Raw genomic sequence first — 57671 nt, forward strand, 5'->3', positions numbered from 1 at the left:
CTGGCTGGCTTGGCACTGGCTCGCCTTTACCGTCCTGTTGCTGCGCAAAATCGCCCCAACCCCGACTTCCTAAACAGCTTCTATAGTAGAAAGTATTCCTTTTGCCTGGCAGGCAGCCGTACTTTCGTAGTCTGGTTTCCACCCCCGCCGAAACCTTCCGCCCGCCTCCCGCTGTTAGTCTTTTCATGCCCAAAAACTCTGCTCTGCAAGTAGGCGCGCCCGCCGCCGACCCCATCGACCAGCTCGACCCCCGCGAATTTATTCTCATCAAAAACGCGCGGGTGCACAACCTGAAAAACCTGAGCGTGGCCCTGCCCCGCAACCAGTTTATCGTAGTGACGGGCCTGAGCGGCTCGGGCAAGTCCAGCCTGGCCTTTGATACGCTGTATGCTGAGGGCCAGCGCATGTACGTGGAAAGCCTTAGCTCCTACGCCCGCCAGTTCCTGGGCCGCATGGACAAGCCCGACGTGGACTACATCCGGGGCATCTCGCCAGCCATTGCCATCGAGCAGAAGGTGAGCATCAAGAACAACCGCTCGACGGTGGGCACCAGCACCGAGATTTACGACTATCTCAAGCTGCTCTTCGCCCGCGTGGGCCGCACCTACTCGCCTGTCAGCGGCGAGCAGGTGCGCAAAGACAACGTAGCCGACGTGGTCGACTTCCTGGGCGGCCTGCCCGAAGGCAGCCGCGCTATGATTCTGGCCCCGCTGCAGCCGGCCGAAAAAGGCCGCCCCATGAGCAAGGAGCTGGATTTGCTGCTGCAGAAAGGCTACAGCCGCGTGGTGGTAGATGGCGAAACCTCCTTCATCGAAGACCTGATAGGGGAGGGCAAGCCCGAAGTGAAGGGCGACGTGTACATCATGGTAGACCGCGCCGTGCTGAAGCCCGGCGACGAAGACCTGCTGTTCCGCCTGTCCGACTCGGTGCAGACGGCTTTCTTTGAGGGCCATGGTGCCTTAGTTGTCCGTTGTCAGTTGCCAGTTGTCAGTTCGGATAAGAGCCTGACAACTGACAACGAGCAACTGACAACTAATAGAACCTTCTCCGATAAGTTTGAGCTGGATGGCCAGGTGTTTGAGGAGCCCAGCGTCAACTTCTTCTCCTTCAACAACCCTTACGGCGCCTGTCAGACCTGCGAGGGCTTCGGCTCGGTGCTGGGCATTGATGAAGACCTGGTGATTCCCGACAAGAGCCTGACGGTGTATGAGGGGGCCATTGCCCCCTGGCGCACCGAAAAGCAGGGTGAGTGGCTCAAGCCCCTGCTCAAAAACGGCATCCGCTTCGACTTCCCCATTCACCGCCCCTACAACGAGCTGAGCGAGGCCGAGCAGCGCCTGCTCTGGACCGGCAACAAGTACTTCGAAGGCCTCAACGCCTACTTCAAGTGGGTGAGCGAGCAAACCCACAAGATTCAGTACCGCGTGCTGCAGAGCCGCTACCGGGGTCGTACCACCTGCCCCGACTGCCGGGGAACCCGCCTGCGCAAAGATGCCCAGTACGTGAAAATCGATGGCCGCAGCATTGCCGACCTGGTGCTGCTGCCCATCGCGGAGGCCGAGCAGTTCTTCCACAACATGAGCCTGAGCGAGCACGAAGCCAAGATTGCCGAGCGCCTCGTGACGGAAATCACCAACCGCCTGAGCTACCTCAACCGCGTGGGCCTGGGCTACCTCACCCTCAACCGCCTGAGCAACACGCTCTCCGGCGGCGAAAGCCAGCGCATCTCCCTGGCTACCTCCCTGGGCTCGGCCCTGGTGGGCTCCATGTACGTGCTCGACGAGCCCAGCATCGGCCTGCACCCCAAAGATGCCGAGCAGCTCATCGGCGTGCTGCGCTCCCTGCAGCAGCTCGGCAACACCGTGGTGGTGGTGGAGCACGAGGAAAAGATGATGGAAGCCGCCGACCAGATTATCGACATCGGCCCCGAAGCCGGCAGCGGCGGTGGCAACCTGATGTTCCAGGGCAGCTACGACGAGCTGCTGCGCGACACCGAAACCTACACCGGGCAGTACCTGAGCGGCCGCATGGAGGTGGCCGTGCCCCGGGTGCGCCGCCCCTGGCGCAATGCCCTGGAGCTGACCGGCGCCCGCGAAAACAACCTCAAAAACGTGAGCGTGAAGTTTCCGCTGGGCGTGATGACGGTGGTGACGGGCGTGTCCGGCTCGGGCAAATCCACGCTCATCCGCCGCATCCTGGCGCCGGCCCTGATGAAGCAGCTGGGCGGCGGCGCCGGCGAAAGCACGGGCAAGTTCGACAAGCTGACCGGCGTGCAGGGCCAGGTGTCGCACGTGGAGTTCGTCGACCAGAACCCCATCGGCAAGTCGTCGCGCTCCAACCCCGTGACGTACGTGAAGGCCTACGACACCATCCGCAGCCTGTTTGCCGAGCAGCCCCTGGCCAAGGCCCGCGGCCTCAAGCCTTCGCACTTCTCCTTCAACATCGAAGGGGGGCGCTGCGAGGTGTGCCAGGGCGAAGGCCAGGTGAAGATTGAGATGCAGTTTATGGCCGACATCTACCTGACTTGCGAAAGCTGCGGCGGCCGCAAGTTCAAGCAGGACGTGCTCGACATCAAGTTTCAGGACAAAGGCATCGACGAAGTGCTGGAGCTGACCGTGTCCGACGCCGTGGAGTTTTTCAAAAGCCAGCCCAAGGTGGCCGAGCGCCTCAAGCCCCTCGAAGACGTGGGCCTGGGCTACATCCGCCTGGGGCAGTCGGCCAACACCCTTTCCGGCGGCGAAGCCCAGCGCGTGAAGCTGGCCAGCTTCCTCACCAAAGGCGCCACCCTGCAGCAGGATAAAATCCTGTTCATCTTCGACGAGCCCAGCACCGGCCTGCACTTCCACGACATCAGCAAGCTGCTCACGGCCCTGAACGCGCTGGTGGAGCAGGGCAACTCCGTGCTCATCATCGAGCACAACATGGACATCATCAAGTGCGCCGACTGGCTTATTGACCTCGGCCCCGAGGGCGGCCTCAACGGCGGGCACCTGCTGTTTGAGGGCACGCCCGAGCAGATGGTGGCGTTGAAAGACAGCAACCACACGGCTCGGTTTCTGGCCGAGAAGCTCTGAAAACCGTTGGGCAAATAGCCCCGCACCGGGGTTTTAGTGCCTGAAAAATGAATCCATCAGCCACATTTAATGCGTAGGTTGCAGTCCTTTTCCTGTTTACTTACAATATAATCAGTTTCTTCTGCAAGAAATGACGGACCAAAATTCTGTAGCTCAACCTCTTTGGCGCTGGCTGGCTGCCCTGGCTGTTCTGGTGAACATTGCGGTAAGCTATTTTTCCAACACCCGGCAGTTCAACGGGCAGTCCATGGGCGAGGTATCCGCTAAGTACACCACGCTGCTGACTCCGGCCGGCTATGCCTTCAGCATCTGGGGCCTCATTTTCTTTTCTTTGTTGGTGTATGCGGTATGGCAGCTGCTGCCGGGGCAGCGGGCCAATCCGCTGCCGGATGAAGTGGCCAAGCCCCTGCTGGTGGCCAACCTCGGCTGCGCGGCCTGGGTGCTGCTGTTTGCGCACGAACAGATACTGGCTTCGGTGCTGACCATGCTGGCTATCCTGGCAGCTACGGTACTGGCCTACGGCACGGCCCGCGACCTGATACGCCTGCAGGGGGTGGCGCCGCGCTGGGTAAGCATCCCTTTCGCCCTGTTCCTGGGCTGGATTCTGGTGGCCAGCGTGCTCAACATTGCCATTGGCCTGCACGTAGCCGGGCTGGATGTAAGCCTGGAGCTTTCGACCATGATGGCCTACGGCGTGCTGGCCTTAATGCTGGGGTTGGTGCTGGTTCTGACTCGGGTGTTCCAGGAGCGCACGCTGCCACTGGTGGCCGCCTGGGCGCTGGTAGGCATCTGGGTGGCCCGTCTCAGCGAACACCCCGACCTGGCCTGGGTGGCGATGGCAGGGGCCGTGGTGGTGGCTATTCTGGGGCTGGTGCTGGCCCAGCAGGGCCGCAAGCTGCAGCCCTGGGAAGTAGCGTCGGCCGCCGCCGCGGAGGCGGCCCGGCAGCAGGCGTCACACTAGCCGGCCCGCTCCCAGGCATGGGCGCTGGCGTTGCCTGCTGGTTTGCCTGTTAGCTTTGTGCAGTCAATTCTTACACGTTTACTGCTCTCGCTTATGCGCCAAAACCTTGTTGCCGGCAACTGGAAAATGAACATGACTTACCAGGACGGCCTCGCCCTGGTGTCGGAAATCACCAACATGGTGGCCGATGAAGTCGCCGCCCCCAACGCGCCGCAGGTGGTTATCTGCCCGCCCTTTCCCTTGCTGCACGGCATCGGCAAGCTGTTGCCCCAGGGCTCGCGCTTCCACCTGGGTGCCCAGAACTGCCACCACAAGGAAAGTGGCGCCTACACCGGCGAAGTGTCGGCTAAGCTGCTCGCTTCTATTGGCTGCGAGTATGTCATTCTGGGCCACTCCGAGCGCCGCCAGTACTTCCGCGAAGACGACGAGCTCCTGGGCCAGAAGCTGAAAGCTGCCCTGGCCGCCGGCCTCAAGCCCATCTTCTGCGTAGGCGAGTCGCTGGATACCCGCGAGATGAACGAAACCTTCGACTTCATCGGCAAGCAGCTGCAGGATGGCCTGTTCCACCTCAGCAACGAGGAGTTCGACCAGGTAACCATCGCCTACGAGCCCATCTGGGCCATCGGCACCGGCAAAACCGCCAGCAGCGACCAGGCCCAGGAAGTGCACGCCTTCATCCGGGAGCGCATCGCCCGCGCCTACGACGCCGAAGCCGCCCTGAACACCACCATCCTGTACGGCGGCTCGGCCAACGCCCAGAACGCCCGGGAGCTGTTTGCCAAGCCCGACGTGGATGGCGGCCTCATCGGCGGCGCCTCGCTGAAGTCGCGTGACTTCACCGAAATTATTAAGTCGTTTTAATGGATTTGCTTTTTAGATAGCACACCCGCAAATTTTTAATTTGTATTGTATTTTATGACAATATAAATTTTAAATCGCGAGCCCAAGGCGAGAGTTGAAAGTTAAAAGCTGGTGAACCTGCTTTTTAACTTTCAACTCTCGCCTTTTTTGCTCTGGTACTAAACCAGGAACGGTTATAGGGATGGCATAAGGCACGCCGTTTTTTTAACCCTGCCCGCAAGGAGGGCCGCCTATCTTTCAGGCACTATTGAATTCGTTTTTCATCTACAGTGATGCCTGTTTCCCTTCGTTGGCTGTTGTTGAGCCTGTTTTGCGGCCGTCTGCTGAGTGCCTCGGCCCAGCCCGCCACGGCACCGCTGCCTATTCATCCCATCCGTAGCATCAGCCCCAGCGACAGCAGCTTTGCGGACCTGGAGTTTCTGACTCAGGAGATAGGCAGCGCCCGGGTTGTGATGCTGGGCGAGCCCACCCACGGCGAAGGCACGGTGTTCGAAGCCAAGGTGCGGCTGATGCGGTTTCTGCAGCGGCGGATGGGCTTCACCACCGTGGCCTTCGAAAGCGGCCTGTATGAGCTGGACCTGGCCCAGCGCCGCATTGAGGCTGGTACCAAGGTGCAGGAAGCGCTCGAAAGCAGCGTGTTTGGGGTCTGGACCGGCACCCGGGAGTTTCAGCAAGTGCTGCCCCTGCTGGGCCGGCGTGGCCTGCGGGTAGCCGGCTTCGACTACCAGCTCAGCGGCAGCTACCAGGACGAGCTGCTGGACGAGCTCGAAGCCTTCCTGAAGCCGGAAAAAGGGGCCGACGGCATTGCCTACGACTACCTCGACGAGTGCCTGAGCACCATGGGGGAGAGCTTCCTGTTTCCGCCCTCCCACCAGCTGGCTCTGTTCGAGCTGCAGCTTGGCAAGGCCCGGCGCCTGCTCGAAAAGGTGGCGGCCGGCACCAGCCCGCTTCGCCAGGAGCGGGCCCGCTTCTGGCTGCAAACCCTGCGCAGCCTGCAGGCCCTGGCCCGCGACTACGCCCACAACGACCCCGGCACGAAAGGGGAAGCGGAGTTCAAAGCCACCGACAGCAACCCCCGCGATGCGCAGATGGCCGACAACCTCTTATGGTACCTGCGGCAGCATCCCAAGGAAAAGGTCATCTGCTGGGGCGCCCTGCCGCATCTCTCTAATAAAGCCGAGGTGCTGGACAACGCCGAAATCCAGACCTACCGCCCCATGGGCCGGGCCGTGAAAGCCGCCCTGGGGCCCGACGCGGTGTATGTGCTCGGTACCCTGGCCGGTGGTGGCACCCACGGGTTTCCAAACTATGGAGGCTACCAGCCAGTACCCGCGCCCGCGGTCGGCAGCCTGGAAGCCGAGCTGCTGGCCAGCGGAAATGACTACTGCTTTGTAAGCCTCAAGCACGACGCTCCCGGCCGGCCGCTGACCACCTATGCCTTTGAATATACACCCTTCACCGGCCCCTGGAGCGAGGTAGTGGACGGCTTCCTGTTTCTGAAAACCGTTGCTCCGCCCCACGGGGCAGTGCCCGCCTCTACCGAGCCAGAAGTAGCTGCGGCACCAGCCCCTGCGCCCCGGCGGCCGGGCCGCCCGCAGCCCGCCCCGGTGCTCTCCCGCCCGTCCGGCCAGCTGCTGATGCTCAGCGGTGCGGTGGCCGACCGTAAGACTACCCGGCCGGTGCCCTTCGCTACGGTGGCCGTGCCCGGGCGGGGCGTCGGTACGGTAGCCGATGCCCAGGGCCGCTTTCAGCTGGCCGTGCGCCGGGGCGAAACCCTGCAGGTAAGCAGCATTGGCTACGAGCCCGAGCTGCTGCCGGCTCCCGGGGCAGAAAGCCCGTTGAGCGTGCAGCTGGCGCCGGCCTCCTTCACCCTGGCCAACGTTCAGGTGAGCGGCCGGTCGCTGGACCCGCGGCGGATTATGAAAAACGTTATCCGGAACGCCACTGCCAACTACGAGCAGCAGCAGGACCACGCCGCCCAGGTGTACTCGCGCCGCCGGCTCATTAGCTTCGACACCTTGCGCCACGAGGTAGAGTACCTCAGCCATATCCTTCACCCCGCAGGCTTTCGCGAGTGGATGGGAGGGTTTCTGATGCTGGGACCGCAGGAAACCCATAAGGTGCTGGAGTCCCACGTAGTGGTGCCGGCGCCCCGGCCCCTGCGCCAAGCCGATTACTCCCAGGGCGGACACGGCTTCTACACGGCCGGAGCCGACCCGGTGCGCATCTCGCCACTTTTCAAAGCCAAAACCGTAGGGCGGTATGCGCTGACGCTGGACAGCATCGAGCACCGGGATGGCGAAACGTTCTACATCCTGCGCTTCGCCGCCAAGCGGCCCAGCAAACGGGTTACGGGCATGTACCTCACCGGCGGGTACTCCGGCCGAATCTACGTGCGGGAGCAGGACTACGCCGTGGTACGCTACGAGGCGCTCTGGATACAGGATACCCTGATGTGGAACTCCACGGCCCGCAAGTACTACGGGCGCCCCGTTATAACCGCCCGCCTGTACTCGCAGGTGTTTTCCGACAACCGCAAGGCCCACGTAGTCACCTACCGCAAGGGCGACAATGGGCGCTACCACATCAGCACCAGCGTGGCCCAAAACCTGACGGCGGGCCGCATGCTGGGCGGCAATGCTTTCTACAGCCAGGCTTCCTGCGAGGAGTTCTTTAGCCCCCTTCCGGCCGGGGCCCCGGTTCCGGACTCAGTGAAAGAGCCGGAGCTGGCCAGGGGGGAAATCAGCCAGCTGCTGCAAGCCAGCTACCGGCCCGATTTCTGGAACAGCTACCAACGTCCCTTACCTGGGGAGCCGGTGCCGTCGCTGAAGGCCAGCAAGCGCTGAGCGGTACGCGGCACCCAGGAGCAGCCCCCAGCAGGTCGGAATCTAGGGCCGATAGTATCTTTGGCCTGGTCAACCAGCATGAACGAAGCCGGGGCATCGCGCTGTTCCTCATCACTGGTTGCAAGGCATAGCTGAACGCCGCGCCCCATTTATCCTAGAGTTATATCCCAGACCGCCTCCCATTATAATTTATAATTCATAATTCAAAATTTATAATTCAAAAAGCCATGCTTTCCTTTATCCTCACTGCGTTGCTGGCCTTTAGCCCCGCCAAAGCGCCGGTAGCGGCCCCGGCCGGCTCCCTGGAGCCTTGCCGCATCTTCGGCTCGGTGTACCTCGAAACCGACCCCAGCCGGCGCAGCTACTGCTTCGGCACGGTGTACGTGGAGCCGGAAGAAGCCTTCGCCAGCCTGGTGGTGTTCAAGGAAAGCAACAAGCTGTTTGCCGACAAAGCCGGCCTCTGGGCCGATGCCCCCAACCGCGAGTTTGCCGACTACGTGCTGTTCGTCACCCCCGACCGCGGCAAGGCCGACTTCGCCATTCACTACACCAAAGTGCGCTCCTTCGCCGGATGCCGCAATTAGGTCTTAGGGACTTAGGTTTTAGGAATTAGGTGGCAATCAGCCCTTGATTATTAAAACCTAATCCCTAAGACCTAAGTCCCTAACACCTAACTCATGGACTTTATTGAACTGACCGTTCAGGCCCCGCGTGAGCTGGCCGACATCCTGGTGGCCGAGCTGGCCGAAGTAGGCTTCGACACCTTCGAAGACAACGACGAGGGCTTTTGCGCCTACACCACCGAAGACGTATTCAACCCCGATGCGGTGGCCGAAATCATGGCCCGCTACCTGGGCCTGGGCGAGCTGAACTACTCGCACCGCGTCATCACCCGCCAGAACTGGAATGCCGAGTGGGAAAAGAACTTTCAACCCCTGGTGATTGCCGATAAGGTGTCGGTGCGGGCGCCGTTCCACCCCAAGCCCGAAGGCGTGGAGTATGACATCGTAATCATGCCGCGCATGTCGTTCGGCACCGGCCACCACGAAACCACGGCGCTGATGCTGGAAAACCAGCTGGGCGTAGACCACCAGGGCAAGCGCGTGCTGGACATGGGCTGCGGCACGGGCATCCTGGCCATCATGGCCGAAATGCTGGGTGCCCGCGAGGTGCTGGCTGTGGACGTAGAGCCCTGGACGGTAGAAAACGCCCGCGACAACGCCGCCGAAAACAGCTGCCGCGTCATCGAGTGCCGCCTGGGTGGCGTCGAAACCCTGGCCGACGAAGCTCCCTTCGACCTCATCCTGGCCAACATCAACCGCAACGTGCTGCTCGAAGACATGCATGAGTACGCCCGCCTGCTGCCCGCCGGCTGCCCCATCCTGTTCAGCGGCTTCTATGAGGAGGACCTGGACAAAATCACCGCCGAAGCCCAGCGGCAGAACCTGGAATACCAGCGCCACACCACCCTGCGCAGCTGGGTGTCGGCGCTGTTTATCAAAAAGTAAAAGCCTGGTAAGTAAGGGACAGGGTAGGTTCATGCGTTCCTTGCGCATGAACCTACCCTGTTTTGTTGATTATCGTCGGTTAAGACATGGCTTAGCTGGGCTTGATAATCGTGTCGAAGTAGCGAATCATGCCGGCAAATGGTGCGCTTGCATCTTTCATTCGCTGCACCTGAAGCGCAAAGCCCGCGGCCAAAGGTTGTGGAAGCTGCGCGTAAGTGGCAAGTTTACTCACCTCGAATATTTTATAAACCTGGTATCGGAGGGCTGCTAACTCCTTGCGCTGCAGGCCGTAGCAGTCTTTTATAGCCTTAAATACGGGGCCAGCGCTGGGGTGGTTTGGGTTTGGTAGAATATCTACTTCCCCCAGTACATCATCGGCTTTCCATATAAAAAAAGGCTCTGGGTCGGTATCGTAAGGATTGGGCAACTCGGCTTGCTCCGAGGCGAATGCAGCTTGAAACTCATCAAGCAAAGCTTGCCCGGCCAAGGGGTCGACCCCCAGTTCACCTTCTTTTACCTGCAGCAGGTCAGGGCCGGTCCATGGGGAGGCCCCTACGGGGAATTTATTGCCTTTGTGCTTTTGATTACAAATTTGACAGGAATAAAGGTAATTGTCGTAGCAGTAAGCCAGCCACCAATACACCGATTTAGGCCTGAAGTGCTCCACGTCGCCATGAGCTACGGCATTGGTCGGGGCTTCACAATAGGCGCATTTGCCAAACGACTCCTTTATTAATTGGGGCTTGGCTTTTTTCCAGTATTTGCTGTTGAAAATATAGTTCATTTTTCCCTTGCTATCGGGTTGAACCAGCCGGGCCATCTCAATCAGCTCCCGTTCCCGCGCGAGCCGAATGGAACCGTGGTACTCAGCTGGAACGGCCTTGCGGTTACGTTGTAGCCTAATCATATGCCCTTTTTGCTTAGTTCTTTGGCTAATTCGTTCATGAGAACCATCTGTTCCTTGCTGACTAAAGCATTAGGGTAATCGGCCGCAGTAGGCAGCACCCTGATGTCATCGGAAAGCTCCCGCATTTTCTTGCGTTCGCTGGGGGAGAGCTTTGGCTTGTTTCGTAAGGCACGGTAAGCATTCTTGCGTTCTACCGCTACGAGCGATTCGTCTGTCTCCACGCCAAAGGCATCGGATAGCATGAGCTGGTGCAGAAGCATTTTCTGGGGGTCACCATAAAAAGGTACCAGCTCCACGTTGTCAGTTGCGGCTGACCGCTGCAAGCTGTACAGTTCGCCTTCGGCAGCTTGCTGTGCCGTCAGCGGCGAATGCGTGGTAGCGACAATTTGGAAATTGGGAAGCTTGCTTTTCAGGAAATTAAGCAAGTGCCGCTGCCAGACTGGATGAATATGCAAATCCACTTCATCGATAAGCAACAAGCCCCGAGCATTAAGCGGCATTTTGTAATCGTGAAACGAGCTGGAAATACGATAGAGCAAATCGCCAATCCAAGCTGTCATGTTCTGATAGCCGTCGCTGAGCAGATGCAAGGGCACTATTCCGTCGGTAGACTCAAAAAGCAATTGCTTTTTTGCTTTGTTGATTGAGTGAAATCTAACTCCGGGTAAAAGTCCTTCTAACGACTCGCGAATAATATCCAGTCCTTCGGTAGTGGAATCAGTCTGATAATGCAGGTCAATGGCCCAGGCCGTTAGCGGATTGAGTTCGGCGTCGTTTCTGAATAGCGTAGACACGTTGTTAGCACGGGCACTTTGAAAAGTGCCGCGCTGTGAAAACCAGGCATTTTCGCCCGTGTTGAGGCGACGCGACGCTCCATACCCCACTACGAAGTAATTGCGTTCGGCGTGTTCGAGCGCAGCTTCTAGCAGGTTAATGGATTCAGCATTGTTGCTTATAACATCCTTGAGCGAGTTGCCGCGATTGAGTTCTAAGCGAAGCGGGCGCGGTTCCCCGTCTTTGGTAGTCAGAACTGCCTCCAGTACGCATTGCTTGGCCGTGTTGCGAATCCATTCATCCGCATTGCCCAGCAACTCGCCGAGGGCGCTGCTGCCCGCCGTTAGCAGCGCAATGGCGCGGAGCAGGCTGCTCTTGCCCGTGCCGTTCTGCCCAAGCAGTAGCGTCTGTTTGCGGGTGACTAATTGCCCGGCCTTGCCTTCCTGGGTAAAATCAATGGACAAGTCTCCAATGGAGCGCATGTCTTTTATTGATAGAGAGCGTAAAAACATACAGGTTGGTTGAGTAAAGCCGAAAAATAATCTTTTTGACTGACATCGCCAACCTCGTTTGAAGTCAGGCTATAAGCTCGGGTTTAAGCAATGCAGTGTCAGCAGTAGGCTTCCGGTTTTCTTACTTCCACTTGCTGAAAAACTGGTCAAAGGTTTCGCGGTAGCCGTCGCTGACGGGGATGGTTTCGCCTTTAATCTGGACGGTACCGCGGCCAATGGCCTGGATGTGGTCGAGGCCGATGATGTAGGAGCGGTGAATGCGCATAAACTGGCGGCCGGGCAGCTTTTCTTCCATGCTGCGCAGGCTGGTGAGCGAGAGCAGCGGGCGCGGCTGGCTGGCCAGGTGCACCTTCACGTAGTCTTTGAGGCCTTCCACGTACAGGATGTCGGCTATGGCGACGCGCACCAGCTGGTATTCCACTTTCAGGTAGATGTGGTCGTTGGCCGAGTCGGCCGGGGCGGGGAGCGGAGCTGCCGCCGGGGTGGGCGCCGCCGGAGAGGTGCCGGCCTGCTTCAGCTCAAAAAACGCTTTGGCCTTGAGGGCAGCCCGCAGAAACTCCTCGTAGTTGAAGGGCTTGAGCAGGTAGTCGAGGGCATCGACGCGGAAGCCTTCGAGGGCGTACTGGTTGAAGGCCGTGGTGAAGATGACGCGCTGCTGCCCGCTCTGAATGACGCGGGCCAGCTCCAGCCCGCTCAGGTCGGGCATCTTGATGTCGAGAAACAGCAGCTGCACCTCGGGGTGCTCGTGCAGGGCACGCAGGGCGGCCACGGCGCTTTCGTAGCGGCCCACCAGCTCCAGGAAAGGGGTTTGGTTGATGAAGGAGCAGACCAGGCCCAGGGCCAGGGGCTCGTCGTCGACGGCAATGCAGCGAATGGTCAGGGGAGCAGGTTCAGGCTGAGACATACTTCGTAGTCGCCGGCGGTGGTGCGCTCGGTCACGGTAAGGGTGTGGCGGTTAAAATACAGCAATTCCAGGCGGCGCTGGGTGTTCACCAGGCCGATGCCGCCGGGCTCGTCGTCCTCGTCGGGCCGCTCGGCAAACAAGGTGTTGCGCACCAGCAGCTCCACGCTGTCGTGGGTAGGCTGGCGCAGGCTGATGTAGATGGTGCTGGGCGCGGTGGCGCTCACGCCGTGCTTAAAGGCATTTTCCACGAAGGTGAGCAGAATCATGGGCGCGATGGGCTGGTCGGGCCGCGGCGGGTCGGGGGCGTGAAACTCCACCGTCACGCGGCTGCTCAGGCGCAGGTGCATGAGCTGGATGTAGTCGCGCATGAAGTTGATTTCCTGGCTTAGGCGGGTGGTGCCGGCCGGCGTTTCATACAGCACGTAGCGCATCATGCGCGAGAGCCGGTGCAGGGCGGCCCGGGCCTGCTCGCCGTCGATGTGGGTGAGGGCGTAGATGTTGTTGAGGGTGTTGAAGAAGAAGTGCGGGTTTATCTGAGCCTTGAGCAGGCTCAGCTCGGTGGCTACCTGCTGACGCTCCAGCTCCAGGCGGATTTCGGCGTCGCGCTGGGCCCGGCTCATGGCGGCCAGGCTGCTGGCAATGCCCAGCACCATCAGGGCCATGAGCAGGATGCCGGGGTTGAGCAGGCCGCCGCCTTCTTCTTCGGGGCCGGGCTGCAGGTGGGGGCGCGGCGCACACCAGGGGTTGGGTGGGTTCAGGGCGGCTTCGCGGGCCCGGGCCACCAGCTCCGGCACGTGCAGGCGCAGCTCTACCTGCTGGTGTACAAACAGCACCAGCAGCACGGCCGCGGCATTCAGCCCCACAAAAGCCAGGGCCTGGCGGCGGTGCAGCAGGCGCGGCACGGCCCACTGGGTGTTCAGGTAAAACAGCGCGGCCAGCAGGGCGAATACCACGCCCTGCTTTACCCAGAACTCCGGCGGCTTGGGCCCCGGGTAGTCGGGTTGCTGGGCAATGAGCAGCACGGCTACCAGCCCCCAGACCAGGGCATGCAGCAGCCAGGTGGAAGCAGCGCGGAATAAAGAGGGAGGCACAAAAAGCAGAATGTGAGGGAAAGGCCTGCAAGCTACTGAACGCCTGCCTGCAAGAGCCGGCCAAACGTCGGGTGGCCTGTTTTCAACGCCCAACCCGGCAAGCTGGTCGATGCCGTGCTTCTGCCTGCTGCAGCCAGCAGGCCCGGCTGTAGTGGGCGGGCAGAAGCTGCCAACGGGCGGCTTCCCCTCCTTGCCTGTCGATTGCAATTGCAGATTAGTAGAGGGCCCCAGGACATTTGGGCTAAGTAGCCAGGCTGGCTCCCTGGCCGGCCTTTGGTTTTCCTTCTTAATCTCCATTTACATGGCTTCCCGGAAATCATTGCTCAGCACCGCCTGGGCCCTTGCCGTCGGGTTTTTCCTGCTTGTTGCCTGCCAGAAAGAAGAAGAGGGCCCCGTGAGCGCGGCGGCCACTGCCGGCTTCTCGGCTCTGCCACTCAGCGTGCCGGCGCCCGCCGATAACCCCAGCACCCTGGCCAAGGTGGCCCTGGGCCGGGTGCTGTTCTGGGACCCCGTGCTGTCGGGCGGCAAAGACGTGAGCTGCGCCAGCTGCCACCACCCCGCCGCGGGCTACGCCGACGGCCTCGACCTGGCCGTGGGCGTAAACGGGCAGGGCACGGGTGCCGCCCGCCGCTTCCGCAGCCCCAACAGCATTCCCTTCGGCCCGCGCAACACGCCCAGCGTCCTCAACACGGCTTTTAATGGCATGATGGCCGATGGCAGCAGCCAGCCCAGTGCCGCCCCTATGTTCTGGGACAACCGCGCCCTGTCGCTGGAAAGCCAGGCCCTGGGCCCGCTGGCAAACTTCTCGGAGATGCGCGGCCACCAGTACAGCGAAGCCCTGGCGCTGGATTCCCTCGTGGCACGGCTGCGCGGCATTGCCGAGTACCAGCGCCTGTTCAGCGCGGCCTTTGGCGGCAGCACGCCCATCACGGCCGGCAACCTGGCCAAGGCCCTGGCCTGCTTCGAGCGCACCCTGGTGAGCACCGACACGCCCTTCGACCGCTACCTGCGCGGCGATAAAACGGCCCTGAGCGACGAGCAGGTGCGCGGCCTGAATGCCTTTGTGCAGAGCGGCTGCAACAAATGCCACAGCGGCCCCATGCTCAGCGACTACCAGCTGCACGTGCTGGGGGTGGTCGACAACGAGAAAAACCAGGTTTCCGACTCCGGCCCGAACGGCAGCTATGCCTTCCGCACCCCCAGCCTGCGCAACCTGGCCTTCACGGCGCCCTACATGCACAGCGGCAAGCTGCCCGACCTGCAGGCCGTGCTGCGCTTCTACGACCCCGGCCCCGGCCCCCGCCCGCCCCTGAACCCCAACGTGGCACCCAACCAGCGCGACCCCCTGCTCAACGTTCGCGTGACCGACCCCCAGGCCATTATTGCCTTCCTGGGCGCGCTCAGCTCCAGCAGCTTCGACCAAACCATTCCCGCCCGGGTGCCCAGCGGCCTGCGCGTGGGCGGCAACTAAGTGCCCGTAACGCGGAATTCCACTCCGCGAAGCCCCGTACGCTCTAGACCCGAAATAGAGTTTCGCACTGCATTTTTCACCCTTTTACTCATTCATCTCATGCAAGTATCCACGCTTTTTCGTTTAGGCTTTGGCCTGTTGCTGCTTACCGGCAGCCTGTCGGTAGTGTCCTGTAAAACAGAAGATGTGCGGCCCCGCGACCGGAAGGAGTGTGGCAAGAAGCCCACCACGACCACCAGCTCCGATACCACCCGCACGGGCGGCAACAGCTAAGCGCTGGAAATCCGGCCCGGTCGGTGGGTGCCCTGGCATCGCCAGGGTACCCACCGACCGGGCGTCGGGCCAGCTGCTCAATTATGCGTGTTCTGTACTACCTTACCTTATTCGATACCGACGGTTTATCTGCCTCCCCCTTTAACCCCGCTGCCACCGGCTGGGCGTTACGTGTTCAAGCCCCTATTATTTCTATGTACAGGCTATTTCCCGGCTGGGCCCTGCTGGTTCTGATGGTTGCGCTGTGGCTGCCCCAGCAGGCCCGCGCCACACACATTGTGGGCGGCGAGCTGGACCTGCAGCACCAGAGCGGCAGCCAGTACCTGCTTACCCTGAATCTGTATTTCGACGATGTTAATGGCAGTGCCGGCGCCCTGGATGCTTCGCTGATGGCGGGCATATTCGACAAGGCCAACAACCTGCGCATGGCCGACATTCCCTTGCCCCGCGTGAGCGACACCTTCGTGAGCTACACCAACCCGGCCTGCGCCACCGGCTCCCTGCGCACGCGCAAGCTGGTGTACCAAAGCAGCATTGCCCTGCTGCCGGGCACGTTCAACAGCGTGGCGGGCTACTATGTGGCCGTGGAGCGCTGCTGCCGCAACCTGGCCATTACCAACATCGTGGATCCGGGGGCCGCGGCCCAGGCCTTTTACCTGGAGTTTCCGGCCGTGGTGCGCAACGGTCAGCCGTTTGTCGACTCCACGCCCCGCATTTTTCCCCCGCTGGGCGACTACGCCTGCCTGGGGCAGACTTTCTACTACGACTTCGGCGGGCAGGACCCCGACGGCGACTCCCTGGCCTACGACATGGTGACGCCGCTCAATGGCCACGCCTCCAGCATGGTGCCGGCCCCCGCGGTGGCTGCGCCGGCGCCCTACGCCCCGGTTGTCTGGACGACCGGCCTGGGCCCGCAAAACCAGATTCCGGGCAGCCCGGCGCTGGGCATACACCCGCGCACGGGCCGGCTCACGGTGCGGCCCAACCGCCTGGGCCTGTTTGTGTTTGGGGTGCGCTGCGCGGAGTACCGGCGGGGGGTGAAAATAGGGGAGACGCGCCGCGACTTCCAGCTGTACGTGCTGAGCTGCCCGCAGAATGCCCAGCCCACCGTGCGCGTGGCCAGCGGTGCCGGCAATGCTTTCTACCAGCCGGGCCGCGACACGCTGCGCATCGTGTCGGACGTGGCGCGCTGCATCCGCATCCGTACCACCGACCCCGACCCCAACACCCGCCTTACCATCACCACCCGGCCCGTCAACTTCACGGGGACCACGCCGGTGTTTACCAGCAGCAGCGTGGGCACGGTGCGCGGGCCCGGCGCCCCCGATACGCTGGTGACCACGCTCTGCTTTCCCAACTGTGCCGATACCGGCGGCCGGGTGTTTCTGCTCGACATCATCGTGGCCGATGAAGGCTGCAGCCTGCCCCGCCGCGACACGCTGCGCCTGGCCTTTACGGCCGCCCCCAGCCTCAACACCGGCCCGGTGCTGACGTCTTCCTTCCCCCCAGCGCCAACTGCGGCCCCCGTAGTGGTGACCGTGGCGCGGGGCGACGTATTTACCGCCACCCTGGCCGGCACCGACCGGGAGCGCAACGCCCTGGTGCTGTCGGCGGCCGGCCAAAACTTCGACCTGGGCAGTGCGGGCATGACGTTTGCGGCCCAGAACGGGGCCGGCCAGGCCAGCGCCACCTTCCGCTGGGCGCCCGACTGCAGCCTGGCCGCGCCGGCCACCCGCCTGGTGCGCTTCCGGCTGACCGAAACCGAGCCCTGCCAGCCCATTCCGCGGGAGCTGCTGGTACAGTTTAGGGTAGTGCCCACTGCCGACACGGTGGCGTTTGAGCTGCCCAACATCATCACGCCCAACAACGACGGCAGAAACGACTTTTTCAGCATGCCCGACCTGCCCACCGACTTCTGCGATGCCCGCTTCGCCACGGTGCGCATCTTCTCGCGCTGGGGCCAGCAGGTTTACCAGTCCGACGAGCGGGGCTTCCGCTGGCCCGGGGCCGGCGCGGCGGGGCTCTACTACTACCTCGTTACCTACACCAACGGCCGCAAGCTGAAAGGCTGGCTGGAAGTAGCGCCTTGAAGGGAGTTAACAGTTAACAATTAACAGTGAACAATTAACAGTGAGCAATGAGCAGTGAGCAGTGAAATGGAGAATGGCGAGGCTTTACCAACTGCAGGCAACCCTGGTTCGATTCAGCTCATCAGTAGCAGCCTACCCCCTTCGCATCGGCTCATCAGCTCATCAATAAATCAGCACATCAGCACATTTCCACATTATCACATTTCCACATCAGCACATTTCCCCATCAGCACATCAACAACCTTCCTTTTTTCTGACATGAAACTGAAACCCACCATTGCCATCAGCGCCGCCGGCCTGCTTTTTAACCCGGCCACCGGCGACTCTTTTTCTGCCAATCCCGTGGCCATCGAAATCCTAGGGCTGCTGAGAGAGGAGCAGACGCCCGGCGCTGCCAAAGCCGCCCTGATGGCCCGCTACGAGGTGGAAGCCCATCAGCTCGACAAAGACTGGGACGACCTTGTGGCCCAAATGCGCGAACACAACCTGCTTGACTAGTCCCGCCCCTACCAGCCCTACATCCGAAGCCGGTGCCGCGCGCCCGCGCCTGACCGTGGCCGTCACCGGACTCAACGCCGTGGACAGCCCCGGCCCGGGCGTGGCCGTGGCCCGCGCCCTGCTCGAAAGTCCCGACTTTGACGTGCGCCTCATCGGCCTGTGCTACGAGGCCCTGGAGCCAGGCATCTACCTGCCCGGCCTGTTTGCCAAAACCTACCAGCTACCTTACCCCTCGGCCGGCACCGAAGCCCTGCTGGCCCGGCTGGAGGAAATCCACGCCCAGGAGCAGCTCGACGTGCTCATCCCCAACTTCGACGCCGAGCTCTACAACTTGATTCGGCTGGCGCCGCAGCTGCTGCGGCGCGGCCTGCGCACCGTGCTGCCCACCCTGGCCCAGCTCGAGGCCCGCGACAAGCTCAACCTGGCTGCGTTTGGGGCCAGCCACGGCCTGCACGTGCCCGCCGACTGCCGGCTGCACCACCCGGACGAGCTGCCCGCGGCAGCTGGTCAGCTGGGCTGGCCGCTGGTGCTGAAAGGCCGCTTCTACGACGCCACCGTGGCCTACACCCAGGCTCAGGCCGAGCAGGCCTTTCAGCAGCTCAGCGCCCGCTGGGGCGTGCCGCTCATTGCCCAGCAGTTCGTGGCCGGCCAGGAAATCAACATCGCCGGGCTGGGCGACGGCCGCGGGCAGGCCCTGAGCGTGGTGCCCATGCGCAAGCTCTACATCACCGACAAAGGCAAGGCCTGGGCCGGCATCACCATTCACGACGAGGCCCTGCTGGCCCTGGCCCGCCGCTTCGTGGAGCGCACCCAGTGGCGGGGAGGATTCGAGCTGGAAATCATGCGCACCCCGGCCGGCGACCTGTTCATCATGGAAATAAACCCCCGCTTCCCGGCCTGGATATACCTTACCGCCGCCGCCGGCCAGAACCAGCCCGCCCAGCTGCTGCGCCTGGCCCTAGGCCTGGAAACGCCGCCGCTGACGGAGTACGCAGTAGGTAAGATGTTCATCCGCTACGCCTGGGACCTCATAACTGACCACACCGAGTTTCAGCAAATGGCAGCAGGAGGGGAGTTATGAAACTGTTGCGGCCCCTGTCATTGCGAGGACGAAGGACGAAGCAATCCGTCCTGTTCTCAGCGACCAGCCTAAGGGTGTGAAAAGCCTGACGCTTACTCTTGCAGTGGGAATTATAACTCCTCACAACTTCATGGCGACTTGTGCTAGAGGAAGGATTGCCGCGCTCCACTGCGTTCCGCTCGCAATGACACGTCTTTTCACCTCATCACTAACTCACTGAATCACTAAATCACGCTGACAACGGCAATGAAACAGCCTTACGAACGTCCTCTCATCCGCAAGCTCAATGGCGGGCCGCTGAATAAGTTCGGCCCGCGGGCGGGGGTGCAGCCGGTGACGGCCATCGACGGCGTGCCGCTGCGGGAGCTGAGCCAGCGCTTTGGCTCGCCCCTTTTTGTGCTGAGTGAGCGGCAGCTGCGGCGCAGCTACCAGGCGGCAGTGCGGGCCTTCAGCACGCGCTACCCGCAGGTGCAGTTTGCCTGGTCGTACAAAACCAACTACCTCAATGCGGTGTGCCGGGTGTTTCACCAGGAGGGCTCCTGGGCCGAGGTGGTATCGGGCTTCGAGCTGGAAAAAGCCCTGGCCAACGGCGTGCCCGGCCAGCAGATTCTGTTCAACGGCCCCGGCAAGTCGCGCGCCGACCTGCTGCGGGCCGCTGAGGTAGACGCCGTTATTCACCTCGACCATGCCGACGAGCTGCACCTGCTGCTGGACCTGGCCGACGGCCTGCCGCAACGGCCCCGCGTCGCCATCCGGATAAACCTCGACGCCGGCATCTACCCGCAGTGGGACCGGTTTGGCTTCAACTACGAAAGCGGGCAGGCCTGGCAGGCGCTGGAGCGCATCGTGGCCGCCGGCCGCCTGGAGCTGGTGGGGCTGCACTGCCACATCGGCACCTTCGTGCTGCAGCCGGCGGCCTACGGTGCCGCCGCTACCAAGCTGGCCGGGCTGGCCCAGCGGGTGCGCCGCGAGCTGCAGGTGCAGGTGCAGTACCTCGACCTGGGCGGCGGCTTCCCCTCCACCAACACCCTGAAAGGCGCCTACCTGCCCGGCCCCGACACCGTGCCGCCCCTCGACGACTACGCCGAGGCCATCAGCGAGGCCCTGCTGGGCGCCGGCTTCCGCCCCGACGAGCTGCCCCTGCTCATTCTCGAAGCCGGCCGCGCCCTGGTGGATGAGGCCGGCTACCTGCTGGGCTCGGTGCTGGCCACCAAGCGCCTGGCCGACGGCCGCCGCGCCACCATCCTCGACTTCGGGGTAAACCTGCTGTTCACTTCTTTCTGGTACGACCACCTCATCAGCCCTACCCGCGAGTACTCGGCCCAAACCGAGAACACCGTGCTTTACGGCCCGCTCTGCATGAACATCGACGTGGTGCGGGAAAGCATCAGCCTGCCCCTGCTCTCGCCCGGCGACCAGCTGCTGGTGCACAAAGTGGGCGCCTACAACATGAGCCAGTGGCAGCAGTTCATCACCCTGCGCCCCAACATCGTGCTGATTGACGAGCGCGGCGAGGTGCATATTGTTCGCCATGCCGAAACCCTCGAATACCTGCAACAGCTGGAGCAGGTGCCTGCTCATTTGACAGTGAACAGTTAGCAATGAACAATGAGCAATTGGAAACAGCATCTTGTAGCCTAATTGCTCTCTGATTAAGGTAGATTGTTAATTGCTAACTGATAATTGTTAATTGAAAATGCGCGCCCTTCTGCACAGCTACAGCATCATCTTTTTCTCGCAGCATCGCGGGTTTGCGACGGTGCTGCTGCTGGTGACCTTTGCCCACCCCGCGGCGGGGGCAGCGGGCGTGCTGGCGACAGCTCTGGCCTTGGGCACCGCCCGGGTCCTGGGCCTCAACCGGGAGTGGACCGACGTGGGCGCCTACAGCTTCAACTCCCTGCTGGTGGGGCTGGCGCTGAGCACCATCTACGAGCCGAGCTGGGCGCTGGGCGCATTGATTGGCGTAGGCAGCCTGCTGGCCCTGCTGCTGTCGGTGGCCATGGGCGGCTGGCTGGGGGGGCGGGGGCTGCCGTTTCTGTCGCTGCCTTTTATGGCCGTGCTGTGGCTGCTGCTGCCCACCGCCGCGCAGCTGCCCCAGCTGGGCTTGAGCGAGCGGGGCATCTACTGGCTGAACGACCTGTATGCCCTGGGTGGCGAGCCCCTGGTGACCGCGGCCCGCTGGCTGGGCGAGTGGACCTGGCCGCTGCTGCCGGCCACCTACCTGCGCGCCCTGAGCTCGGTGCTGTTCCTGGACAGCGTGCCGGGTGGCCTGCTGGTGGCGCTGGGCCTGCTCTGGCACTCGCGCATCGCGTTTTCGCTCTCGCTGCTGGCTTTCCTGGGGGCCTATGCCTTTGCCGTGCTCACCGGCACGCTCAGCGCCGAAGGGGGGGCGTACAACCTGGGCGCCAACTATATGATGGCCGCCATTGCCGTGGGGGGCGTGTTTGTAGTGCCCAGTGCCATGTCCTATGCCCTGGCTTTGCTGAGCGTGCCAGTCACGGCGGTGCTGCTTGGCGGCTTGAGCACGCTGCTGGCCAAGGCCGGCCTGCCGGCCTTTTCCCTGCCTTTCTGCCTGTCGGCCATCCTGTTTCTGTACGTGCTGCTGCTGCGCGAAAAGCCCACCCGCGGCCTCACGCTGACGCCCTTCCAGCGCTACTCGCCCGAGCAGAACCTCTACGCATTCACCACCGACCAGGTGCGGCTCAGCCATCAGCTCTACTTCCCCCTCACGCTGCCTTTTCTGGGCGAGTGGCACTGCAGCCAGGGCTACGCCGACGGCGGGCCTACGCACCGCGGCGACTGGTCCCAGGCGCTGGACTTCGTGGTGCGCGACGCCGACGGCTGCACCTTTCGCGGCGACGGCAACCTGCTCAACGACTTCTACTGCTACAACAAGCCCGTGCTGGCCCCGGCCGATGGCGTGGTGGAAGAAGTGGTGCAGCACATCGACGACAACCCCATCGGCCAGGTAAACCTGCAGCAGAACTGGGGCAACACCATCGTCATCAGACACCAGCCCGGCCTCTACACCCAGCTTTCGCACCTGCGGCCCCACTCCGTGCCCGTGCGGCCCGGCGACCCCGTGCGGCGCGGCGACGTGGTGGGCTACTGCGGCAGCTCCGGCCGCTCGCCCGAGCCCCACCTGCACTTTCAGGTGCAGGCCACGCCCTACATCGGCTCGCGCACCCTGGCGTATCCGCTGGCGTACTACCTGGCCCGAAAGCCTGCCGCCCAGGTCTCTGCTTCGCCGCCGGCGCTGGCGAGGTCGGCCGGGCTGCCCTACGCGGTGCCCGAAGCCATGCCGCCCCAGACCCTGGCCTGGGGCGAGGTACCCACCGCGGAAGAGGAGGGGCCGGCGAAAGCCGAGCCGGCGGCCCCCGCGGCCAAATCCCGGAAGCTGCCGGCTTCGCTGAAAAAGCTGGTGGGCCTGGCCCGGGGGCGCTGGCACAAGCCCGAGACCTCGCAGCTGCGGCACTTCGCGGTGCCCCTGCTGGGCGAGGCCCTGAGCCACCCCGCCGCCCACCGCCCCCTCAGCCAGGCCCTGCTGCTGCCGCCGGGCTACGTGCTGCACGTAGCTGCCGCCGATGCAGCCGGGGGTGGCGCTCAAACCTGGGAGGTGCTCACCGATGCCTACAACAAAACCTACCTGCGCTGCCAGCACAGCGGCGCCGTGGCGTACTTCGAGCGCGATGAGGCCGTGTTCTGCTTCACGGCCTACTACGGGCCCGAAACCTCCTGGCTCTACCTGCTGTACCGGGCTGCTTACCGGGTGCCGCTGCCTTACCTGCCCCAGGCCGAAACCACCGACACCTTCCCGCTCACGGTGGTGAGCAGCCCGGCTCTGAAGTGGGCGCAGGACTTCGTGGCGCCCTTCTTCCGCTTCGTGCGGCCGGCTTTCAGCCTGCGCTGGGCCCAGGGCGAGGCTGGGCCCGGCTCCACCCGGGCCCTGCGCCTGCACAGCCGGGCCACGGTGCAGTACTTCCGCCGCGAGCAGCTGCTGCAGGAGTCGGAGCTGCTGATTCAGGACGGCGCCCTGGCCGAGCTGCGGGTGCAGCTGCCCGGTAGAACCCTTCACCTTCTCTGTTCGGCTGCCGCATGAGCCTGCTCTACTTCGGAAGCCCTGGCAAACCGGGCTCAGCTGTATTGCTGGGAGGAGCCTTGCTGCTCAGCCTGGGCCTGCTCAGCCGGCCCGTTGCCGCCCAGCGTCTGCTCGACTTTCAGTACGCCGACAGCCTCACCCTGGCCCTGCAGCTGCAGCAGCGCTGGGCGGCGCTGGACTCGGTAGGGGAGGAAGCGCTGCGGCTGGGGCAGGACTACCCGGCCCTGCACCGCCGCCTGGGCCAGGCCAAGCTTAATACTGGCCGGCACGCGCAGGCGGTGCGGCACTACGGCCTGGCCCTGCGCGCCGATGCCCTCGACTCCACCGCCCGCCACGGCCTGGTGCTGGCTCACCTGGCGCTTAATCAGCGCGAGCAGGCGGCCTTCCTGGCGTCGGGCCTGTCGGAGCCGCTGCGCCGGCAGCTGCGCCTGCGCGCTTTCTATGCCGTGAATTACGCCGATGTGGAAGGCAGCATTCAGCAAGGCGACAACATTCACCGCCGCGATGCCAGCTTCTGGCGCCTGGGCCTGGGCAGCCAGCTCGGCCCCCGCGTGGGGCTGATGCAGTCGCTGAGCTTTTTCAACCAGGAAGTGCAGGGGCCGCCGCCGCCGCCCCCGCCGCCGGGCATGCGGCCACTGCCGCCGCCCTTCATCCCCATCAGCCAGTGGGAGTACCATGCCTTGCTGGGCGTGCAGCTGTCCCCGGCCTGGCGGGCCAAGCTCAGCTACCACTACCTGAACAGCTACTACGGCACCCGTTTCTACCCCAGCTACCTCGCGTATGGGGCGCTGAGCTACACCCGGCCGTACTGGACGGCCCAGGCCGGCCTCTACGGGGGCACCATCACCGACACAACCCGCACCCAGGCCGACCTGCGCCTCGCCGTGTACCCGCTGGGCAACCTCAAGCTGTATGGCTTTGGCCGCAGCAGCCTGATTTTCTCGGGCGGGCGCCGCTACCCCAATTCCCTGCTCGGGGCAGGGGTGAGGCTGCGCCCCTGGCTCTGGGCCGAGGCCTTCGGCAGCTGGGGCCTAGTGCCCACGCTGGCCGAAGCCGACGGCACCTACGTCTTCAACCTGTTCGACCAGATGAGCCGGCGCAGCGGGACCAGCCTACATATCTTGCTGCCGTATTCGCTGGCCCTGCGCCTGCACTACCTCGCCGAGCAGCGCATCGACCGCTACAACCTGCAATCGTACAACCTCCATTCCCTGACGGCCTCCCTCGCATGGACCTGGTAAAGCCTGCTTTTCTTTCCCTGGCCCTTGCCCTGGCCCTGGCCGGGCGCGGGCTGGCCCAGGACCAGTCGGCGGCCTTTGCCACCAGCTACGCCGCCGAAACCAAGGGCGACTACGCCGATGCCATTGCCCCGCTCAAGGCCGTGTACAGCAACACCTACGAGCAGAACCTGCGCCTGGGCTGGCTCTACTTTCTGGCCAAAAACTACACCACCTCGGCCGGCTACTACCAGAAAGCCGTGGAGCAGCGCCCCTACGCCATCGAGCCCAAGTTTGGCCTGATAAAGCCGCTCAATGCCCTGAATCAGGTGGACAAGATGCTGGAGCTGTACGAGGACATCCTGAAGATTGACGGGCAGAACACCCAGGCCAACTACTGGGTAGGGGTGATATTCCTCAACCGCAAGGCCTACGACAAGGCCGCCCGCTACTTTGAGCGCGTCGTCAACCTTTACCCCTTCGACTACGACGTGAACCTGTCGCTGGCCTGGACCTACCTCAACCTGGGTAAAAAGAACGAGGCCCGCGCCCTCTACACCAAGGTGCTGCTCATCCGCCCCGGCGATGCCACGGCCCTGGCAGGCTTGAAGCGGTTGTAGGCGCGCTGCCGCCCGTAGGTCCACCAGCGGCGCGCCCCGGCCGATGAATTCCACTTTTCACTCGATGAGCTTTCCGCCGGCCCCTCGGGCTGGCTTTTTGGGGGTTTGAGAGGCTGAAACGCCCGGCCCGTCGGGTCGCTGCCGGGGGCTATCCACTCTTGCTTGACGCCGGCCGGGCAATAAACCATCTTTGAATCGTCATCCCGCTGGCACTGAGCCGCCAACGGAAAAGACAGGCTCAAGCTTTCGGTTTATTTCACTTCAAAGCCCCTTCAGCGTCATGAAAACCTTCGTCATTGCCTGCCTCGCCGTTGCCTCCTCCCTGGTTGCCCGTCCCGTAGCCGCTCATTCCGAGCCCGAACACGCCACGGCGGGCATCAGCGCTGCCATTGCTTCGGCGCCGCGCCCCCTGGTGCACTTCCTCATCAACTCCCTGGATTTGCAGGAGCACGAGGTGCTGGCCGTCACCAAGGCCCTGAAGGCCCGCCCCATGAAATACTACACCCCCGAGGAGCTGGTAGCCTTGCTGCGCCCCGTGCTCACGGCCGAGCAGCTGACCCGCCTGCAAACCCTCAGGCCCACCAATGAGCTGCGCGACGAGCTGCGCTACCTGGCCACGCTGCACTAAGCAGGGAGCTGGCAGCAGGTGTTATGTTGCCTTTGCCAAACAGATGGGCCATGCAGTTTCATTTGCCGGGTAAATGGCGCCACTGGCCGGGTATGCCTTGCCATTCAGCTGCTTCCCATTGATTTTGCTCATGAAAAGCCGCAATTTCAGGGTGTAGTACAACGAACAGCTGCTGGCAAAACTATACAGCAGCAGGGTTGTTGTATATACATAATGGATTTGGGAGAGAAATCCGGGGGCCGGCTGCTGCAACAGCCGGCCCCACTGTTTTCCGCATGTCCGGGCAGGGTTGCTAAAGCGCCTGGTTTGACCGTTTGGGCTTTGTGTTCGTCCTTTGCACGTTGATAAACACATTTATCCGCTCTTACCAACCAACGCCAACCTTGATGCACTCTTCCGAACATACGCCTGCTCAGTCCGTAGCTCCTGCCACCCTCCAGCTCGGCCAGTACCAGGCCGCTGTTGATGCTAAAATTCAGGAATTCAACGCCAAAAGCTTTACTGCGGGCTTCTGGCAGAAAGACGCCGCGCTGTGGGTGCAGGACGAAGCCGGGCAGCAGAGCATCCGCAGCTTCATGGGCTGGCTGCGCGTGGCCGAAACCATGATGGAGGCCGTGCCCGAGATTGAAGCCTTCGTGCGGGAGGTGAAAGCCGCCGGCTTCCGCCACGTGGTGGTGATGGGCATGGGCGGCAGCACCATGGCCCCCATCGTGTTCAAAGCGGCCTTTACCGGCGAAGGCGGCCTGCCGCTGTCGGTGCTCGACACCACCGACCCCGGCACCGTGCGCCAGCTCGAAGAAAGCGTGCCCCTGGCCGAAACCCTGTTCATTGTGGCCAGCAAGTCGGGCACCACGGCCGAGCCCCTGGCCTTCGGCGACTACTTCTACGACAAGCTCCGTCAGCTGAAAGGCGACAAGGCCGGCGAAAACTTCGTGGCCATCACCGACCCCGGCTCCAAGTTCGTAACCGCGGCCACCGAGCAGGGCTACCGCCGCATCTTCCTCAACTTCGCCGAGGTGGGCGGCCGCTTCTCGGCCCTTTCCTACTTCGGCCTGGTGCCCGCCGCCCTCTACGGCATCGATATCCGCGAGCTGCTGAGCCGCTCCCTGGTGATGATGCGCGCCTGCGGCTCCGAAGGCGACGTGGCTACCAACCCCGGCCTGGAGCTGGGCGTGGCCCTGGGCGTGCTGGCCCAGCAGGAACGCGACAAGCTCACGCTGGTAGTGCCCGAGGTGCTGAGCGACTTTGGCCTGTGGCTGGAGCAGCTCATCGCCGAAAGCACTGGCAAGGAAGGTCTGGGCGTCTTGCCCGTAGCCGGCGAGCCCGTGCGCGAGCCCGCCGTGTACGGCCAGGACCGCGTGTTTGTGTACGTGGGCTATGCCGGCGATGCCGATGCCGCCAACCGCAGCGCGGTAGCTGCGCTGGAGGCCGCCGGCCACCCCATTATTCGCATTGACATGAGCGGTCCGCTGGACCTGGGCGCCGAGTTCTTCCGCTGGGAGGTGGCCACGGCCGTGGCCAGTGCCGTGCTGGGCATCAACCCCTTCGACCAGCCCAACGTGCAGGCGGCCAAAACCGCCACCGACCGCCTGATGAAAGAGGTAGAGGCCAACGGCCAGCTGCCACAAAGCCAATCCCCCGCCGCCACCGAGAACGGCATCAGCTACTTCAGCGCGGTGCAGGGGGGCTCGGCCGCGGAGGTGCTGCAGGCTTTCCTGGCCCAGGCCCGCCCCGGCGACTACCTCTGCCTGCAGGCTTACCTCACCGAGTCGCCGGCCCTGAACGCCGGCCTGCAGGAGCTGCGCACCCGCGTGCAGAACCAGTACCACATTGCCACCACCTCGGGCTACGGGCCGCGCTTCCTGCACTCCACCGGCCAGTACCACAAAGGCGGCCCCGACACCGGCCTGTTTGTGCAGTTCACCGTCGACCACCCCCAGGACCTGCCCCTGCCGGGCCGCTCCTACACCTTCGGTACCTTCAAGAATGCCCAGGCCCAGGGCGACCTCGAAGCCCTGCACAGCTTTAACCGCCGCACCCTGCGCATTCACCTCGGCGCGGATGCCGAGCAGGGCCTGCAGACCGTGCTGGCGGCCCTGCCCGCCTAGCAGAGCGAGCCGCGGGCAGTACGTTTGGAAAACCCACTTCGGTGGGTTTTCTTGTGCTTAAGAGCCTGGCCCACGGTTCGGTGCAATTGCCCGCGCCGACGCTACGTCCTTCACGTTGCGCTCATCTTTTTGAATTTGCTTGCGCTGGCAGATGTTGCCACGACGGCAAGGTCGGTCTACAGCCGTAAGTGGGCTTTAGTCAGTGGGAAGAACCAATTTCCGGACGCTGCGGCGCTGGCTGGCAAGCTTCCCAACGGGCCCGCTGTGACTATGTCGCTGCTATTGCCGAAATTGTAGCCCTAATGTGACTTTTCACCCCGGTCGCATTTCTGATTTAGTTCTTTATGAAGCATTTTGCTGCTGTAATTGTGTTGTTTGGAGCGCTGCTGGGCCTGCACTGGCCAGCCCTGGCCCAAACGGCGCCTCCTGCTAACCCACCCGCTACGGGCCCCAAGCCGCCGGCGCAGCCGGCGGCGGCCACGAAGTACATGGGCAAGCTCTCCACCGACCCCGTCCAGTACATCAGCGACATTCAGCTGATGATGGCGGCGACCAACAACCTGGCGGCCCGCAACAGCGCGGCCAGGCTGAAGGAGCTCTGGGGCAGCAACCGGCTGACGTCGTCGCAGCAGGCGCGCATCATCGCCCTGTCGCAAACCATGCTGGCGAAGAAGTTTAAGCCGCGCCCGCACTTTGAGGCGCTGTTCGATGCCGTAGTGGGCGGCGCCAACACGGCCAAGCTCAGCGACCAGCAGATGGACCAGTTTCTGGAGGTGTTTGGCAAGACGCTGGACAACGAGGCGGTGCAGGAAACCGACAAGTTTCTGCTCACCGCCAGCCGGGTGCTGAGCACGGGCTTTGTGTACCGTTCCGGCTACAACGGCCTGCGGGCCGTGGGCGGCAACATCTCGTTTGCCTACTCGCCCATTGCCGTAGCCCAGGGCAACCTGGAGTTTGGCGCCCCGCAGCCGGTGAAGGAAGAAGTTATTCCCGATGCGCCCAAGCCCGCCCCGAAACCGGCCGCCAAAACGGCCGCCAAGCCGGCGGCGAAACCCGCGCCCAAGCCCGCCCCCAAGAAAAAAGCCAGCAGCAACGGCTGGGATTCGGCCGACATGTGGTCCTCGTCGTCGGGTGGCGGCTGGGGCAACGACGATGGCTGGGGCAAAGCTGATGACGGCTGGGGCGCCGCGGCCAAGAAGCCGGCGCCGAAAAAGCCCGTAGCCAAGGGCGCGCCAGCCAAAACCACCCCGGTCAAAGCGGCGGCCCCCGCCAAGGAAGCCGCGCCCAAAGCCAACCCCGCCGACTTCGACTCCGGCGGCTTCGACTCCGCCGGCAGCTCGGGCTCGTTCCAGCCCTCGGCTTCCCCTTATGAAGAATACTACGCGCCGCCCATCCGCGGCGCCGTGATGGTGCTCAAGGACACCGACCTGTTCATGTCGACCGTGGGCGACTCCGTGTTCCTGCGCAAGGTGAGCGGCACCATCGTGCCCAACTCCAACCGTTTCGTGGCCACCAGCGCCCAGCTGAGCTGGAACATCAAAAACGAGCCGGTGCTGGCCGAAATGACGGGCTTCGACTTCGACATGACCAAGCCCGAGTTTACGGCCCAGCCCGTGACGCTGACTTACGCGGCCCTGCTGGAAGCCCCGGTGAAAGGCGCCCTGAGCTACAAAAGCACCCGCCGCAAGCCCGGCGCGGCCGATAACGGCTACCCACGCTTTATCTCCCTTACCAACGACGCCCGCATCAAAACCCTGGGCGAAAACATCAAGTACCGCGGCGGCCTGTCGCTGGCCGGCAGCCGCATGCTCAGCGCCGCCCTCGATGGCTCGCTGTCCAACATCACCGTAAGCCTGGAGGGCAAGCCCAAGTTCAAGGCGGCTTCGCGCGCCTACGTGCTGGGCGACTCCGTGATTACGGCCACCCGGGCGGGCATCACCATTTACCAGGGCGCCAAAGATTCCATCACCCATCCGGGGGTGGAGTTTAAATACGCCAAAAACAAGCAGCAGCTTAAGCTTTCCCGCGAGGAAGGCATGTATAAAAACACGCCCTACACCGACACCTACCACCAGCTCGACATCCGCACCCAGCAGCTGAGCTGGAACCTGCGCAACCCCATCATTGAGTTTGCGGTGCTGTCGGCCAAAAACCAGCAGACGGCCGACTTCGAGTCCAAGGAGTTTTTCACCAACTCGCGCTACCAGCAGCTCAAGAGCATCAACCGCATGCACCCGCTGCAGATGGTGGTGGGCTTCAGCCAGAGCCACGACAACGCCAAAACCGTTAACATTCTCGACATTGCCACCGAGCTGGAGCAGTCGCCGGCCAACCTGCGCAGTGCCATGGCCGGCCTGGCCCGCGACGGCTACGTGAGCTGGAACGGCCAGACCGGTGAAGTCACGATTCTGCCCAAAGGCTTCCACTACGTGGCTTCGGCCCGCGACCGCAAAGACTACGACCACATTGCCATCAAGTCGCTGACCGGCTCCGGCCGTAACGCTACCCTGAACCTGAACACCAACGAGCTGGTGGTGCGGGGCGTGGACCGGTTTAACTTCACCGACGACTCGGCTTCGGTGTTCGTGCGCCCTGACAGCAACGTGATTCGCATTCAGCGCAACCGCAACATCAACTTCAACGGCACGGTGGTGGCCTCGGCCATGCGCTTCAAAGGGCGCGACTTCAAGTTCGACTACGACGGCTTCTACGTCGACATGACGAAGATTGACTCCATCGTCATCCGCAAGCAGGGCAGCAAGGCCAAGGGCGCAAAGCGCAACGCCGACTTCGCCCTCACCAACAAGGGCAGCGTATCGACGGGCCGCCTCTACATCAACGACCCCCGCAACAAGTCGGGCCGCAAGAAAAAACCGCAGTATCCCTCGTTCGATTCCAAGAGCGGGGCCAACGTGTACTTCGGCAAGCAGGACGTGCTGGGCGGGGCCTACGACTCCACGCTGGTGTTCGACATTCCGCCCTTTAAGCTGGACTCGCTCAACCGCCTGGGCAAAGCGGCTTCGGGCTTCGACGGGGTGTTTCGCAGCGGCGGCATCCTGCCCGATATCAAAACCAAGCTCACCATTCAGGAAGACGGCTCGCTGGGCTTTGTGTACGATGCCCCCAGGGAGGGCTTCCCCCTCTACAAAGGCCGCGGCCACATGGACGGCAAGGTGAAGCTCGACAGCAAGGGCCTGCAAACCATCGGCGGCGTCAAGTACCAGTCGGGTACCTTCACCTCCGATGCCTTCATCCTCTACCGCGACTCGGTGGTGGCCGTGGGCCGCTCGGGCGCCATTGCCGCCAAATCCGGCAACGGCGTCGACATTCCCAAGATGAGCCTGCCCGCTGGCTACCTCATGAAGTGGGACGTGAAGCGCGACTCCATGTATCTGACCACCCCCGAGAACGGTGGCTCGGCTCGCCTCTATGCCACGGCCAAAACGGCCTTCAACTTTACCGGTACGGCCGTGCTCACGCCCAAGGCTGCTGGGGGCTCGGGCCGACTCGACGGCCCCCAGTCCTACATCAGGTCGCCGGAGTTCACTTTTAAGTCGGACAGCTACTCCGGGCGCCGGGCCCTGCTGAGCGTGAAGTCGGCCGAGGCCAACAAGCCCGCGCTGACGGCTACCGATGTGGCATTTGACTACAACCTCAAGAAAGGCTACGCCGACTTCCGCCGCGAGGAAGGCAGCAAGGCGGCCATCGACCTGCCGTACTCGCAGTTTAAGAGCACGCTAAGCGACGGCCGTTGGGACTTCACCAAGAAAACGGTGAAGCTACGGGCGGCATCGGGCAGCGACTCTACGAAGAAAGCGTACTTCGTTTCTACCAACCCTGCCCAGAATGGGCTGCGCTTCAAGGCTTCGGCAGGCATATACGACCTGGCCAAGTACCGCCTGCAAACCAGCGGCGTACCCTACGTAGCCGCCGCCGACGCCTGGATTCTGCCCGACTCGGGCAAGGTGACCATCCTGGCCAATGGCCAGGTGAAGCCCCTGCGCAATGCTGGCCTGGTGCTCGACTCGCTGAGCAAGATTCATAAGCTCTACAAAGGCACCATCCGGGTGTACTCGCGCAATGCCTTTGGCGGCGATGCCTATTATAACTTCAAAACCGCTACCGATTCGGTGGCGCTGCACTTCACCAACTTCGAGCCCGACCCTGCTTACGTAATGGCCGCCGGCACGAAAAAGAAAAAGAAGGCGAACGAGGAGGTGGAAGAGCCTAGCGGGCCTCCGACAGTGGCTACCTCTATCGTAGATGCCAAGCTGAAGTTTCAGCTGGTGCCCCTGGTGGGCTACCGCGGCAACGTAACGCTGAACTCCAAGCGCCCCGGCCTCATCTTCGATGGCGAGGTGCAGCTGCAGTTTGGCAAGCAGCGCGCCAGCGCCGAGTGGTTTGCCGTGAAAGACAGTATCGACCCGCAAAACTTCAGCCTGACCCTGCGCGAGCCCAAGGCTGGTGACGGGTCGCCCCTGGTGACGGGCCTGTACATGTCGGATGTGTCCAACAAGGTGTATCCGCTGTACGTGGCCACCGTGCCCAACTCAACCGACATTCCCTTATTTAAGGTGGATGGCGAGCTGCGCTACAACAAGCAGCGGCGCGAGTTCACCCTGTCGCGCACCGACATGAACGACGCCAACAACTACCAGGGCGCGGCCATGACCTACGGGGAAACCAACGGCCGCCTCGATTTCCGCGGGCCGCTAACGTTCATCACCTCGAACAAAAACTACGGCATGGTAGCCAGCGGCGTGGGCTCGGCCAGCCCCGACAGCGCCCGCTACAGCATCGACGCCCTGCTGGGCATCGACATCAACCTGCCACCCAAGGCACTGGATATGATGGCCAACGAGCTGGCCAAGATAACCAAAAACTCACCCGAGGCACTGGAAGGCAACCCCAACGAGCTGTACAAGATTGGGGAGTTTGCCGGCAGCAAGGCCGCCGAAACCTACGCCAGCCGCCGCGGGGTGGCCGAGCCGCTGGCCAAGCTCTCGCCCAAGCTGGCCCACACCCTGCTGCTGAGCAAAGTGGACCTGCGCTGGAGCGAAAAGCAGAAAGCCTGGTACTCGGTGGGCAAGCTGGGCTTGTCCGGCGTGGGCAAGCAGGCCACCAATGCCCTGATTGACGGCTACGTGGAAATCAAGCGGGAAAACGCTACCGATGTGGTGGAGCTCTACCTTGAGGCCGAGCCGCAGGTGTGGTATTACTTCAAATACGCCAACAACCTGCTGCTGACCAAGTCGCAGAACGAGAACTACGACGCCGAGATTGGCAACAAGGCCAAAGGCGACTACAATACAGCCACCAGCTACGGCGTATTCCTGGGCGAGTACACCGACGTGGACATGTTCCGGGCTCACTTCCAGCGCGACTACCTGGGCAAGTCCGGCAAGCTGGCTGCCCGCCCGCCGGCCCCGCCCCGCCCCGAGCCTTTGGAAGACGGTAAAAAGAAGAAGAAAGGCAAATACGACGATGCCATTAATTCTGGCACTGAACCCGGCACCGACCCTGCCGCTTCGATCGAGGAGCCGGCCAAAAAGAAAAAGAAAAAGGCCAAAGACAATGACCCCTTCGGCGATGGCGAGATAGTGCCGGCGGGAGCCGCCGAAGACGCTGCCGCTGCCAAGAAGGAAGCCGAGCGCCTCAAGAAAGAGGAAGAAAAAGCTGCCAAGGAAGCCGCCAAGGAGGCCGAGCGCCAGAAGAAAGAGGAAGAGAAACGCCTGAAAAGAGAAGGCGACGGCGTGATTGATGCCCCCGGCACTGCCCCGGCCGCCGGCCCTGCTACCGACCCTGGCGTAGACGCCGCCGCGGCCAAGAAGGAGGCCGACCGCCTGAAGAAGGAGGAGGAGAAAGCCGCCAAGGAAGCTGCCAAGGAAGCCGAGCGCCAGAAGAAGGAAGAGGAGAAGGCAAAGAAGGAGGAGGAGAAGCGTAAGAAAGCCGCCGAAAACGACCCATTCGGAGGCGGCTGATAAACCCAAAAGCCCTGCCGCTCCCACGGCAGGGCTTTTTTGTGGGCGGCTATGGGTAGGGCCCGGTAGCCGGCGTATGGTGGAGGTTGGCGGGGAAATCCTACTTTTACGGCCTATGCCCCACTTTACCCTTTTGCTACCTGCCTTTGTTCTGGCCTACCTGCTGGGCTCTATTCCTACCGCGCTGTGGGTGGGGCGCTGGTTTTTCCAGCTGCCCGACATCCGGGAGCACGGCTCGGGCAATGCAGGCGCTACCAACACCTTCCGGGTGCTGGGCAAGAAAGCGGGCTGCTTCGTGATGCTGGTAGATGCCGCCAAGGGCTACGTGGCCACCATGCTGCCGCTGTGGCTAGGCGTGGCGGCCCCCGACAGCAACGCCCTGCTCTACGCCCAGCTGGCCTGCGGGGCCCTGGCCGTCATTGGCCACATCTACCCGGTGTTTGCGCAGTTTCGCGGGGGTAAGGGCGTGGCCACCATCCTGGGCATGATGCTGGGCATTGCCCCGGCTGCTGTGGGCGTGTGCATCCTCATCTTCCTGGCCGTGCTGCTCAGTTCCCGCTACGTGTCCTTGTCCAGCATGACGGCCGGCGTGGCCTTTGCCCTGCTGCAGCTGCTGCCCCAGTTCCGGCCCGCTCAGCCTTTCATGATAGGCTTTGGCTTCGTGCTGGCCGGGTTACTTATTTACACCCACCGGGCCAATATCGGGCGGCTGCGGGCGGGTACGGAGAGTAGAGTGCCCATGCCTTGGGATAAGAAGTAAGGGAGGAGTTGGGTTGCTGGCTTGTTTACTAATTCTACGGTTTAGCTGGACTGTTTTCGCTACTTTTCTACTCCATGAGACCGCCCGCATTTGCACGTTGCCGGAACGCCTGCCACCTGCTGTACCACTGTTTGCTCGTGTTGGCATTGACCGGAGCTAGTGGGATAGTAAGCGGGGGATGTGCGGCAACCAAAACCGTGGTGCGAACACCCGAAGCGTTGTCTTTGCTTGCGCGGGCTGGTTTAACGCTCCGGTGCGTCGTCTCGGTAGTGGCACAGAACAGCGATGGCAACTCTCCAGGACTGCTGGTGTGCATTAGCGCCGACACGGCCACCCGTTCCGAGCAAGGCTTTGGCGGAACCTACATCACGGTGAATGAGACGGAAGCCGCCTGCCTATCCGCCTTGTTTGTAAAACACCTGCACGCAGTGGCCTTATTGCCGGATTCGGTTACGGTACACCAGGGCTTTTCTTTTCGGCTCACCAATGAGCACGGCCCTTCCCGCCAGGGAACGTTGGCCACTGTCCAGGTGGTGACCTCGCTGCTGACCAGTGTAAATAACGAGGTAAAAAACGGCCATCTGCCCTTGCGAAGGGAAGTCAAGAAAAGCCTTACGGAAGCTATTGACTACAACGTAGGGTGGATGAACCCCTGATGTCAGTTATAACGCTCGACTCACTAAACTTATGGAATAAGCGGCTGGCATGCTTCGCAAAAGCATTAGCCTGCGCATATGGAGTTTAAGAAACTCGTCTACGAATCAAAGTTTACGAAACTACACTGATAGATGAGTTTCGTGAACTCAGCAATCAATGGTCTGTCGGCACCATAGCAGCACCAGCAGAGTGCAAACTCGCGCTATCGGGTGAACCCCACCGGAGGGAGCCAGAGTCGTAGCCGAGTGGTTACATTTTTTTTAAACTTGAAATTACTGTAACCAGAGCTCAGCTTGCAATATTTGTAATATTCAAGAATTTCTAACCTAACCTCTTGCCCTCATGCCTGATTATGTGCGCAACAAGTTTGGCTTAACCCAGGAGCGGCTGGCTTCCTGGCTGGGCACCAGCCGGGGCATGCTGGCCCAATCGGAAGCCGGCACCAAGAGTCTGCCGGGGCGCAGCAGCATTGCCAGCGCCCGCCTGGTGCTGGCCTCGCTGGGTAAGGTATTGGTGCTGGGCCAGGCCGAAGCGCAGCCCGGCCCCCCGCCTTTGCCGGTGCCCGCGCCCAAGCTTGAGCCGCTGCGGTGGCGGCGCGACGAGTGTCGCTACCGCAGCGGCACCCTGCGCCGCGAGCTGGCCGCCATGCAGGCCAAAGCCCAGCAGCTGGAGAACCGGCTGGCCGCTTTGCCCTCCCTACGGGCTTATCCCGGCCCGGTCAGTAACCCGGCTCGGGAAGCCGGCTGGCTGGCCTTGTTTGAAGGAGAAGCTGAGGATGGCTTGCGCGATGCTTGCGGGGCCGGGCCGCAGCGTCTGCTCGAAGCCCGCATCGCCGGCCTGGAGCGCGAAGCCGAACTGCTGGAAGAGCTGTTGAATGAACTGCCCCCCATACAGTAAGCCCCCGCTGGCCGCCGCCCGCTGGCGCGCGTCTGCGACGCGTGCCCACCGGCACCGCGTCTGCAACGCGACGGTATAAGGCTTTAACAGGCGCGGGCGATTCGCGTCGCAGACGCGGTGCCGGTAAGCACGCGTCAGAGACGCGCGCTAGCAGCGGCCTATAGGGCGCCAGCGGGACCAGCAGTTTACCCCAAACAAAAGCATACCTGGCTCCCCTCCCCATCGGGGTAATGCGCTTAAAGCATTTGCGGCTGGGGGAGGGGTTACCGGCATTTCCGGCGTAAATTCACCACATGCGCCACCTCCTTACTACTGCGGCCCTGCTGCTAGCCGGCTCTGCCACCGCCCAGAAGTTTGATGCCACATTGGGTGAGGCCCCGGCGGGCTTTCACTGGCAGGTGCTGCCCCAGGTGAAGGCGGCCATGCTGCTGCCCGATGGCTGGTACTACAAGGCGGAGGGTGACAAAGCAGCTATGACCTACTACCTCACCCAGGAAGCCATTGGCGAAACTGGCGAGTACCAGACCGGCGCTTCCCTGCACGTGGTGCGCAAGGTAAAAAGCAAAACCAAGCAGCCCGCCCCCACCTACGCCGAGCGCCTGATGATGCGCACCGGCTTCGGCAAGGGGCAGCAGATGCTGGAAAAGTCGCCCCTGGCTCTGGGCGACCGCGCCCGGCACTGGGTGCGCTACCGCGACGCCCCGCCCGATGCCGAGGTGCGCATCGTATACCAGCTGGCCCTGGCCAACGGTAAGACGGATACCCTCTACCTGTTCACCTTCGAAAGCCCCGAGAAGGAGTGGGCCGAAGCCTGGCTTCTAGGACAGCAGATGGTTGGGGAGGCGGTGCTGGATGGAGGAATGTAGCCCCACCCCCGACCCCTCCCCTGCGGGGGAGGGGAGCCGGTTCCGGAAGTTCTGACGTCAGGCTCCCCTCCCCCGCAGGGGAGGGGTCGGGGGTGGGGCTGGGGCTAAAACTCCAGAATAAAACCAATAGTAGGCGTGATATTCCCCGTTTCGTTTTGCAGCACTACGGGAATGGCGTTGCTACCATCGGCGCGCAGGGGCTGGCCGTCGGTGCTCACAAAGCCGCTGTTATCCACTTCGCGGGCGAAGGTGAAGTTGGGCTGGCCGGGGTTGGTGGCCAGCAGGGCGTTCTGGATGTCGACGTACAAATCCAGGGTGAGGCGGCGGAAGTTGATTTTCTTGTCGAGGCGGAAGTCGAACTGCTGGAAGGCCTCGTAGCGCAGGGTGTTGAGGCGGCTGTAGTCGAGCACGCCCTGGCCGGTAGCCAGGTAGCTGGCGCGGGAAGCCCGCAGGTCGAAGGGCGTGTAGGGCGAGCCGCCGCCCACGCGGTACTTCAACCCCAGCTCCCAGCCCCGCCCGAACTTGTAGCCCAGCAGGGCCGAGGCCAGGTAGCGAGAGTCCCAGGCCGAGGCAATGTACTCGCCGCTCAGCCCGCTGAACTCGGAGCGGAACGCGGTGAAGGAAGCCACGGCAAACAGCTTTTTGGTGAGCTTCTGCTGGAAAAACAGCTCGGCGCCGTAGGTGCGGCCCTCGCCGCTGCTGGTCACCGGCTCGTTGCCCAGGGCGGTGAAGTCGCCGCCCAGGTTGGCTAGGCTGATGCCCGTGCGCAGCGACACGGGGTAGAAGCTGTACTTCTTGTAAAAGCCTTCCAGGGTGAAGCGCGTGGCGGCTGTGGGCAGAAACTCCAGGCCGGCCACGTAGTGGTCGGAGCGGATGTAGCGGCTGCCGCGGTTTACCAGCTGCCCGGCATTATCGCGGTAGCCCAGTACGGTGTTGGTAGGCACCTTGTAGTAGCGTCCCACAGAGGCGTTGAGGTTCCACTTGGGCGCCAGGCTCAGCGAGGCCGACAGGCGCGGGGAGAGGGTGCGGCCCAGGTTGTAGCCGTCGTCGGTGAGGGAATTGCCGTCGGTGCGCAGGCCGGCCGAGAGCGTGAGGCGGTCGGCAGGCAGGAAGCTGCGCGTGACTTGCGCGAAGGCGCCGAAGCGCACAAAGTCAATGGCCGTGTTGAAGTCGACGGTGATGGCCGGTGCCAGCAGGTTGCCGCTGGCGTCGCGCACTTCGCGCCGCAGGCGGTTGAAGAAGCGGTTGTCGTAGTGCACCAGCTGGGCCACGGCGCCGTAGGCCAGCTGCCAGCGCCCCCGGCTCTGGTTGATATCCACGCGCAGCTTGTTTTCGGTCTCGCCCGAGCGGGTGAGCAGGTTGCGGCGGCTTTCGTCGCCGGCCACGCCGTCCTGAAACTGGTCGGCGGAGTTATGCAGCTGGGTGCGGCTCAGGGCCAGGTTGAGGTAGCCCTGGGGCAGCAGCTGGCGCAGGGACAGCCCCACGGTGTAGTTCCACTGGTCGATGGTGGGCGTGGCGCGCAGGATGTACTCCTTTTCCGGGCTCGACTTCTTGGGCACGGCCAGCTCGAAGTGGTCGATGGCGCCCAGGCCCAGGGTGGTGAGCGTGGTTTTGGGTCCCAGCCTGGTGGTGGTTTTAAACTGAAAGTCCCAGTAGTTGGGCCGGATGGGAATGTCCAGGGCCCGGAACAGAAACTGCAGGTAGGAGCGGCGGGCCGAAGCCAGGAAGGTGGTGTTTCTGCTCAGCGGCCCTTCCAGCGTGGCCGCCACCTCCGTAGCCGAGGTGCGCAGGTTGCCCTGCAGGCGCTCGGGGTTGCCCTCCCGCTGCCGGAACTGCAGCACCGAGCTCAGGGTGTTGTCGTAGCGCGCCTCGAAGGCCGAGGTGCTTAAGGTCACATCCTCGATAAAGCTGACGTTGAGAATGCCGGCTGGCCCGCCGGCGCTGCCCTGGGTCTGGAAGTGGTTGATGACGGGCACCTCGATGCCGTCGAGGTAGTACACGTTTTCGTTGGGCGCCCCGCCCCGGATGATGATGTCGTTGCGGAAGCCGGCCGTGCCGCCCGCCCCGCCGCCGCTCACGCCGGGCAGGGTTTGCACCACTTTGGAGATGTCGAAGTTGCCGCCGGGGTTGCTCTTGATTTCTTCCACGCTCAGGCGCTGCACGCTCAGCGGCGTTTCGGCCGTGGCCACCCGGATGGCGCGGTTGGCCGTTACCTGCACCTCGCCCAGCTGCTGGGCGGCCGGGCTCAGCTCCAGGTTGATGATGTTGGCGTTGCCGCTGCTCACCACCACGTTGGCCCGCAGCAGGGCGTCGTAGCCCACGAAGGAAGCCCGCAGGTTGTAGGAACCCGTGGGGATGTTACCGATTTTGTAGCGGCCCTCGCCATCGGTGGAGGTGCCCAGCTCGGTGCCTTCCAGCACCAGCGTCACGCCCGGCAGCAGCTCCTGGGTTTTGCGGTCGCGCACGCTGCCCGTAATGGTGCCGGTGCTCTGAGCCAGGGCGGCGAAGCTGATGTTAGCAAGCAGCGCCAGAAGGAGGAAGGAGCGAAGAAAAAAAGGCAGGTGCGGCGGTCGGCTCGGAATCATCGGGCAGGGTAGCGGTGACAGCAGCTAACTACAGCCTTTTTCAAATGTTTCGATAATACCAGATAAGTTGAGCTGCGCCCGTACCTCGGACTCTGCGAGTCCGCGCGCCTGAACGTTGGCCTTGCTTGGTGGCAGTCGTCGCTGCGCTTCGACTGCGGCCAGCCGGTAGCCGGCCCAGTCCGTACTGGAACGGGGGCACGGCCTTCCCCACGCGGATACGCGGACTCGCAGAGTCCGCGCTACGGCACTACTTTTACCAACCATTCCCAACCTCAACACTTCTTCCCTGCTTCGCATGGCTACTTACCTCGCTGAACACCAAACCCGCTTCCTCGAAGAGCTGATGGACTGGCTCCGCATCCCGTCCGTATCGGCCGACCCTAAGTTTCATACCGACGTGCTGCGGGCCGCCGAGTACCTCAAAACCCGCCTCGAAGAAGCCGGCGTGCAAAACGTGGAGCTCTGCGAAACCGCCGGCAACCCCATCGTGTACGGCGACTACATCATCGACGCCAGCAAGCCCACCGTGCTGGTGTACGGACACTACGACGTGCAGCCCGCCGACCCCTACGAGCTGTGGACTTCGCCGCCCTTCGACCCCGTGATTAAAGATGGCAACATCTACGCCCGCGGCGCCTGCGACGACAAAGGCCAGGTGTACATGCACGTGAAGGCCTTTGAGATGATGATGCGCGACGGCCAGGGCGGCGTGCCCTGCAACATCAAGTTCATGTTCGAGGGCGAGGAGGAAATCGGCTCCAACAACCTGGGCATCTTCGTGCGCGGCAACAAGGAAAAGCTCAAGGCCGACGTCATCCTGATTTCCGACACCGGCATCATCGCCAACGACGTGCCCAGCATTGAAGTGGGCCTGCGCGGCCTCAGCTACCACGAGGTGGAAGTGACCGGCCCCAACCGCGACCTGCACTCGGGCCTGTACGGCGGCGCCGTGCAAAACCCCATCAACGCCCTGTGCGCCATGATTGCCAGCCTGCACGACGAAAACGGCCACATCACCATCCCCGGCTTCTACGACAACGTGGACGAGCTCTCGGCCGAGGAGCGCGCCGAGATGGCCAAGGCGCCGTTCGACGAGGAGGAGTTTAAGCAAAGCATCGGCCTGCCCGCCTCGGCCGGCGAGAAAGGCTACTCCAGCATGGAGCGCGTGTCTATCCGGCCCACGCTCGACGTGAATGGCATCTGGGGCGGCTACACCGGCGAGGGCGCCAAAACGGTTATTGCCTCCAAGGCCTTCGCCAAAATCTCCATGCGCCTGGTGCCCCACCAGACCAGCGAGGAAATCAGCGAGCTGTTCCAGCAGCACTTTATGAGCATTGCCCCGGCCGGCGTTACGGTGAAGGTGATGCCCCACCACGGCGGCGAGCCCGTGGTGACGCCCACCGACTCGGTGGCCTACAAAGCGGCGGCCGACGCCATGGAAACCACCTTCGGCAAGCGCCCGGTGCCCACGCGCGGCGGTGGCTCCATTCCCATCGTGGCCATGTTCAAGAGCGAGCTGGGCCTGGACTCGGTGCTGCTGGGCTTCGGCCTCGACTCCGACGCCATCCACTCGCCCAACGAGCACTACGGCGTGTTCAACTTCCTCAAAGGCATCGAAACCATCCCGCACTTCTACCGCAACTATGCGGCAGCCCAGTAAGCGCCACCCGGTTGGTTGTTAAGCAAAGCCCCGCTCTTGAATAAGAGCGGGGCTTTATTCTGGAAACTCCGCCTGGGGCCGGCCAAAGAAAATGTAGCCGGCGTACACTTGAAAAGCCTGGTTGTAGATGCGGGCTTCGCCGCCGACGCCCCGATAAGAGCCCGCCGTAAATACCGACGACAGGCCGCCGTGGTAGCGCAGGCCCAGCAGCAGCCCCTTTGCCCCCTGATACCCCAGGCCCGCCGCCAGGCTCCAGTCGAACCGCTTAAAATTGCGCGCATTGTCGGCGGTGGCGCTTTGGCCGTTGGGCGCGGTATAGTCGGCGCTGGCGCTGAGCAGGTAGCCCAGCGCCGGTCCGAGCTCAATAAAGGGGCCCACCTGGCTGCGCAGCTTAACCAACAGCGGCAGCTCGACATAGGTAAGGCGCTGGCTGCCCCTGGCGGTCAGGGTGGAGCTGAGGGCAAACGGCTGGTCGCTGGCGCCTTTTTGTGAAAACAGAAACTCGGGCTGCACCGACAGCGCTTTGCTCACGGGCAGGTGCAGCACGAGGCCACCGCACAAGCCCAGGCGGGAGCTGCCGCCGGCATCGGCATCTTCCCCGCGGTACTGAGCCACGCTTCCCCCCAAGCGGAAGCCGGCGCGGTCGGAGCGCTGGTGCTGGGCGGTTGCGGGCCGCGCACCCGTCAGCAGGAGAAAGCAGGCAAGCGGCAGAAGCAGGCGGTGCATAAAAAGAACAGATGAGAAAGACCGCTGCAAATCAAGCCAAAAAGCCCGGCTTCCGCGAGGAAACCGGGCTTTTTATGGTCAGGCTACCGGCTAGCGTCTACCAAAGGAATAAGTCAGGTACAGCTGGAACACGCTGTTTCGGATGCGGGGCTGAGTGGTAACACTGCCAGCCGTGGTGGATTGCACCACGTTGGTAAAGCCGCCGTTGTAGCGCAGGCCAATGCCGGGGCCGCTTTTGCGCTGGTAGCCCAGGCCTGCCAGGTAACCAAAGTCGAAGTCGTTGTAACGCTCTTTGGTGTTTACGCTGACACTTCCGGTCTCGCGGCTGGCCCCCAGCAGCACGCCAACCTGCGGGCCGGCTTCAAAAAACAGGCCGCTCACGTTGAGGTGAAAAGACAAGGGGATATCCAGGTAGTTAAGGCGGTCGAGGGCGTCGGTGGTCGAGTATTTCGCGCCCTTCTGCGAGAACACCAGCTCGGGCTGAACGGCAATCAGGTCGCTCAGGCTAATGTTGGCAAATACACCAGCGTGAAACCCGAAGCGGCTTTTGGCATTGGTGGCGTCCTGGCCATCGAAGGTGGAGTAGGAGCCCCCGGCCTTCAGGCCAAGCGCCACATTGCCCTGGGCCTGGGCGGCCTCACTCAAGCCCAGCATCAAAGCCAAAGGCAGTAAAATCTTTTTCATGCGGTAATAGGTATAGGCAGCGAAGTTACGGGCATTACCACATTCCCAACGCTACTGTCCGGCCAAAGACAGCACAGGCTGTGGGCCGAAACGGCCTACGCTGCCGGGCAAAAACAAGCCCGGCTTCTGTGCAGAAGCCGGGCTTGTTGCCGAACCTACTGAGCGGGCTAGCGGGTGTTTTTCAGCATGTAGCTAACGTAAACCTGCACCACGCTGTGCTTGATGTCGTCTTTGTACTTGGCATTGCCCGAGGGCGTCTCAATGGCTTTGGCGCTGGAAGCAAAGGGCGCATTGAAGCGCAGCCCCGCCCCGAGCCCGGTCTGGGGCTGATAGCCTACGCCAAGCACGTAGCCCAGGTCGAGCAGAGCGTAGTCGCTGGTTATTTTGGTGGCATTACCGCCCAGGGTTTCGCGGGCGGCCAGCAGCATGCTAAGCTGGGGGCCCACTTCCGCGAAGAAGTTGGACAGCTGGCCGCGCAGGGCCACGGGCAGGTCGAGGTAGTGGTAGCGGTTGGTGGCTACCTCGCCGGTGTAAATGGTTACCTTACCGCCCTTCTGCGAGTACAGCAGCTCGGGCTGCAGGCTGAAGGTTTTGTTGAGGGCCACGTTGACCACGGCCCCGAGGTGAAAGCCGTAAATGCCGCGGTAGCCCGACACTGAGTTGCCGTCGAGGTTGGAAAAGCTGCCGCCGGCCTTCAGGCCCCCAAAAGCCGGGCTGCCGTAGTAGTTGCGCTGGGCTTGTGCCGCGCTACCCAGGCCAGCCAGCAGGGCGAGGGTGAACAAAGTTTTTTTCATAGAGTAGAACAGGGAAGAGTACGCGGCCCGCTTAGTCGTTGTCGCCAAAGGAATAGCCGACCGACAGCGTGAAGACGTTGTTTTTTACGTTCTGCTCGCCCGGCACCTGGAAGCCGTTTACCTTGATGATGTTGTTGAAGTCGTTGCTGTAGCGCAGGCCCAGCGAAACGCCGCTTTCCATGGTATAGCCCAGCCCTACGCCATAGCCAAACACCGTCCGCTTGAATTCATTGGTGTAGTCCACGTCTCCGGCCTTGCCCGAGAGCAGCACGCTCAGCTGCGGGCCGGCTTCAAAGTAGAGGCCGTCGGCTTTGTAGCGGAGCATGACGGGAATATCGAGGTAATTAAGCTTTAGGTTGCGGTCGTTGGCTGTCTGCTCAATTTCGCGGCCTTTCATAGAGTACAGCAGCTCGGGGTGCAGCGACAGGCTTTCGGCAAAGCCGATGTCGGCCATTACCCCGCCGTGAAAGCCCCACTTGTATTGGGAGTTTTTGGCGTCGTTGCCAATCAGGTTGGTATAGGAAGGCCCGGCCTTGACGCCCAGGGAGATGCCCTGGGCCTGAGCGGCCGCGGTACCCGCTACCAGCGCCAGAGAGAGAAGAGTCGTTTTCATAGAGTGGGTGGTTGAACGATATGGCAGCTGTATACGAGTTGGCCTCTAAAAGGCTACTGACTAGCTACCGCCTGGCATCGCACGCTGGCCTGTGTACTATAGCCCGGCCGTTGAAGAAGCCGGGCTTTTGCGGGATAAGGCCGCTTACTTTCCGCCGAACATGTAGCCCAGCTGCAGCTGAAACACCGAGTTGCGCTGCTTCTGTCCGGGCTCGGAAGGGTCGCTCAGGTCGGGGATGCCCCCATTGTAACGCAAGCCAATGCCCAAGCCGCTCTCGAGCTGGTAGCCCAAGCCGACCACATAGCCGAAGTCAACCTGGCGGGTGCCTTCGGTATCGGTAGAAGTAGTGGTTCTGCCGTTGCTTTCCTTGGTGGTTTTCTGCGAAAGCAGGAAGCCAACCTGGGGGCCCAGCTCAAAAAAGGGCCCGTCGGCATTTGCTTTTAGCAGCACGGGTATGTCGAGGTAGCTGGTACGTCCCTCTGCTTTGAGCCCGGCAGATTCGAACTTGCTGCCTTTCATGGAGTACAGCAGCTCTGGCTGCAGCGACAGCAGGTCGGAAAAGCCGAAGTTGGCGGCTACGCCCCCGACGAAGCCAATGATGCTTTTGACATTCTCGGTGTTGTCGCCCGATACCGACGACAAGCTGGCACCGGCTTTTACGCCAAAGGTTGTGGTTTGGGCTTTAGCGGTGCCGGCTACGGCCAGGAGCAAACCGAGAGAATAGAGGGCCTTTTTCATGGAAAGGATGGAGAAGCGTAAAGAGGTACAGGAAAGCCAGGGCCGGTGAGCAGTGCGTTTGCCCGCGCCCTACTGTGCCCATACTGCCCGAGCCGGTGCCTGGTTGCAGGGGCGGAGCCGTCCCCAAGAGAAGGCAGCCGGCATCTCACAGCAAAGCCTGGCTTACTAAGCAGTAAGCCAGGCTTTCACAGGTAATTCTTAATCTGGTGACCCAGGCCGGGTCGAGGTGCTTAGCGGCCCAGCGGCAGCAGGTAGCCTACCTGCAGCGTGAACGCATTGTTGAATGCCTTGGGCTCGTTGTCGGTGTTCTTGCTGTCGATAAGCGAGTTGAAGCCACGGGCATAGCGCAGGCCAATGCTCAGGCCGCCTTCGGTCTGGTAGCCCAGGCCGGCCACGCCGCCGATATCAAACTGGGCCAGGTCCGACTTGTCGGCATCGCCGCGGGTTACGCCGGTGTAGTCGAGGTAGCCGGTGCTGGTTTCTACCTTGTCTTTTTCACCGTTGGTGTACTTGGTGGTCATCTGCTGCTTGGTCTTCGAGCCGAAGAGGTAGCTAAACTGCGGGCCAAACTCGAAGAACAGACCGCCGGCATTGATGCGGGCCAGAATGGGCAGGTCGAGGTAGTGCAGCACGCGCTGCTGCTCTACTTCCACTTTGGCTACGTTGCCGCTCACGCTTTTCTGGGTCGACTTGATTTCGTAGCCCTTGCGGTTGTAAAGCAGCTCCGGCGCAATGGAGAAGAAGCCGTCGTCGGTGATGGGGAAGCTGGTGCCTACGCCCACGTTGTAGCCCAGCTTGTAGGAGCCCAGGCTGCTGCTGTAGTTAGGGCCGGTAATCTGGCCTACATTGTCGCCGGAAATGTTGGAATAGGTGGCACCGGCTTTTACCCCGATGCGGAGGCCGCCCGAATCCTGGGCTTGGGCGGCAGAAAAGCTCAGAAGAGCTAAGCCAAGTAATGCAGTCTTTTTCATGGGATGGATAGTTAGGGAAAAATGAACCGACTTTATTCGGTTATGAGCTAAAAAGGGTGGTTAGCAGATTCGGGGCAGTTTACCGTACAGTAGGTGCAGAAGGTTGCGTCTTATGTGTTTTTTTAATAAATTTTTAAACTAAGCAAGGGCTGCGCGTGGGTAAATCAAAGGCGCGCTGCAAGGCACGCCGAGCAGGGCCTCCGTCAGTAGCCGCTGCCGATAAGGCCACGGTGGCGGCACTTCTTAAAAAAGAACGGGCGCCCGGCAAGTCATGCGCCCACCTTTTTGCCGGATTCTGCTGCGGGGGCTGCGGTTGAGTTGTATTTTTGATAATACACTTGAGCTTTAACTATGGGAGCATCGCTGCTCGCACGTCTGCAGGTAAGCGGGTTATGTTGGATGTCGCTGATGCTGACTGCCCGGCCGGTAGCGGCGCAGCAGGCCGATTCGGCGGCGGCCCGTCGTTCACCGCTGGTGCTGGGTGCCTACGGGCAGGCCAGCTTTATCATTCCCCACACCAACGCCATCCGGCACCTGGCCGACTCACACCCCACCGGCTTCGAGCTGAACCTGCAGCGCCAGACCACGGGCGCAGCACCCTGGCACGGCTGGTATAAATACCCCAAGGCCGGGCTGGCCCTGGTGTATTACGATTTTCACAACCCCACGCTGGGAAGTGCCTTCGCCATCAGCCCCTACCTGAGTAAGTCCTTCTGGCGCACCACGCGCCACGATGTCAGCTTCCGCGTAGGGGCCGGCCTGGCTTACCTCACCAACCCCTACAGCCAGCAGGCCAACCACAAGAACACCATCAACAGCTCGGCCATCAACGCTACGCTGCAGATGCGGCTGGAGTACGACTACGCCCTCACGCCCCAGTTGGGCCTGCTGGTAGGGCTGGCGCTCAACCACTATTCCAACGGGGCCACGACGCGGCCCAACTTCGGCGTGAACCTGCCCACCGTGGTGCTGGGCCTGAACTACCACCAGCAGCGCCCGGCCCTCACCATCAACCCAAACGCGCCCAAGCCGGAGGATGTGGGGCAGAACTTCTATAGCCTGAGCACCAGCATTGGCTTCGTGCAGCGCAACGAGAGCGACCTGAACAAGTACCTGGTCAACTCCGTCACGGCGGCCATCGGCCGGCGCGTCAACCGCAAGTCCAACCTGCTGGCGGGCGTGGAAGGCTTCTACGACCGGTCGCTGAAGGCCACCCTGCAGGACACTACCCGGGCCGGCGTGAAGCAGCCCGACGTGAAAAAAGCCGGCGTATTCGTAGGCCACGAGCTGCTGTTCGGCCGGCTGGCCTTTGTGTCGCACCTGGGCTTTTACGTGTATGCGCCCTACAAGTCGAACACACCCTACTACGAGCGGCTGGGCCTGAAGTATCACTTTACCGAGCAGCTGTTCGGGGCTGTCGACCTGAAGATTCACCGGGGCGCCGCCGACGTCATCGAGTTCAAAGCCGGCGTGAAGCTGTAGCGCGGCCCCGCCCTGGCTGCTCTTTTTGCGGATTCAGCCGCTATGCCTGGCGTTTGGGGAAGAAAATGAAGGATGCTGGCCAGGAGCCTGCCATATTTGGCCATCCTCTTCATTACAATACTATGGAAACGTTTTTCCTGCTCAACCGCTGGCTGCATATCACAGCAGGCTTCATTGGATTTTTTGTGGCGCCCCTGGCCCTGGCCGTGCGCAAGGGCGGGCCTGCGCACCGGCTCTGGGGCCAGGTGTTTTTCTGGGCCATGGTGGTTGCCGGCCTCACGTCGCTGGCCGGCGCCGTCCACATTCACAGCGCGTTTTTGCTGCTTACGGGCATCTTCAGCCTCTACATGGCGGTCTTCGGCTACCGTTCCCTGTATCTCAAGCAGCTAAGCCAGGGCGGGCGGGCCCCACTTATCGACTGGCTAAGCGCGGGCCTGGGGCTGCTGGTGTTTCTGGGCACTACCGCCTATGGGCTGCGGCAGGGCAACGTACCGGCGGCTGTGTTTGGTGGCCTGGGTATTCTAACGACCAGCCGGCAGCTGCTCGGCTTTCGGCGGGCCGGCTCCTGGGCCCCGGCTCAGTGGCTGCACAACCACATTTCCGGCTTTCTGGCCTCCTACATCGCCGCCGTATCGGCCTTTTCGGCCACCAGCCTGACGTTTATTCCGTTTCCCTTCAACTTTTTGTGGCCCACGCTGCTGGGCGTGCCCGCCATTTTCTGGTGGCAGGCCCGGGTGCGGAAAGGACGGTTGGCAGCTAACAGTGAGCAGTTAATAGTTAACAGTGAGCAGCTAGCAGTGAGCAGCTAGCAGTGAGCAGTTAACAGTGAGCAGTTAACAGTGAGCAATGGGCTAACCTGTGGTCGTGGCACAGCTTTTTGGTTGTGGCGGCAAAGAAGGGCAGAGCAATATCCCTGGCCTTGTTCGGGTAGTAGTGCAAGCGGGAACCCCTACGGGGCATACGCGGCGCTGACCTTCGGTACCTGGCACTACACCACACTTGGTTAACTATTACCTGTTAACTGCTGACTGTTAACTGCTAACTGCTCCTTAACCAGCGCCTGGTTTATCTGCCTTATCAGGCCGGGGCCTTCGTACACGAAGCCGGTGTAGAGCTGTACCAGGGAGGCGCCGGCGGCCAGCTTTTCCAGGGCATCGGCAGCCGAGTGGATGCCGCCCGCGCCCACAATGGGCAGGCTGCCGTCGGAGTGGCGGTGCAGGTAGCGCACCACTTCGGTGGCCCGGGCCCGCAGGGGGCGGCCGCTGAGGCCGCCGGCACCCAGGCTGCTCACCTGGCCGGCGTCGGTGCGGAGGCCGCTGCGGGCAATGGTGGTGTTGGTGGCCACCAGGCCGCTGAGCTTGGTTTCGCGGGCTATTTCCAGGATGTCGTCGAGCTGGGAGTCCGTCAGGTCGGGCGCAATTTTGAGCAATAGCGGGCGTGGCGTGGCCCGGGCCAGGTTGCGGGCCTGTACTTGTTGCAGCAGCTCAATCAGCGGCTTTTTCTCCTGCAGCTGCCGCAGGTTGGGCGTGTTCGGCGACGACACGTTGACTACGAAGTAGTCGACTACCTCTTTCAGGGCCTCGAAGCAAGCCACGTAGTCGGCGGCGGCCTGCTCGTTGGGGGTGTCCTTGTTTTTGCCGATGTTGCCGCCGATGAGCAGCTGACGGTTTTTACGCTGGGCCAGGCGCCGGGCCACGGCTTCGGCGCCGTCGTTGTTGAAGCCCATGCGGTTGAGCAGGGCCCCGTCCTGGGGCAGGCGGAACAGGCGCGGGGTGGGGTTGCCCGTCTGGGGGCGCGGCGTCACGGTGCCAATCTCCACGAAGCCAAAGCCCAGCGTAGCCAGCTCGTCGGTCAGCACCGCATTCTTGTCGAGCCCGGCGGCCAGGCCTACGGGGTTGGGAAACTTCAGGCCGAAAACCTCCCGTGCCAGGGCCGGGTGCTGGTAGTTGTAGAGGCTGCTGAGCAGGGCCTTGCCGCCCGGCAGCGCACTCATCCGGCGCAGGTTGTCGAATACCAGGTGATGGGCCCGCTCGGCGTCCAGGTTAAACAGCAGCGGCTTGAGGAGGGATTTATACACGGGAAGCGGCAGCGTTGGTCTGGGGCAAAAGTACGGTTCGTTCCGACGATATCTTCCGATGTTATGGGGTCATCTCCCGATGTTCTGATATCATCTCCCGCAGAGGGCGCGGAAGTTTGCGCAGAGGACGCAGAGTGCGAAAGCCCATTCCCAGCACATTAGCAAATCAAAAAATCAGCACATCAGCCGGCCCAGCCCTCGCGGTCGAGGCTGCGGTACTGAATGGCTTCGGACAGGTGCTGAATCTGGATGTCCTCGGCGCCGGCCAGGTCGGCAATGGTGCGGGCCACTTTCAGAATCCGGTCGTAGGCGCGGGCCGAGAGGCCCAGGCGCTCCATGGCCGTTTTCAACAGGGCGCGGCCGGCTTCGCTTATGTCGCAGATGTCCTTCACCATCTGCGGTGGCATCATGGCGTTGGAGTGAATGTCGGCGTAGTCGTGGAAGCGGGCCGCCTGCACCTGCCGGGCCCGGTCGACGCGGGGCTGAATGTCGGCGCTGCTTTCGGCCTTGCGCGTTTCCGTCATCTGGTCGAAGGTTACGGGCGTCACCTCCACGTGCAGGTCGATGCGGTCGAGCAGCGGGCCGCTCACTTTGTTCAGGTACTTTTGCACCACGCCGGGGCCGCAGACGCACTCCTTCTCCGGGTGGTTATAAAACCCGCAGGGACACGGGTTCATGCTGGCTATCAACATGAAGTTGGCCGGAAACTCAATGCTGACCTTGGCCCGGGAGATGGTCACGCGCCGTTCCTCCAGGGGCTGGCGCATCACCTCCAGCACGGTGCGCTTAAACTCGGGCAGCTCGTCGAGAAACAGCACGCCGTTGTGGGAAAGCGAGATTTCGCCGGGTTGGGGGTTGCCGCCCCCGCCCACCAGGGCCACGTCGGAAATGGTATGGTGCGGGGCCCGGAACGGGCGGGAGCTGAGCAGGCCGCCGCTGGCGAGCTTGCCGGCCACGGAGTGAATCTTGGTGGTTTCCAGGGCCTCCTGCATGCTCAGCGGGGGCAGGATGCTGGGCAGGCGCTTGGCCAGCATGGTTTTGCCCGCGCCGGGTGGGCCTATCATTATCACGTTGTGGCCGCCGGCAGCCGCAATCTCCAGGGCCCGCTTAATGTTTTCCTGCCCCTGCACGTCGGCAAAGTCGGCTGCGTACTTGTTCACCGCCTGCTGAAACAGGTCGCGGGTGTCTACCCGGGTGGGCTGGATTTGTAAGCGGCCCTCGAAGAAGTCGATGGCCTCCTGCATGCTCTCGACCGGTATCACGTCGAGGTTGTTGACGATGGCGGCTTCCTCGGCGTTGGCTTTGGGCAGCACAATGCCCTTGAAGCCTTCCTTGCGGGCCTGAATGGCAATGGGCAGCACCCCGCGCACGGGGCGCAGCACGCCGTCGAGGGCCATCTCGCCCATGATGATGTAATTGCCCAGCTCGTCGGTGTTCAGCTGCTGGGAGGCGTGCAGAATGCCCAGGGCAATGGGCAGGTCGTAGGCCGCGCCCTCCTTGCGGATGTCGGCCGGCGCCATGTTCACCACAGTTTTGGTGCGCGGCATGCGGTAGCCGCGGAACTTGAGCGCCGCCTCAATGCGCTGCTGGCTTTCCTTGATGGCGTTGTCGGGCAGGCCCACCACAAAAAAGTTGGTGCCAGCCGATACCACCACTTCAATGGTAATGGTGTAGGCATTGACGCCCTGCACGGCCGAGCCGAAGGTTTTGGTAAGCATAAGAAGGAAGACCGGGTAGAAGTGTCCTTATAATAATAAGGCAATTATACTAGGTTCGCGGCGAAGTGCTAAGCTCGTCTTCTATCATTGCTTCAGGCCGACCCGGGTCATCAGCTCAGCTTCTCAATCAGCAGAATCAGCGAGTGAATCACCTTGATGTGGATTTCCTGGATGCGGTCGGCGAAGCCGAAGTGGGGCACGCGGATTTCCACGTCGCTCAGGGCGGCCAGCTGCCCGCCGTCTTTGCCGGTGAGCGACACCACCGATACGCCGGCGGCGCGGGCGGCTTCGGCAGCCTTCAGGATGTTGGGCGAGTTGCCGCTGGTGCTGATGGCCAGCAGCACGTCGCCGGGCCGGCCCAGGGCCTGCACGTAGCGGCTGAACACGTAGTCGTAGCCGTAGTCGTTGGCCACGCAGCTCATGTGGGACGCCTCGGTGAGGGCGATGGCCGCCAGGGCGGGGCGGTCCTGCCGGTAGCGGCCGGTAAGCTCCTCGGCAAAGTGTTGGGCGTCGCAGAGGCTGCCGCCGTTGCCGCAGCTCAGGATTTTGCCGCCTTGGCGCAGGCTGGCGGCCATCAGCTCGGCGGCCTGGGCAATGCGGCTCACATTAGCAGAATCGCTCAGGAAGGCATCGAGCACGCGGCGGGCTTCGCTCAGCTCGGCGTGGATAAGGTCGGTAAGCGGGGGGATTTCGGGCACGCTGTTCTGGGTATTTAGTTGTCAGTTGTTGGTTGTCAGCTGTCAGGATTGTTCTGATAAAGCAGCCATCAGAACGAGCTGACAACTGACAACGAACAACTGACAACTAGACAACTACACCGGGCGCTCGGCGGGCGGCGGGGTGGGAGAGGGCCAGTTGGGGTCGTGGGGCGGGTAGGTGGTGGTGCCGGTTTCCCGTATCGGGTTGGTGCCCAGGGGCTGGCCGGTGCGCTGCTGCAGGTCGTAGAGCTTGGCCTTCAGCTCGTTTATCTTGCCTTCGTGCTGGCTCACGTTGCGACGCAGCATGGCGCTGTCCATATTCTCGGTGAGCAGGTGCAGGGCCAGAATGACCGCGCCAATCACGAACATGGTGTAGAAGAACTGCCGCTCCTGGGCCAGGTTCGACAGCCCGTCGCCCAGCCCCATAATGGAGGAGCGCACGGCCGGGCTAAGGATAAACAGCAGGGAGAGCAGCAGGTACACCATCACTGCGACGGTGACAATGCGTTTGAGAGCGAGCATGGCTTTTGAAGTTAGTTGTCAGTTTTCAGTTGGCAGTTGTCAGGGTTGTTCTGAAGTCAGCCTTATCAGAACGAACTGACAACTGACAACGAACAACGGACAACTAATAACACAATACTACACCAGCGCCGCGTTGGTTTGCATGGTGCTCAGGCGCTGGTACACGCCGCCCTCGCGCCGCAGCAGCTCGTCGTGGGTGCCGCGCTCCACGATGCGGCCGCGCTGCAGCACCACAATCTCGTCGGCGTGCTGCACGGTGCTCAGGCGGTGGGCGATGACCAGGGAGGTGCGGTTCTGCATCAGGCGCTGCAGGGCTTCCTGCACCAGCTTTTCGCTTTCGGTGTCCAGGGCCGAGGTGGCTTCGTCGAGGATGAGGATGGGCGGGTTGCGCAGAATGGCGCGGGCAATGCTCAGGCGCTGCCGCTGCCCGCCGGAGAGCCGCGAGCCCCGGTCGCCAATCATGGTCTGGTAGCCTTCGGGGCTGGCCACGATAAACTCGTGGGCGTTGGCGATTTTGGCAGCTTCCATCACCTCTTCCTCCGTAGCCTGGGTGTTGAAGCGGATGTTGTTGAAGATGGTGTCGTTGAAGAGTATGCTTTCCTGGGTCACGATGCCCATCTGGTCGCGCACGGAGTGAATGGTGCAGCTGCGCAGGTCGAGTCCGTCGATGAGAATCTGGCCCTGGCTGGGGTCGTAGAAGCGGGGCAGCAGGTCGGCCAGGGTGCTTTTGCCGCCGCCGGAGGGGCCCACCAGCGCCACGGTGCTACCCTTGCGGATGCGCAGGTTGATGTCGTGCAGCACGGGCGAGTCGCCGTAGCTGAACGCCAGGTTGCGGAACTCAATCTCGCGCTCAAACGGCGGCAGCACCTTCGCGTCGGGCAGGTCGCGGATGGCCGGCTCGGTGTCGATGATGCTCAGCACCCGGCCCCCGGCCACCAGGCCGCGCTGAATGTTGCCGAACGACGACGACAGGGCCTTGGCCGGCGTGAGCACCTGCGAGAACAGGATGACGTAGCCGATAAACGTCTCGCCATCCAGGGCCGAGTTGCCGCCCAGGATGAGGGTGCCGCCGAAGTAGAGCAGGCCGGCCACCACCGACACGCCCGCAAACTCCGAAAACGGCGACGCCAGGTCGCGGGTGTTGTCGATGCTGCGCGAGGTGCGGGCGTACTGGTCGTTCTGCTCCTCAAACTTGCCCTTGATGTAGTCCTGGGCATTAAACGCCTTCACCACCCGGATGCCGCCCAGGGTCTCGTCAATCACCGACAGCATGGAGCCCAGTGTGCTCTGGCTTTGCTTGGCCTGGGTGCGCAGGCGCTTGGCGATGGTGGCGATGATGCCGCCCGAAATAGGCAGCAGCACCAGCGTAAACAGCGTGAGCGGCACCGAGATGTGAAACAGCACCAGGAAGTAGGCAACGATGGTGAGCGGCTCCTTGATGACGGCCGTCATGGTGTTCACCACGGAGGTTTCCACTTCCTGCACGTCGGAGGTGAAGCGCGACATGAGGTCGCCCTTGCGCTCGCCGGCGAAAAAGCCCAGCTGCAGGCCAATGATGCGGTGGTAGAGGTCGCGCCGCAGGTTGCGGATAACGCGGGCCCGCACCTTGGCCAGCAGGCGCAGGCTGAGGTAGCGAAACACGTTGCTGAGCAGCACCGAGGCCACCACCACGCCGCACACAAACGCCAGGGCGCCCATCTTGCCGTGGTCGGTGAGCACGTCGGCGAAGAAGTAGTTGAACGTCTGCGTCACCCACTCAATGGTGGGCTTGAACGCCGGCAGCTGCTCCGGGGCCCGCATGGGCACCTTGTCGGTCTTGTCGAACAGCACCCGCAGCAGCGGAATAATGAGCGTAAAGTTGCCGATGCTGAAGAAGATGGTCAGCACGGTATACAGCAGGTACTGCGGCAGAAAGGCCGCGAAGGGCCGGGCATACTGCAGAATGCGGAGGTAAATTTTCATAGGAGCTACAAAAGTACGCCCCGGCTACAGAGCCCGCCCAGGCAACCATTCGGCGCGGCCTTCCGAATCCGGAAGTAGCTGCCGCACCGTAGCTCGGGCAGACTATCCCCTTTTCCTATGAAACGTCAGGAATTCCTCCACCTCTTTGGGTTTGGCGCCGCCATGGTGCTGAGCGGCTGCCTCGGCGGCTGCGCCAGCAAAAAAGAAGACCCCGCCCCGGGGCCCGGCCCCAGCCCCACCAACAACAGCGTCGACTTCACCATCGACCTGAACGACCCCGCCAATGCCCGGCTCAACGACCCGGCGTTTGGCTACGTCTATGGTGCCGACGGCCGCGTAATCGTGGCCAAAACCACCAGCGGCAGCTACATCGCGCTGTCGGCGGCCTGCACCCACCAGGGCGCTACGGTTCGGTTCGATACCAATACCAACGGCTTTACCTGCCCTTTGCACGGCTCGCAGTTCAGCAGCAGCGGCGCCGCCACCATGGGCCCGGCTTCTGCTCCGCTGCGCCGCTACACCGTCGCTCAGACTGGCAGCGTACTGCGTATTACCAGCTAAGCTGGCTGTAGGGCGTCACAGCCCAAGCCGCCTCAGGATTTTCGAAACTTGGCAATAGCCCTACTATCCCTGCTACCTGCTAGCGCGCGTCTCTGACGCGTGCTGACCGGCACCGCGTCTGCGACGCGAATTGTCCGTGCTTTTCAAGCCCTTTCCCGTCGCGTCGCAGACGCGAAACCGGTGGTCACGCGTCAGAGACGCGCGCCAGCAGGGGAGTCTAATTGGCATCCGAAACCACCCGTAGGGCTGTTTAATGACATCTTTTGCTCACTAGGTCCCCGTTGCCCTTGTTCAGTAGCAGGACGCATTGGGGGGCTTCGAATAACCAGAACCTATCGCGCAACCGCACGCCCCTTTCCCGGATTCGCCGCTGCACCTCGTGCAGGGCCAACCGGCCTGGGCACCGGCCCGGTTTCTCCTCGCACAACACGACCAGATGGCCGGCGATGACATCGGTGGCCAAGTAGGCGTACATCGAGTCCGGCGGGTTGATGGTGCCGGCTATCCAGTACTCGTTGGCCTCGTCTACCGTGCGCACCGATACTTGAATCATGACTTCTTGGGGGTCGAAAGGGTACGCCCGGCAATACTCGGCAACCTGTGCCCGCACCAGTGGGTTGCCGAGCCCCGTTTTCGGGCCGCAGGAGGCGCCCGCCTTGTCCCCTCTGGGCGAAGAACACCCCCAGAAGAACAGGGCACAGGCAAGGAGGAAGGGCTTTATGTAGCGAAGGAAGGTCGACGACCGCGCGAAGCCGCCGCGAGCGAGCCGGGGCGGGAAGGGCAACGAGCCCTGCAACGAAGGTAACCGCGGTCCTATTGTTGCTAGCCAGAGCAGGACCACCGTCGTTTAGTCAAAGGGTAGATTTGCACGCTGTCAGCATTACTCATCCCGCATCGAGGCCAGAGGGTACCTGTTAATGGTGCTAGCGGGACCACTGCTGCCGGCGGCGGTGCCATTCGGCCCAGAACAGTTCATAGCCACGAGCATCTACTGCATCGGCGGGTGCTTTCTTGGGTGCGATACGCTGGTAAAAGGCTTCTACCTGGTCCACAAAATCAAGCACTTGCGTTCGGTAGGCGTCGAATGGAATGAGGACACTTTTACCCCCAGGGGCCGTCAGCTGCACCTGCTTTTGGTGGTGCTGCACCCACCAATCAGCGCCGTTGGGACAGCCCAGCACCAACACGTCTTCGCTTGTTTCGTTGGGCCACATGGTGTGGCCGCAACAGGGCAGGAGCTGTTCCCCTACGGGGTGCTCGGGGGTGTGGTCGGCGGTGAGGGTGCGCAACAGGAACAGCGCGGCGGCGCTTACCGTCCAGCTGTTCTGCTCGTCGGAAAGCACGCAGCCACCAAGCCGAGCCGCTACCTGGCCATGCGCGCACAGGTCCTCTTCGGCCGGCAGCGTCTCCAGCCACTGCAGGCTCAACAGACGCAGCTCGAATTTTTGCTCCATTGCCAATAGGACTGGGCGGTATAACAGCTTGGTTGCGGACATAGCTGGTAGCAGAACAGCTAACGGCTGCCAGCAATAAGCTAACAGCTCAAAAAATCAAAACCCATGCAGGCGCTGGGCGATGTTCCAGCGCAGTGCCAGGGAGGCGAAGATTTCGTTGCCCGACGTCGCCCCGTAGTAGCTTGGAACGCCGCCCTCGATGCTCTGCTGCCGGGCAATCAGCTTGGCATCCACGAACAGGTTGAGGCGGGGCTGGTAGGTGGCGGTGAAGTCGGCGTGCAGCAGGCGGCTTTTCAGGCCGTCGCCGGTTTTGTAGCCGTAAAAGCGGGGCTGCCCATCGGGGTTGAGGGGAAGAATGTCGTACGATACCAGCGGGTTGGAGCCGTAGTTCTGGAAGTTGCCGCGGGTGTCGTAGAAATCCAGGCCCTGTACCGTGTAAAAGGCTTTGCCCACCAGGGTGAGGCGGGGCAGGGGCTGGTAGCTGAGCACGCCCACCAGCTCGGTGAGGTTGGCGCCCAGGGGGTGGGCCAGGGGCTGGTTGAAGTGGGTGTAGCTGGTGTAGGCGTTGCTGTGCTGGTAGGTGAAGGGGCGGATGTAGTTGTATTCGAGCTGCAAGTCGAGGTTGCGAATGCCCGCCACGTCGATGTACTTGGCGCCCAGCTGAAAGGCCTGCTTGTTGCCCCACCAGCCGTTGCCGGCCCGCATCTCGCTCAGCTTGAACTCGTCCAGCACCAGCTGCCCGTAGAGCTGGGCCGTGCGCTTGATGTTCCACTTAAAGTCCAGGCCCAGAATGGCGTTGTCGGCCGAGCCCAGCTGCTGCTCAATGGCCCGGTAGAAGATAATCGGGTTGAGGTACTGCATTTCGAAGCCGCGCTTGCTGCCGCCAAACACCTCCGACTCAAACACGCCGATGTTCAGGGTGGGCGTCACGTCCAGGCTCAGGTGGTGCAAAGCCATGTACTTTTTCGGGTACTTGGTATCGAGGCCGGGCACGCGGCGGGCCGTCAGCTCGGTGTACAGGTTCTGGTAGTTGAGCTTCCACACCCGCGTGTTCAGCTTGAGGAAGAAGTAGGGCGTGCTGTAGTCGCTCAAAATCAGCGAGCGGTAGCCGTTGCCGATGAAGTTGCGGTCGTGGCCCAGCTGCACATTCACGTGCTTCAGGGCGGCGTAGGTGACGTAGCCCCGGGCCGAAAAGAAGTCGTACTGGCTGCCGCCAATGGTTTTGAAAAACTTCCAGTACCCTTCGTGCGGCACGATGGTGTCGCGCACAATGCGGTTCTGCACGTAGAACGGCACGGCCTGCTGGTTGTCGGTAAGAAAGGTATAGAAGCCCAGGCGCTGGTCTACGGTGCCTTCCACCTGCACGCCGCGGGTGTTCACGTAGCGCAGCCCCGAGATGTCGTTGTCGCGCCCGCCCTGAAAGAGCAGCACGGGGTTCACCCGCAGGGTGAAGTCCTTGGTCTGCACGTGGTAGAGGTCGGTCTGGTTGCGGTAGAAGTACTTCAGCAGGGGCTTGTTGCTGGCGTTGAGAGCCGCGCCCTGGGCCGAGTTGGCCCAGTTGTCGCGCAGCAGGTACTCGGCGTTAAACATGTCGGCCCGCGACAGCGGCGCCGCGCTGGCGCCTCCACCGGCCTGCATCCGCTCGCCCAGGCGGGCCACGGCGGCGCGGCTGTAGGGCCGCACGCTGGTGTGTGGGTCGTTCAGGGAGTCGGGACCGTACTTGATGGCGTAGCGGTCAATCA

Annotated in this window: 45 protein-coding genes (1 of these 45 running past the window's edge); 26 read left to right on the top strand and 19 right to left on the bottom strand. The window is 62.5% G+C overall.

Going from position 1 to position 57671, the window contains the following annotated elements; translation table 11 throughout:
- Nucleotides 1-185 precede the first annotated feature (185 nt).
- The 6 genes from uvrA (at nt 186) to prmA (ending at nt 9250) form a co-directional block, all read left to right on the top strand.
- Entirely contained in the window at nt 186-3074 is a 2889-nt protein-coding gene (gene uvrA / locus ABD919_RS17775; RefSeq protein WP_345237397.1) for an excinuclease ABC subunit UvrA, read from the top strand.
- A 130-nt stretch (nt 3075-3204) separates the two neighbouring features.
- Nucleotides 3205-4035 (top strand): hypothetical protein, encoded by an 831-nt coding sequence (locus ABD919_RS17780; protein ID WP_345237398.1) that lies wholly within the window; start codon nt 3205-3207, stop codon nt 4033-4035.
- A gap of 93 nt (nt 4036-4128) precedes the next feature.
- On the top strand, nt 4129-4896 hold the full coding sequence (tpiA, locus tag ABD919_RS17785) for a triose-phosphate isomerase (protein WP_345237399.1): 768 nt from the start codon (nt 4129-4131) through the stop codon (nt 4894-4896).
- A gap of 272 nt (nt 4897-5168) precedes the next feature.
- Nucleotides 5169-7742, top strand: coding sequence for an erythromycin esterase family protein (locus ABD919_RS17790; RefSeq protein WP_345237400.1), 2574 nt, complete (start codon nt 5169-5171; stop codon nt 7740-7742).
- A 227-nt stretch (nt 7743-7969) separates the two neighbouring features.
- Nucleotides 7970-8326: a 7(1) septoil knot domain-containing protein gene (locus ABD919_RS17795; RefSeq protein WP_345237401.1), complete on the top strand. Its 357-nt coding sequence runs from the start codon at nt 7970-7972 to the stop codon at nt 8324-8326.
- A 93-nt stretch (nt 8327-8419) separates the two neighbouring features.
- The gene (prmA, locus tag ABD919_RS17800) at nt 8420-9250 is read left to right on the top strand and encodes a 50S ribosomal protein L11 methyltransferase (RefSeq protein WP_345237402.1); all 831 of its coding nucleotides are present in this window, start codon (nt 8420-8422) and stop codon (nt 9248-9250) included.
- Between the two features lie 91 nt (nt 9251-9341).
- Here the strand turns inward: prmA and ABD919_RS17805 are convergent, their stop codons facing one another.
- The 4 genes from ABD919_RS17805 to ABD919_RS17820 all read right to left on the bottom strand — a co-directional run bounded on the left by ABD919_RS17805 (nt 9342) and on the right by ABD919_RS17820 (nt 13438).
- On the bottom strand, nt 9342-10157 hold the full coding sequence (locus ABD919_RS17805; RefSeq protein WP_345237403.1) for an HNH endonuclease family protein: 816 nt from the start codon (nt 10155-10157) through the stop codon (nt 9342-9344).
- On the bottom strand, nt 10154-11443 hold the full coding sequence (locus ABD919_RS17810; protein ID WP_345237404.1) for an AAA family ATPase: 1290 nt from the start codon (nt 11441-11443) through the stop codon (nt 10154-10156). Before ABD919_RS17810 ends, ABD919_RS17805 begins: the two co-directional genes overlap by 4 nt.
- Before the next feature lie 121 nt (nt 11444-11564).
- Nucleotides 11565-12323 (bottom strand): LytR/AlgR family response regulator transcription factor, encoded by a 759-nt coding sequence (locus tag ABD919_RS17815; protein WP_345237462.1) that lies wholly within the window; start codon nt 12321-12323, stop codon nt 11565-11567.
- Nucleotides 12320-13438 (bottom strand): sensor histidine kinase, encoded by a 1119-nt coding sequence (locus tag ABD919_RS17820; protein WP_345237405.1) that lies wholly within the window; start codon nt 13436-13438, stop codon nt 12320-12322. The genes ABD919_RS17815 and ABD919_RS17820 overlap by 4 nt, the downstream gene beginning before the upstream one ends.
- Nucleotides 13439-13739: 301 nt before the next feature.
- Between ABD919_RS17820 and ABD919_RS17825 the strand changes: the two genes are divergently transcribed.
- From ABD919_RS17825 to ABD919_RS17900, 16 genes are all read left to right on the top strand, one after another.
- Nucleotides 13740-14909, top strand: coding sequence for a cytochrome-c peroxidase (locus ABD919_RS17825; protein ID WP_345237406.1), 1170 nt, complete (start codon nt 13740-13742; stop codon nt 14907-14909).
- A gap of 99 nt (nt 14910-15008) precedes the next feature.
- A complete protein-coding gene (locus tag ABD919_RS17830; protein WP_345237407.1) occupies nt 15009-15182 on the top strand; it encodes a hypothetical protein in 174 nt (57 codons plus the stop codon).
- 194 nt (nt 15183-15376) lie between these two features.
- Nucleotides 15377-17272, top strand: coding sequence for a T9SS type B sorting domain-containing protein (locus ABD919_RS17835; RefSeq protein WP_345237408.1), 1896 nt, complete (start codon nt 15377-15379; stop codon nt 17270-17272).
- A 258-nt stretch (nt 17273-17530) separates the two neighbouring features.
- Entirely contained in the window at nt 17531-17770 is a 240-nt protein-coding gene (locus ABD919_RS17840) for a PqqD family protein (RefSeq protein WP_345237409.1), read from the top strand.
- Nucleotides 17763-18851, top strand: coding sequence for an ATP-grasp domain-containing protein (locus tag ABD919_RS17845; protein WP_345237410.1), 1089 nt, complete (start codon nt 17763-17765; stop codon nt 18849-18851). The genes ABD919_RS17840 and ABD919_RS17845 overlap by 8 nt, the downstream gene beginning before the upstream one ends.
- 246 nt (nt 18852-19097) lie before the next feature.
- Nucleotides 19098-20450 carry a type III PLP-dependent enzyme domain-containing protein gene (locus tag ABD919_RS17850; RefSeq protein ID WP_345237411.1) on the top strand — a complete coding sequence of 451 codons (1353 nt, stop codon included), beginning with the start codon at nt 19098-19100 and terminating at the stop codon, nt 20448-20450.
- Nucleotides 20451-20547: 97 nt separating this feature from the next.
- Nucleotides 20548-22950, top strand: coding sequence for an urea transporter (locus tag ABD919_RS17855; protein WP_345237412.1), 2403 nt, complete (start codon nt 20548-20550; stop codon nt 22948-22950).
- Nucleotides 22947-24191: a bacterial transcriptional activator domain-containing protein gene (locus ABD919_RS17860; protein WP_345237413.1), complete on the top strand. Its 1245-nt coding sequence runs from the start codon at nt 22947-22949 to the stop codon at nt 24189-24191. The genes ABD919_RS17855 and ABD919_RS17860 overlap by 4 nt, the downstream gene beginning before the upstream one ends.
- Nucleotides 24179-24787, top strand: a complete 609-nt coding sequence (locus ABD919_RS17865) for a tetratricopeptide repeat protein (RefSeq protein ID WP_345237414.1) — start codon at nt 24179-24181, stop codon at nt 24785-24787. Before ABD919_RS17860 ends, ABD919_RS17865 begins: the two co-directional genes overlap by 13 nt.
- Nucleotides 24788-25067: 280 nt before the next feature.
- Nucleotides 25068-25415 (top strand): hypothetical protein, encoded by a 348-nt coding sequence (locus ABD919_RS17870; RefSeq protein ID WP_345237415.1) that lies wholly within the window; start codon nt 25068-25070, stop codon nt 25413-25415.
- 386 nt (nt 25416-25801) lie between these two features.
- Nucleotides 25802-27523, top strand: coding sequence for a hypothetical protein (locus tag ABD919_RS17875; protein ID WP_345237416.1), 1722 nt, complete (start codon nt 25802-25804; stop codon nt 27521-27523).
- A 344-nt stretch (nt 27524-27867) separates the two neighbouring features.
- Nucleotides 27868-33504, top strand: coding sequence for a hypothetical protein (locus tag ABD919_RS17880; protein WP_345237417.1), 5637 nt, complete (start codon nt 27868-27870; stop codon nt 33502-33504).
- A gap of 115 nt (nt 33505-33619) precedes the next feature.
- Nucleotides 33620-34264, top strand: a complete 645-nt coding sequence (plsY, locus tag ABD919_RS17885; protein WP_345237418.1) for a glycerol-3-phosphate 1-O-acyltransferase PlsY — start codon at nt 33620-33622, stop codon at nt 34262-34264.
- A gap of 269 nt (nt 34265-34533) precedes the next feature.
- Nucleotides 34534-34920 carry a hypothetical protein gene (locus ABD919_RS17890; protein WP_345237419.1) on the top strand — a complete coding sequence of 129 codons (387 nt, stop codon included), beginning with the start codon at nt 34534-34536 and terminating at the stop codon, nt 34918-34920.
- Between the two features lie 343 nt (nt 34921-35263).
- Nucleotides 35264-35818 carry a hypothetical protein gene (locus ABD919_RS17895; RefSeq protein ID WP_345237420.1) on the top strand — a complete coding sequence of 185 codons (555 nt, stop codon included), beginning with the start codon at nt 35264-35266 and terminating at the stop codon, nt 35816-35818.
- A gap of 293 nt (nt 35819-36111) precedes the next feature.
- The gene (locus tag ABD919_RS17900) at nt 36112-36684 is read left to right on the top strand and encodes a hypothetical protein (protein WP_345237421.1); all 573 of its coding nucleotides are present in this window, start codon (nt 36112-36114) and stop codon (nt 36682-36684) included.
- 104 nt (nt 36685-36788) lie between these two features.
- Here ABD919_RS17900 and ABD919_RS17905 read toward each other — a convergent pair whose 3' ends face one another.
- The gene (locus ABD919_RS17905) at nt 36789-39269 is read right to left on the bottom strand and encodes a TonB-dependent receptor (protein ID WP_345237422.1); all 2481 of its coding nucleotides are present in this window, start codon (nt 39267-39269) and stop codon (nt 36789-36791) included.
- Between the two features lie 295 nt (nt 39270-39564).
- On the opposite strand from ABD919_RS17905, the gene ABD919_RS17910 reads away from it, so the two are divergent.
- Complete coding sequence (locus tag ABD919_RS17910; protein ID WP_345237423.1) at nt 39565-40929, top strand: dipeptidase; 1365 nt, start codon at nt 39565-39567, stop codon at nt 40927-40929.
- A gap of 54 nt (nt 40930-40983) precedes the next feature.
- Here ABD919_RS17910 and ABD919_RS17915 read toward each other — a convergent pair whose 3' ends face one another.
- From ABD919_RS17915 to ABD919_RS17940, 6 genes are all read right to left on the bottom strand, one after another.
- On the bottom strand, nt 40984-41655 hold the full coding sequence (locus ABD919_RS17915) for a porin family protein (RefSeq protein WP_345237424.1): 672 nt from the start codon (nt 41653-41655) through the stop codon (nt 40984-40986).
- A 90-nt stretch (nt 41656-41745) separates the two neighbouring features.
- Entirely contained in the window at nt 41746-42339 is a 594-nt protein-coding gene (locus ABD919_RS17920) for a porin family protein (protein WP_345237425.1), read from the bottom strand.
- A 167-nt stretch (nt 42340-42506) separates the two neighbouring features.
- Nucleotides 42507-43133: a porin family protein gene (locus ABD919_RS17925; protein ID WP_345237426.1), complete on the bottom strand. Its 627-nt coding sequence runs from the start codon at nt 43131-43133 to the stop codon at nt 42507-42509.
- A gap of 31 nt (nt 43134-43164) precedes the next feature.
- On the bottom strand, nt 43165-43746 hold the full coding sequence (locus tag ABD919_RS17930; protein ID WP_345237427.1) for a porin family protein: 582 nt from the start codon (nt 43744-43746) through the stop codon (nt 43165-43167).
- A 144-nt stretch (nt 43747-43890) separates the two neighbouring features.
- Complete coding sequence (locus ABD919_RS17935; RefSeq protein ID WP_345237428.1) at nt 43891-44484, bottom strand: porin family protein; 594 nt, start codon at nt 44482-44484, stop codon at nt 43891-43893.
- Between the two features lie 230 nt (nt 44485-44714).
- On the bottom strand, nt 44715-45455 hold the full coding sequence (locus ABD919_RS17940; protein ID WP_345237429.1) for a porin family protein: 741 nt from the start codon (nt 45453-45455) through the stop codon (nt 44715-44717).
- 351 nt (nt 45456-45806) lie between these two features.
- Here ABD919_RS17940 and ABD919_RS17945 point away from each other — a divergent pair, with 351 nt between their 5' ends.
- Both ABD919_RS17945 and ABD919_RS17950 read left to right on the top strand, forming a co-directional pair.
- Nucleotides 45807-46937, top strand: coding sequence for an acyloxyacyl hydrolase (locus ABD919_RS17945; protein WP_345237430.1), 1131 nt, complete (start codon nt 45807-45809; stop codon nt 46935-46937).
- 122 nt (nt 46938-47059) lie between these two features.
- The gene (locus ABD919_RS17950; RefSeq protein WP_345237431.1) at nt 47060-47746 is read left to right on the top strand and encodes a DUF2306 domain-containing protein; all 687 of its coding nucleotides are present in this window, start codon (nt 47060-47062) and stop codon (nt 47744-47746) included.
- Nucleotides 47747-47940: 194 nt separating this feature from the next.
- Here ABD919_RS17950 and ABD919_RS17955 read toward each other — a convergent pair whose 3' ends face one another.
- The 5 genes from ABD919_RS17955 to ABD919_RS17975 all read right to left on the bottom strand — a co-directional run bounded on the left by ABD919_RS17955 (nt 47941) and on the right by ABD919_RS17975 (nt 53914).
- Nucleotides 47941-49014, bottom strand: a complete 1074-nt coding sequence (locus ABD919_RS17955) for a quinone-dependent dihydroorotate dehydrogenase (protein WP_345237432.1) — start codon at nt 49012-49014, stop codon at nt 47941-47943.
- 182 nt (nt 49015-49196) lie between these two features.
- Nucleotides 49197-50732: a YifB family Mg chelatase-like AAA ATPase gene (locus ABD919_RS17960; protein ID WP_345237433.1), complete on the bottom strand. Its 1536-nt coding sequence runs from the start codon at nt 50730-50732 to the stop codon at nt 49197-49199.
- Between the two features lie 110 nt (nt 50733-50842).
- Complete coding sequence (gene lpcA, locus ABD919_RS17965) at nt 50843-51421, bottom strand: D-sedoheptulose 7-phosphate isomerase (protein WP_345237463.1); 579 nt, start codon at nt 51419-51421, stop codon at nt 50843-50845.
- Between the two features lie 123 nt (nt 51422-51544).
- Nucleotides 51545-51952, bottom strand: coding sequence for a hypothetical protein (locus tag ABD919_RS17970; RefSeq protein WP_345237434.1), 408 nt, complete (start codon nt 51950-51952; stop codon nt 51545-51547).
- A gap of 117 nt (nt 51953-52069) precedes the next feature.
- Nucleotides 52070-53914: an ABC transporter ATP-binding protein gene (locus ABD919_RS17975; RefSeq protein ID WP_345237435.1), complete on the bottom strand. Its 1845-nt coding sequence runs from the start codon at nt 53912-53914 to the stop codon at nt 52070-52072.
- Between the two features lie 117 nt (nt 53915-54031).
- Between ABD919_RS17975 and ABD919_RS17980 the strand changes: the two genes are divergently transcribed.
- Nucleotides 54032-54475: a QcrA and Rieske domain-containing protein gene (locus tag ABD919_RS17980; protein ID WP_345237436.1), complete on the top strand. Its 444-nt coding sequence runs from the start codon at nt 54032-54034 to the stop codon at nt 54473-54475.
- Between the two features lie 250 nt (nt 54476-54725).
- On the opposite strand, the gene ABD919_RS17985 is transcribed toward ABD919_RS17980, so the two are convergent.
- The 3 genes from ABD919_RS17985 to ABD919_RS17995 form a co-directional block, all read right to left on the bottom strand.
- Nucleotides 54726-55028, bottom strand: coding sequence for a hypothetical protein (locus ABD919_RS17985; protein ID WP_345237437.1), 303 nt, complete (start codon nt 55026-55028; stop codon nt 54726-54728).
- A gap of 370 nt (nt 55029-55398) precedes the next feature.
- Nucleotides 55399-55929, bottom strand: a complete 531-nt coding sequence (locus tag ABD919_RS17990; protein WP_345237438.1) for a hypothetical protein — start codon at nt 55927-55929, stop codon at nt 55399-55401.
- Nucleotides 55930-56025: 96 nt separating this feature from the next.
- On the bottom strand, nt 56026-57671 hold the 3' portion of the coding sequence (locus tag ABD919_RS17995; protein WP_345237439.1) for a capsule assembly Wzi family protein. Its footprint extends 238 nt past the window's final position; the window shows 1646 of its 1884 coding nt (coding positions 239-1884); its start codon lies beyond the right edge, outside the window; it ends in the stop codon at nt 56026-56028.

This window comes from Hymenobacter saemangeumensis, from assembly GCF_039541835.1.
In the GTDB taxonomy this organism is placed as follows: Bacteria; Bacteroidota; Bacteroidia; order Cytophagales; family Hymenobacteraceae; genus Hymenobacter; species Hymenobacter saemangeumensis.

Coding starts and splice junctions, on each gene's coding strand:
- ABD919_RS17895 (WP_345237420.1), top strand. CDS start 35,264: ATGCCTGATTATGTGCGCAACAAGTTTGGCTTAACCCAGGAGCGGCTG.
- ABD919_RS17980 (WP_345237436.1), top strand. CDS start 54,032: ATGAAACGTCAGGAATTCCTCCACCTCTTTGGGTTTGGCGCCGCCATG.
- ABD919_RS17840 (WP_345237409.1), top strand. CDS start 17,531: ATGAAACTGAAACCCACCATTGCCATCAGCGCCGCCGGCCTGCTTTTT.
- ABD919_RS17860 (WP_345237413.1), top strand. CDS start 22,947: ATGAGCCTGCTCTACTTCGGAAGCCCTGGCAAACCGGGCTCAGCTGTA.
- ABD919_RS17900 (WP_345237421.1), top strand. CDS start 36,112: ATGCGCCACCTCCTTACTACTGCGGCCCTGCTGCTAGCCGGCTCTGCC.
- ABD919_RS17975 (WP_345237435.1), bottom strand. CDS start 53,914: ATGAAAATTTACCTCCGCATTCTGCAGTATGCCCGGCCCTTCGCGGCC.
- ABD919_RS17780 (WP_345237398.1), top strand. CDS start 3,205: ATGACGGACCAAAATTCTGTAGCTCAACCTCTTTGGCGCTGGCTGGCT.
- ABD919_RS17915 (WP_345237424.1), bottom strand. CDS start 41,655: ATGCACCGCCTGCTTCTGCCGCTTGCCTGCTTTCTCCTGCTGACGGGT.
- ABD919_RS17940 (WP_345237429.1), bottom strand. CDS start 45,455: ATGAAAAAGACTGCATTACTTGGCTTAGCTCTTCTGAGCTTTTCTGCC.
- ABD919_RS17870 (WP_345237415.1), top strand. CDS start 25,068: ATGAAAACCTTCGTCATTGCCTGCCTCGCCGTTGCCTCCTCCCTGGTT.
- prmA (WP_345237402.1), top strand. CDS start 8,420: ATGGACTTTATTGAACTGACCGTTCAGGCCCCGCGTGAGCTGGCCGAC.
- ABD919_RS17970 (WP_345237434.1), bottom strand. CDS start 51,952: ATGCTCGCTCTCAAACGCATTGTCACCGTCGCAGTGATGGTGTACCTG.
- ABD919_RS17930 (WP_345237427.1), bottom strand. CDS start 43,746: ATGAAAACGACTCTTCTCTCTCTGGCGCTGGTAGCGGGTACCGCGGCC.
- ABD919_RS17910 (WP_345237423.1), top strand. CDS start 39,565: ATGGCTACTTACCTCGCTGAACACCAAACCCGCTTCCTCGAAGAGCTG.
- ABD919_RS17950 (WP_345237431.1), top strand. CDS start 47,060: ATGGAAACGTTTTTCCTGCTCAACCGCTGGCTGCATATCACAGCAGGC.
- tpiA (WP_345237399.1), top strand. CDS start 4,129: ATGCGCCAAAACCTTGTTGCCGGCAACTGGAAAATGAACATGACTTAC.
- ABD919_RS17985 (WP_345237437.1), bottom strand. CDS start 55,028: ATGATTCAAGTATCGGTGCGCACGGTAGACGAGGCCAACGAGTACTGG.
- ABD919_RS17960 (WP_345237433.1), bottom strand. CDS start 50,732: ATGCTTACCAAAACCTTCGGCTCGGCCGTGCAGGGCGTCAATGCCTAC.
- ABD919_RS17810 (WP_345237404.1), bottom strand. CDS start 11,443: ATGTTTTTACGCTCTCTATCAATAAAAGACATGCGCTCCATTGGAGAC.
- ABD919_RS17805 (WP_345237403.1), bottom strand. CDS start 10,157: ATGATTAGGCTACAACGTAACCGCAAGGCCGTTCCAGCTGAGTACCAC.
- uvrA (WP_345237397.1), top strand. CDS start 186: ATGCCCAAAAACTCTGCTCTGCAAGTAGGCGCGCCCGCCGCCGACCCC.
- ABD919_RS17935 (WP_345237428.1), bottom strand. CDS start 44,484: ATGAAAAAGGCCCTCTATTCTCTCGGTTTGCTCCTGGCCGTAGCCGGC.
- ABD919_RS17920 (WP_345237425.1), bottom strand. CDS start 42,339: ATGAAAAAGATTTTACTGCCTTTGGCTTTGATGCTGGGCTTGAGTGAG.
- ABD919_RS17850 (WP_345237411.1), top strand. CDS start 19,098: ATGAAACAGCCTTACGAACGTCCTCTCATCCGCAAGCTCAATGGCGGG.
- ABD919_RS17790 (WP_345237400.1), top strand. CDS start 5,169: ATGCCTGTTTCCCTTCGTTGGCTGTTGTTGAGCCTGTTTTGCGGCCGT.
- ABD919_RS17880 (WP_345237417.1), top strand. CDS start 27,868: ATGAAGCATTTTGCTGCTGTAATTGTGTTGTTTGGAGCGCTGCTGGGC.
- ABD919_RS17855 (WP_345237412.1), top strand. CDS start 20,548: ATGCGCGCCCTTCTGCACAGCTACAGCATCATCTTTTTCTCGCAGCAT.
- ABD919_RS17865 (WP_345237414.1), top strand. CDS start 24,179: ATGGACCTGGTAAAGCCTGCTTTTCTTTCCCTGGCCCTTGCCCTGGCC.
- ABD919_RS17825 (WP_345237406.1), top strand. CDS start 13,740: ATGGCTTCCCGGAAATCATTGCTCAGCACCGCCTGGGCCCTTGCCGTC.
- ABD919_RS17795 (WP_345237401.1), top strand. CDS start 7,970: ATGCTTTCCTTTATCCTCACTGCGTTGCTGGCCTTTAGCCCCGCCAAA.
- ABD919_RS17945 (WP_345237430.1), top strand. CDS start 45,807: ATGGGAGCATCGCTGCTCGCACGTCTGCAGGTAAGCGGGTTATGTTGG.
- ABD919_RS17990 (WP_345237438.1), bottom strand. CDS start 55,929: ATGGAGCAAAAATTCGAGCTGCGTCTGTTGAGCCTGCAGTGGCTGGAG.
- ABD919_RS17830 (WP_345237407.1), top strand. CDS start 15,009: ATGCAAGTATCCACGCTTTTTCGTTTAGGCTTTGGCCTGTTGCTGCTT.
- ABD919_RS17835 (WP_345237408.1), top strand. CDS start 15,377: ATGTACAGGCTATTTCCCGGCTGGGCCCTGCTGGTTCTGATGGTTGCG.
- plsY (WP_345237418.1), top strand. CDS start 33,620: ATGCCCCACTTTACCCTTTTGCTACCTGCCTTTGTTCTGGCCTACCTG.
- ABD919_RS17875 (WP_345237416.1), top strand. CDS start 25,802: ATGCACTCTTCCGAACATACGCCTGCTCAGTCCGTAGCTCCTGCCACC.
- ABD919_RS17925 (WP_345237426.1), bottom strand. CDS start 43,133: ATGAAAAAAACTTTGTTCACCCTCGCCCTGCTGGCTGGCCTGGGTAGC.
- ABD919_RS17905 (WP_345237422.1), bottom strand. CDS start 39,269: ATGATTCCGAGCCGACCGCCGCACCTGCCTTTTTTTCTTCGCTCCTTC.